Raw genomic sequence first — 55,765 nt, 5'->3', positions numbered from 1 at the left:
GGAAAGCGCGCCAAGGTGGTTAGGCCTATGTCCAATGCCAAGCAATCAATCTGGCGGCCCAGTTCATCTGTTTCGATTGCATCGATAAAGTCCTTTGCCGGAATCACCCGCCCCATCGGGTCTATCACCCGCATCAGCCCTTCATGGAAAGCGATCCTTGACGGGTCTACCCCTACGACCACCGGCTGATAGGCAAGCCGCATGCGCCTTTCTTGAATCGCTTGCCGCACCATTGCGATTGTTTCGCCGTCACGCGCTTTGATAACCGCCGACAAGGGGCTTTCATCCCCCATTTGTCGCTCAATCCGATTAAGAAATACCATATTTTGCCCCTGCGATTGATGGGGACGCCCCCTAACCGTTGCACTATCTTGCGCCAATCGACGTAAAGGACTGGTAAAGTTTCCCAGTATGTTCCAATTTTAGGCACTTTTGCGTCCATGACAGAAAGCAATTTGATGACGACCTGCACCTGGCCCGGCACCGACCCGATGTATATCGCCTACCATGACACCGAATGGGGAGTGCCCGAATGGGACAGCCGAGCGCTCTGGGAAAAGCTGATCCTGGATGGCTTTCAGGCGGGGTTATCCTGGATTACGATCCTTAAGAAACGCGAGGCGTTTCGCGAGGCGTTTGCGGGGTTTCGCCCTGAAATCATTGCTGAATGGGGCGAGGAAGACGTGCTTCGCCTGCTTGCAAACCCCGGTATCGTGCGGCATCGCGGCAAGATTGAAGGCACCATAAAATCGGCGCGAGCCTATTTGAAAATTGAAAACGATGTAGGGTTTTCGAATTGGCTTTGGGCCTATGTCGATGGTGCGCCCCTGCAAAACCAAATGCAGACTATGGCCGATGTGCCGGGCTTTACACCGCTTTCAACCCGGATTTCAAAGGATCTGAAAAAGGCCGGTTTTACGTTTTGCGGGCCCACCATCGTCTATGCCTTCATGCAGGCCACGGGAATGGTGAACGACCATATGACGGGCTGCCCGTGCCATGCAAAGGTGGCGCGAATGGCGCAACGCCCGACCGTTTAGTAACGTTGGGCTTGCTGTTGTTCATTGGCAAGTCGCTTTGGGCACTGCAGCCCAGTTTTGCCGAACGCGCACGCAAGGCCAAGGTTGCACCACACCGGCTTTGCCCAGCGCGATGCGCGATCTGGGTCATCTGCCATGGCGCATCACTTGAATGGTGCCATGAGCGCCGCAAGACGTCGCGGCGCCCATGGAATTGGCTTTGTTACTTGCCCCAAATAGCGGCGTAGGATTCACGGTAAGGCGAGTCAGGGTCGAATGCGTTGCTGTCGCCCATTTTGGCCAGACCCTCTTTGGTTACCAAAGCCGGCGCCGTGACATAGCCCGAGCAGGCAGCACCCGAGACAGCGCGGTTCAGCTCATCCACAAGCTGCCAGCCTTGTAGGTTCAAAGGCTCGGCCACCGTAATCGCCTGATATTGACCGCCGCGGATGCGCTGGAATGCGGCCTCGGAACCATCGCCTGCAGAACCTGCCAATGGCGCGCCGTCACCTGCGATACCAGCCGCAGCAAGGGCCGGGCCCATGAAGTCGAAATACAGGTCATTGATCGCCAAAGCATGGGTCCAGCTTGCGCCATACTTTTGCAACAGGTTGGTGGTCAGCGGGCCCATGCGGGTCGAGGTTTCCGCGATTGGAGTATCGACGTATTCCAGAACAGTGCCGCCCCCTGCCTCGATTGTGGCTTTGATCCGGTCAGCTTTGTCGATGGCGATCTGATAGGTCGAGTCGGTGAAAATCACGACGCCCGGCTTGCCTGCGCCGTCTTCCAGCGCCCATTTTGCAGCCACTTCCGAGACCTGCATTGCGTCAGTCGAGACGTTTGCAAAAATACCACCCGGCGCGTCACAACCGATCTTTGGCCCGGAATGCCAAGACACCATCGGAATTTTTGCTGCGGCAACGCCTTCAAGGGCGGCTTGCTGCTCGGTCGCGTCAAAGCCGTTGATGATGATACCATCGGGCTTAAGCGCCAAGGCCTGACCAATGGCTGCGGTGCGGCCCTGCACCGAACCCGCGCCATCCAGTACCCGAACCTGCCAGCCGATCTTGGCCGCGGCTTCCTCGACGCCGTTGGTCACACCAAGGATACCGCCATTTTTCAGGTCGGCGGCAAGCACCACAATGGATTTGCCCTCGGCCGCGACCGGCCCAGTGGTTGGCCCATCAAAGGCTGTCTCGGCAAATGCCGCCGTCATTCCCAGTCCGGCCAGCACTGTTGTCGCCAGCATCGTTTTGATCAGTGTACGCTTCAGCATGGTTTCCTCCCATTATGCTTTTGCTTTTGGTCTTTTCTTATCGGCACCCTTGCGCCGTTGCGCATAACCGGCGATGCCGATTGCGATCAGCAGGGTGACCCCGTTAAAGAGTGGCTCGACCCAGAAAGAGCCCCCGAATTGCTGGATGCCCGAAATCCCGACGGCCAGAATTGCCACGCCAATAATCGTGCCCCAAACGTTAACCCGCCCCGGTTTGATCGTGGTTGAGCCCAGAAACGCCCCGACAAGCGCCGGCAGCAGAAACTCCAACCCGACGCTGGCCTGACCAATCCGAAGTTTCGATGCAAGGATGACGCCGGCCAAGGCGGTCAGAAAGCCCGAAGACATAAAGGCGCCAATGACGAATTTCCGTGTCGGAATGCCGTTCAGCTGCGCCGCTTTCTGGTTCGCGCCGATGGCGTAAAGATAGCGGCCAATCGGCGTGTATTCGAGCACGACCCACATGATGACGGTAATCGCGATTAGATAGAATCCGGTAATCGGCAGGCCGAAAACAAAGGTGCCGTTGATGGCCAGAAAACCATCGGGCAACAGGCCGACCATTTGCCGCCCGCCAGTGTGCCAAAGCGCAAGCGCATAAAGCACAGTGCCGGTTCCCAGTGTCGCAATAAAGCTGTCGATCTGCGCAACTTCGACGAGCCAACCATTCAAAAGGCCGGTAAACACGCCAAGGCAAAGCACAATCACCACAGCAAGCGGCCATGGCACGCCCATCATGGTTTGCAACGAAATGGCAAGGATATGCCAAAGCACGATGCCATAGCCCACCGTCAGGTCTATCCGCCCAGCTGCCATAGGGATCATAGCCCCCAGCGACAGCAAGGCGATAATCGCCTTGTCAGACACAATGGCGCGCAGGTTCAGCATTGTCGGAAAGGTGTTGGGCAATAAAATCGAGAACAGCACGATCAACGCGCCTGTCAGGATCACCAAACCATAAACCGGCAAAAACCGTAAAAACCGAGTGAACCGATCAGCGCCTTTCAGCTCTGCCTTGGTGGGCTCCAAAGCGTTTGATTTCAATGATTGCATTGTCGTTTTCCTTTAGTGCGCTGTCGCGTTACCGGCGGAGGCCGCCTGAATAAGGTTTTCGGTGGTCAATTCGGCCCCTGACAATTGCCCCGCAATCTTGCCTTGGCTAAAAACAATGGCGCGGTGACAGACGGCGGCGACTTCTTCAAAGTCGGTCGAGACAATGATGATGCCGACGCCTTGCTCCATCGCGCGGTTCAGCAGGGCATAGATTTCGGCTTTGGCGCCAACATCGACACCGGCCGTGGGGTCTTCGCAGATCAACAGTTTGCGCTTTGTCGCAAGCCAGCGGCCGATGACCACCTTTTGCTGATTGCCGCCGGAAAGCGATTCAATGGTCATGCTCTGATCGTTCGGCGAAAGTGCCACGCCTTCACCGATCGCATGCGCCAGCTTGGTTTCCGTCTTTGGCCGCATGAAGGACAGGATTTTGCGCCCCATGGTGTTGGGATTCAGAAAGGTGTTTTCGCGAATTGTCAGGGACATTGCGACGGATTCTTCGGTGCGATCACGGGCGACAAGCCCGATGCCCGAAAGAAGCGCAGTTTGGGGGGTGCGCAGATCCGGCGCGGCATCATTTAACGTCACCTGCCCTTCGAACGCCCAATCACCAAACAGCGCGCGCGAAACTGCCTCATGCCCGGCACCGCGCAGACCTACCAGCCCCAGCATTTCATTGCGGTGCAAATCAAAGCTGACCGGCCCCGCGACATCCAGCGTCATATCCCGCACTGAAAGAACAGGCGCGCCAAGTGCCGAGGTCGTCTTGATCACCTGCCGGGTTTTGCGCCCAACAATCATATAGACCAATTCCTCGGGCGTGGTGTGGTCGATGGCGCGCAGGCCCACCAGTTCGCCATCGCGAAGCACCGCAACACGGTCTGCAATGCGAAAGATCTCATCAAGCCGGTGCGAGACATAAATCATGCCAACGCCCTGTGCCTTCAGCGGTCGCAACGCCTCGAACAACCGCTCGACCTCATCTGCGGGCAAAGAGGCTGTGGGCTCATCCAGCACCAGAAAATCGCAATCAACTGCCAGCGCCCGCGCAATTGCTACAAGTGATTTCTCGGTACGTGAAAGATCCTGCACCCGTGTCGAAGGGTCAAAATCGCAGCCAACCTTGGCCAGCGCCTTGGCGGCAAAACTTTCGACCTCGGGCCAATCGATCAGCTTGCGTTTGCGCGCAAAGCCAAGCGCGAGGGCGATATTTTCCGCGACGGTCATCCATTCGATCATGCCCAGATCCTGGTGGATAAAGGCCACGGATTGCCGCTCACCAAAGCCGCCGGGGCGGTGCTCATAGGGCGTACCATCGATCAGGACGCGGCCCTCGTCAGCCTTATGAATGCCGCCGAGGATTTTGATCAGTGTGGATTTCCCCGCACCATTCTCGCCAAGAAGCGCAACAATTTCACCCCGCTCGATGTTAAGCGAGACATCACGCAGGGCGTAGGTTCCACCAAATTGCTTTTTTATCCCGTCAAAAAACAGGTTCTTTTGGGCTGCATCAAGCACAGCGTTCTCCTCCCTCGACAGGCACTCCACGCTCCTCAACGTGACTTGAGTTACCCGTAACTTTTCACTATCATTTGTCGGAACAACGGCTAAGTCAACAAAAAAGTTACGGGTAACGTAGGTCAGTGAAAAAGCGGTTAAACCTATGAAAAACAATAAGATAAGCCTTGCCGAAGTTGCCAAGGCCGCAGGCGTTTCCAAAATGACGGCAAGCCGCGTGTTGCGTGACGAGGGCGGCTTTTCAGAGCAGACCCGTGTGAAGGTTATCGCCGAGGTTGAAAGACTTGGTTATTTGCCGAATCGGCTTGCTACGGTTTTCGCTGGCGACAAACGCTCGACCTTTGTCGGCGTCAGCATCCCCGAGCTGGGAAACGAGATTTTTGCGCAGGTTCTCGAAGGTATCGACCGTAAACTTGGCGCCTTTGGGCATCAGACAGTTCTGGGCATGACCGAACATGTGCGCGATCAAGAAGAGAAATGGATCGAGACCGTGCTGTCCTGGCAACCTGCCGGTTTAATAATCACCGGCCGCTCGCACAGCCAAAGGTCGATTCAGATGCTCAGGGGGGCTGGTATTCCGCTGGTCGAAATCTGGGATTTCAACTCTAACCCGCTGGATATGTGTGTGGGCCTTAACCACTTCGACAGCGGCTATGCGATGGGGCAGTTTCTGGCCGGTCGCGGCTATCGCAAATTTGGCTATGCCGGCACTTCGCATGATACCGCGAACGCCGCGAGCGCGCGGCTGGCAGGTTTTGCAAAGGCGATTTCCGATGCCTCCGGGCAGCTTGAAAAGCAGATTTTGCTCAGGGATGTGCCGGGGTTTTACACTGGCTATTATTGCACGGAACAGCTTTTGGCGTCGCATAGCGATGTCGAAGTGATTTTTTACCAGAACGACAACATGGCCGTTGGCGGCTATGAATATTGCGCGCGCGCCGGGCTTTCCGTGCCGGGGGATATCGGCATTGCCGGCTGGGGCGATTTGCCGATTTCATCTATTCAGCCGTACCGCCTTACCTCTGTTGCGGTGCCGCATCTGCGGATTGGCCAGCTTTCAGCGGAAATGGTGCTGGCAAGGATTCATGGCACGCGGGTGCAACCGACCCGGGACGTTGGCTTTCGCCTTATCCCCGGTACAACTGTCTGGCCGGCTACAAGCTAAACTTGCGCCCAAGGCCCATGGTTTCCCGAGGTACCGTCATCCAAACGCGCAAAACCGTGCAGGCCGAAAAAGTCACGTTGACCTTGGATCATATTTCCCGTGCCGCGCGCGGTGAGCATACCGTCGAATTAGGCCAGCGCTGCGGCATGCGCGGGAACAGGTTGACCATGCTGTGCCGCAATCGCCACCACCTGCCGCGGCGCATCGTGGCTTGCTTTGATCTTGTCGGCAAAGAAAGCGCTGCAAGTTGTTGTGCCTCGATCGCTGTCCAACGGCCCGTGCCTTTTTGGCCGGTTGCTGCGTCGGTCGTGCCTGCAACTTTCCTTGCAATCTCGATCAGGTAGGATTGCAGCGCGCCTTTGTTCCATTGCGCGAATATCTGTGAAATCGCAGGGGCAGCCAGCCCCAAACCATCGCGCAACAGCCCGTTAGATTCCGCGATGAGCTGCATATCTGCATATTCGATGCCCATTATGCACCGCTTTGACGAAATGCCCTGCCCCTTCTTCGCCCATCCAATCCGCGCAGGCCTGACCCTGAAACTTGGCGGCGATGTTGAGGGCAAGCGCCGAGCGCATGGTGCCAAGGCCGATAAGGCCGATCTAACCCTTACTCATGGCGTCTGGTTTCCCTTGCGGTTCAACGTCACGCGATAGAGGCTTGTCGTTGCTGTTATATAAAGCTCATGTTTTGCGCGGCCGCCAAAGCAGATATTTGACACCAGTTCCGGCACAAGGATCTTGCCCATAAGGTGCCCGTCAGGGGCCAGGCAATGAACACCGTCCGCCGCCGAAGACCACAGGTTGCCTTCACTATCCACCCGGATGCCATCGGCAACGCCTGGATCTATCTTGTGGAAAACCCGCCCGCCCTTTGGCCTGCCGGTAGATGCACAGTCATAAACCCGGATATGCTGCGGATCAGAGCCATGCATCCGACCGGTATCAGCGACGTAGAGCAGGCTTTCGTCAGGTGAAAACGCAAGGCCGTTGGGGCAGTTCATGTCATCGATCATTACCTCGATCGCAGCCGTTTCGGGCGTAACACGATAGACGACACAGGGGTTTTCCTGTTCGGCAGCAAAGCCTTCGTAATTCGTCATGATGCCGTAATGCGGATCGGAAAACCAGATTGTTCCATCTGATTTGACCACCACATCATTTGGCGAGTTCAATGGCTTGCCGTTAAATCGGTCAGCGATAACAGTGATGCTGCCATCGTATTCGGTTCGGGTCACCCGCCTTGTACCATGTTCGCAGGAAATCAAGCGGCCCTGGCGATCACGGGTGTGGCCATTGGCATAATTCGATGGCGCGCGGAAAACAGAGATGCCTTGCTCGGGGGACCATCGCATGATTTTGTTATTTGGGATGTCGGAAAAAAGCAGACATTGTGCATCACCAAACCAGACCGGGCCTTCGACCCAGTCGAACCCCGTTGCAAGCTTTTTGACGGGCGCGTTTCCAAGTACGAACGTCCCAAAAGCCGGGTCTATAATTTCGAAACACGACATGGTTGCTCTCCCCTCAGATATGATTGATAGTTATCGATAACATCCCCCATCGTCAAACCCTCAGGAGCCAAAATGGAATATTTTTCAAACACGACACAATTGACCCATTCCGCCGTCTTGGCAATGCTTGGCGCGGCCGTGGCAAAGGCCGAAGCCATGCAACAACCACAGTGCATCGTAATCGTTGATGCCAGCGGCCAACTGCTGGGTGAAATCCGCATGACCGGCGCAAAGTTTCTCAGCCGCAAAAGCGCTTTGGCCAAGGCTTTGACGGCTGCCTCAACCGGTAAGCCAAGTGCGTTGATCCCCGAGCACGTTCGCCTTGAAATCGGTATGGCCACGGGTGGCAATGTTACTGGCCTGAAAGGTGGCCTGCCGATACGGTTCGGCGGTCAGTTGCTTGGCGCTATTGGAGTAGGTTCTGGCACTGGCGATCAGGATGTCGAAGTCGGCCGCGCCGCACTTTCGGCCATTGGAACCGAGGAATAAAAGTCGCCTTGCTTGGCACCGGCCTTTTGGGCGCGGGCTTTGGCAGAGGTCGCAACGGTGGCAAAGACCCCTTTGGCGCCAGATAGCCGATGGATTTCGGGATTTGGTCGAGGCCCACGATGGTGCAGGCCCCGACCCTTCAGCTTAAGTCCTCTGGCTCAAGATGCGTCGGAAAAACTGATCTGCGCTTTCATCGCCCGACTGCGGTCGCCTGCTGTCTCAAAGGCCTCAACGGCCTGCGCCAATGGAAAGGTTTGGGTAATGAAGGGTTTGACATCGATTAAACCCTTTTGCATCAAGCTGACGCCGGTATTGAACTCTTCATGAAACCGGAAAGAGCCGCGCAGCGACAACTCTTTTGCGGTCATCGCCTGCACCGGCAACGTCATATCACCGCCAAGCCCAAGCTGAACAATTGTGCCACCGGGGCGCATCGCAGGAATAGCCCCCGCCAGCGCCGAGGCAGCGCCCGAGCATTCGAACAGCACATCGAACTGACCCTTGTCGACCGCATAACCCTGCATCGCCTGTGACTCTGTGGCCATGTTCACCGTGACATCGGCGCCCGCCTTGCGCGCCATGCCAAGGGTGAAATCACCAAGATCGGTTGCAACGATAAGGTCAGCCCCCGCCCGCCGCGCCGCAAGAATACACAAGATACCGATCGGGCCGCAGCCCGTTACCAGCACCGATTTGCCAAGCAAGGGCCCTGCCCTTTTGGTGGCATGCAGGCAAACCGCAAGCGGTTCGGCCATCGCCGCCTCGCCCGCAGTCAGCCCGTCAGCGGGGGCGCATTGGCTGGCATCGGCGACCAGAACCTCACGGAACGCGCCCTGAATATGCGGGAAAGGCATCGCAGAGCCGTAAAACCGCATGTTGAGGCAATGGTTAAACATTGCCTGACGACAATAGGAACAGTTGCCGCAGGGCCGCGATGGCGACACGGCGACCAACTGGCCTTTGGACAGACCGGTAACCCCTTCGCCCAATGCGGTGATATACCCCGACACCTCATGGCCCAGCACCATCGGCTCTTTCAGCCGGATCGGGCCAAAGCCGCCGTGGTTGAAATAATGCAGATCCGATCCGCAGATCCCGCCCATGGCAAGCCGGATCTGAACTTGGCCAGGGCCGGGCGCTTCGGCCGGTTTCTCTTCGATACGCAGGTCACGCGCGGCATGGATGACGATGGATTTCATGAGGCTCACAGAACTGGAGTAAGAAGATCACGGCCCGCGAAATGGGCCGTCAGATTGTCGCGCACCAAGGCACCCATAGCTTTGCGGGTTTCAAAAGTTCCCGAGGCATGATGCGGTTGCAAGAGCACATTCGGCAGATCAAGAAAGCGCGGATTGAGCGCTGGCTCGCCTTCAAAAACATCCAACGCAGCCGAACCGAGCTTGCCGGTTTCAAGCGCATCAAGCAAGACCGTCTCATCAATGTTTGACGCGCGGCTGATGTTGATGATCATGCCCTGTGGCCCCAGCGCCTCGATCACTTGGCGGTTCACGATATGGCGGGTGGCCGCAGAAGCCGCGAGGGTTACAAACAGAAAATCGGCATGGCGGGCAAGGGCTAAGGGGTCCTGAACATAGGTCCAGTTCGGCGCATAATCCTTGGGCGAGACGTCGGAATAAGCGATATCGAGGTCAAAACCGGCAAGCCGTTTTGCCACTTCAAACCCAATCCGGCCAAGCCCCAGTACGCCGACCTTTTTGCCCCAAACCCGATTGCGGAGCGGATAGAGCCCCTTTGCCGCCCACGAGCCGTCGCGCACCCAAGCCTCTGCCCCGATCATGCCGCGCGATTGCGCCAACATCATCGCAACCCCCAGATCAGCCACATCATTTGTCAGCACATCCGGTGTATTGGTCACACGGATACCCCGCGCGCGGCAGGCTGCAAGATCAACCGCGTCATAACCCACCCCGTAAACCGAGATCAGCTCTAGGTTAGGACAGGCCGCGATCATGGCCGCATTTGCCCCCAGTTCACCCCGCGTCGCAATTGCGCGCACCTTTGGACCGACCTGCGTAAGGAAAGCGGCTTTGTCGTCTGCTTCGAAATAACGATATGCGGTGAAGGCTGCATCAAGGGGGGTCTGATCCCATTCTGGATAGGGTCCGACTTGAAGAATTTCGACTTTTGACATTCTGATGGTCCTGAGTGAGATGAATCGTTGACAAGTATTGTTATCGATAACATAAACAGTGACAACATCATTTGTCGAGTCCAAAAGGAATGTCATGAGCCTGTCCCTATTTGACCTAAGCGGAAAGCGCGCCCTAATCACCGGATCGTCACAAGGCATCGGATTTGCCCTTGCCCGAGGCTTGGCCAAGGCGGGTGCGGAAGTCATTCTGAATGGCCGTGATACTGCCAAGCTTGCCGCTGCCGCCGAGGTTTTGCGCGGCGAAGGTGCTACGGTTTATCAACTTGAATTCGATGCCACCGATCACATGGTCGTTCGCGCAGCCGTCGATGGTTTCGAGGCCGAAACCGGTGCTATCGACATTTTGGTCAACAATGCCGGAATGCAGCACCGCACCCCGCTGGAAGATTTCCCTGCCGAGGCTTTCGAGCGGCTGTTGCAGACCAACATCGCCTCGGTTTTCCATGTTGGCCAGGCGGTTGCCCGGCATATGATCAAGCGTGGTGCCGGTAAGATCATCAATATCGCCTCGGTGCAAAGCGCGCTCGCCCGCCCCGGCATCGCGCCCTATACCGCGACCAAGGGCGCGGTCACCAACCTTACCAAGGGCATGGCCACCGATTGGGCCAAGCACGGGCTGCAATGTAACGCGCTTGCCCCTGGCTATTTTGACACGCCGCTGAACAAGGCGCTGGTCGATGACCCCGCCTTTAGCGAATGGCTGGCCAAGCGCACGCCTGCAGGCCGGTGGGGGAAGGTCGAGGAACTGGTCGGAACCTGTATCTTCCTGTCTTCGGCGGCCTCTTCCTTTGTGAATGGTACTACGATTTTCGTCGATGGCGGCATCACGGCATCGCTATGAGCCGCATCGTCGTGATGGGGGTTTCCGGTTGCGGCAAAAGCAGCATCGGGCAGGCCTTGGCCAAGGCGGTTGGCGCCGCGTTTCTTGACGGCGACGATTTGCATCCGGCCAGCAACATCGCGAAAATGCGTCGCGGTGAGGCCTTGAATGATGATGACAGAGCGCCTTGGCTTGCCAAAGTCGGCAAGGCGCTTGCTGCGGACAATCGGGTGATCGCCTGCTCGGCGCTTAAACGGAAATACCGCGACCAGATCCGCGAAACCGCGCAAGCCGAAGTGATTTTTTTCTATCTGCGCGGACAACGCGAAACCCTGTTGCAGCGGGTGGCAAGACGCCCCGGTCATTTCATGCCGGCATCGCTGCTCGACAGCCAATTGGCAACGTTTGAAGAGCCTCTTCCAGACGAAACACATGTGGTCGCAGATATCGAACAAGAGCCAGCGGCGATCGTCGGCTTATTTCTTTTAGGGATGAAGGAGATGACACCATGACACTGAATGTTGCGTTGATTGGTGCGGGTGCCATGGGGGGGGCCATTGGCACGCGGTTGCTGCAAACCGGACAGAACCTGACAGTCTTTGATCTGGATCCGGAAAAAGTGTCGGTACTTGTCAAGCTTGGTGCAAAGGCTGCCCCGACTGCGGCAATCGCAGCTTCGGCGTCTGACTATATTATCACCAGCCTGAATGCCCCCCATATCGTCGATATTGCGGTCTTTGGCAAAGATGGCGTTGCCGAAGGGGCGCGGCTAGGCAGTCTGTTGATCGATATGTCCTCAATCGACCCTGATGCAACCAAGTCCATGGCAGCCAAAGCCTCGGAACGTGGCCTGCGCTGGGTTGACAGCCCCCTTTCGGGGGGCGCGCCCAAGGCTCTGACTGGCGAGCTGACGCTGATGGCCGGTGGTGCCGCGCAAGACGTCGCAGATGCGCATGTCGTCCTAAAACACCTTAGCACCAACTACACCCACATGGGGCCGGTGGGTGCAGGCCAAACCACCAAGCTGATCAATCAGGTCCTATGCGGGCTGAACTTTATGGCCGTGGCCGAGGCGACGCAGCTTGCGATCAATTCCGGCGTCGACGCCGCCAAAGTGCCGATCGCATTGCGCGGAGGTCGCGCCGATAGCGCGATTTTGCAAGAATACATGCCCCGCTTTGCCAGCAAAGACTACCGGCGAACGGGGCGGATCGACAACATGGTCAAAGACCTGAACGGCGCGCAGGATCTTGCGCGACGCACCCATACCTCGATGCCGCTGACAGCACTTTGTGCCGAGATCCACCGCATGCTGACTGCGGCGGGTTTGGGAGGCGAGGATCAGGCGGCATTGATGGAATACTTTACTGGACCCAATAAGGAAATTTTCCAATGATTACACGATTTGCTTTGTTTGAAGGCAGCATAAAGCCCGGCAAAACCGAGGCTTTCCGCGCGGCTGTCAATAGCCGCCTTGTGCCCGTCTGGACCCAATTCCCCGGCAATACTGATGTGCGGGTCAGCTTTGGCGAAGAGCGTGATGAAGGCGCGCCCGAGTTCCCGCTGATGCTTGCGATAACCTATCCGGACCGTGCCGCGATGGAGGGTGCCCTGACCAGCGCGCCGCGCAGTCTGTCGCGTGAGATTACTGGCGAAATCGTGGCCGAGTTTTTCGACGGGCGTATTCACCACCATGTAACCGAAGCGTCGGAATACAAAGCCTAGCGGGATGCTTTTCGGTGGCAAAAGCTAAGCGCACGGCTTACCAATGGTCGACGCCAAGAAATGAGGGGCCATGCAACGACCATCCGTAACGATGAAAGATGTCGCAAAGGCTGCCAAGGTTTCGGTGATGACGGTAAGCCGCGCGTTCAATGCTGACAAATCCGTCAATGCAGAAAGCCGGAAAAAAATACTCGCGATTGCCGAAAGCCTTGGCTATGTCTTTGATGCGACGGCCGCCAATCTGCGCACGCAAAAATCTGGCTTTGTGGCGGTGACGATTCCTTCGATCAACAATGCCAACTTTGCGGCAACTGTCGACGCAATATCTGAACGCCTTGCCCAAGCTGGCCTGCAGGTTCTGCTGGGCTACAGCGGCTATGCCATTGATCGCGAAGAAGAGTTGATTGTGCAACTGCTGCGCCGCCGCCCCGAGGCGATTGTGCTGACGGGGGGGCACCATAGCCCGCGGGCGCGCAGGTTACTAGAAAATGCCGGGATTCCGGTGATTGAAATCTGGGAACTTCCCGCAGATCCGCTTGGCCATGTCGTGGGGTTTTCCAACGCTCAGACCATGCATGGCATGGTCGATCACCTTGTCGCCTTGGGCCACAAGAACATCTGCTTTGTCGGCGGCGAAGAGACCGGCGATCAGCGCGGTATGGACCGCCGTCGCGGCTTTATCGAGGCGATGACGGCGCATGGGCTTTCGCCAGAGCACCTGTTCGCGGCAGGCCCTGCCCCGGTTTCGATGCGCGAAGGTGCACTTGCAATGGCAAAGCTATTGGACAGTTTTCCGCAGGCTGATGCGGTGGTTTGCGTCTCTGACCTTATTGCCTTTGGCGCGCTGAGCGAATGTCAAAGGCGGGGTATCGGCGTGCCTGAGGACATAGCGATTGGCGGTTTCGGCGCCTATGAGATTGCCGCAGTGGCGCATCCGACCATCACCACGATTGACCCGCAACCGCGCGAAATCGGGTATCGGACAGCGGCATTGATCATTGATCTGCTTGATCCCGCGCGCGATGTGGCGCCGCGCCAGCGGGTTGAAATTGACTGGCGGCTTTTGGCTGCAGGCAGCACATCGCGGCGGGTGTGAAGACCTCAAATCCAAACAATCGAACAGCTTGGCAATGCCCCACCTTATTGCGCGCGCGTTGTCTGCCCGGGGCAAAGCGTACAGGGCAAATGGGTATTGCGCGGCGGTGCTATACCACTGAGGCGGGCCAGCAGATGCCGCGCACCGACAAGGCCCATCTGGCGGCGCGGGGTTGACATTGTCGTCATCGGACGGGCCAGCACATGATTGAGGTCAAGCCCGTTAAACCCGACGATGCCCAAATCGTTTGGTACGGTCAAACCCGCCCGTTCCGCCGCCATCATGCCACCAAAGGCGATGTGGTCGTTCAGAAAAAACACAACATCGGGTCTGTTGGTTTGCGGCAAGGCATCGAACCCTTGCTGCCCCATTAAAAAGGCGTTGTTCGGCTCTACCGTGATCCGCTGCAACGGATCAGAGCCAATAGAACGAAACGCCCTGATCAAGCCCGCGACCCGCTTGTCGGCACGCGGGTCATCACCTTCTGGCGGGCCAACGAATGCCGGCTTGCGATACCCTAATTGCGCGACATGCACCCCTAACTCATGCCCGGCAGCCAAGTGATCAATGCCAACGCAAATATCGATAGGGTCATCCGTGACATCCCAGATTTCGAGCGTGGGAATGTTATCGCCGCGCAGTTTGCTGCGCACGCGGGCATGGTGATCGACCCCGGTCATAATAACCGCAGCGGGCCGCCACTCAAGAAGCTGGTCAGTCCATTTTGCTTCGCGCTCGGTATCGTAGTCTGTGGTTTGGACAAGGCAGGAGTAACCCGCCTGCTCGATTGTGCGGCGCATGCCCAAAAGGGCATCTGCAAAGACATCGTTGAAAAGCGTGGGCAACGAAAGGCCAATCAGTTTGGAATTGGCCTGAACCAATGCACGTGCGTTGCCGTTTGGAACATAGTTCAGCTCTTGGACAACCTGCAGAACGCACTGCCGCGTGGTCTCGGAAACGCCGTTCAGACCGCGGACAGCGCGCGATACCGTCATCAATGACACATTGGCCTTTTCGGCCACATCTTTGATGGTTGCGCGGCAAACTGTTGAGTTTTTTGCCAAAAAATATCCTTTCCGCCCCACAAAACCGGAACGTTAACGTTAACGCTATTGCAATTATTTCCATCTTCACAACGCGCCGTCCATACCAAATGATAACGATAACATTCGGGAGGAAGAAGAGAGTGCCAAGAATCGTTCTGGAGCAAGTGCGGAAATCTTACGGGGCGGTAGAGGTTCTGCACCCGATTGACCTGAAGCTGAACGATGGTGAGTTCACCGTGCTGGTTGGGCCATCTGGCTGCGGCAAATCGACGACCTTGCGCATTCTGGCGGGGCTTGAAACCCTTTCAGGCGGCGAAATCTATTTTGATGACAAACCTATAAGCGCGCTCGACCCAAAGGAGCGTGACATCGCGATGGTGTTTCAAGATTACGCGCTTTATCCGCATATGAATATTGCCAAGAACATGTCGTTTGCTTTGCGTCTGGCCAAAGTTCCCAAAGCCGAGATCACCGAGAAAGTGCAGCGCGTTTCCAAGCTGCTGAATATCAACCACCTTTTAGATCGCAAGCCAGCAGAGCTTTCAGGTGGTCAACGTCAACGCGTTGCTATGGGCCGGGCGATGGTGCGCGATGCCAGCACTTTTCTGTTTGATGAACCTTTGTCCAACCTTGATGCCAAGCTACGCGCCAAGCTGCGCACCGAGCTTGCCGAGATGCGCGATACGATCGACAAGAACATGATCTATGTGACGCATGATCAGGTCGAGGCGATGACGTTGGGCGACCGGATTGTCGTGATGTCAGACGGTCGCATCCAGCAGCAAGGGACGCCGGAAGAGCTGTTCAAAAGCCCGATCAACCGCTTTGTTGCAGGGTTTATTGGCAGCCCGACGATGAACTTTATGGCCGGCACCCTGACCGAGGCGAACGGCCAATTGTGGGTTCAAGGCGATGGGTGTCGTTTGCCGCTTTCGGCCGAACAGGCCAGCCGGTTAAAGACATTCAAAGGCGCTGACGTGGATATCGGCCTTCGCCCGTCCTCGATCACGGATGATGTCTCTCGTGGGGCGCCGATTGAGCTGCGGGTTGTGGTGTCGGAATATTTGGGCGCGCAAACTGTTTTGGTCACGCGCTGTGGCGGTACCGAACTTCAGGTCGAAATGTCCAGCGCCGGTCGTTTTGCTGCCGGACAGACCCGCACCTTCGGCGTGGTCACAGACGAACTCATGATTTTTGATCGGGACAGCGGCCTACGTCTCTGACCCCAATACTGAAACCAAAGGGAGGAACCTAAGATGTTTCAATCAACCAAGGCCCTAGTCGGGCTTTCGGTCAGCGCGGTGCTGACATGCTCTGTTGCTTTCGCCAACCCCTATGAACCCTATGCGGGCACAACGCTGGTCGTAAACTTTCCGGCGCACCCGCATTATAACGCGGTCATGGAGATCCTTCCGCAGTTTACCGAAGAGACCGGGATCAATGTCGAAGTTGACCAGCTGGAATACCTTAAAATGCGCGAGCGCCAAACGCTTGAGCTGACCAAGGACAAGGGCGACTATGACCTTGTAGCCTATGTGGTATTCTCGAAGGCAGACTATGTCTTTGCCGACCAGCTTGAAAACCTGGCAAAATATTTCATGAACCCGCGCTTGGCTGATCCGACCTATGACGCAGGCGACCTGATTGATGGCTATGTGGCCAATATTGGCGTCGCGGGCGGTGAAAAAGGCTATCTTCCTGGCCAGACCGGTTCGCTGTTCGGCATTCCTTTTGGCGCGGAAACATCCGTTCTGGCCTATCGCAAGGACATTTTTGAAAAGCTTGGCCTGAAAGTGCCAACCACCTATGACGAGCTGCTGGATGTTGCCTGCAAAATCCCACAATTAGAGCCGGGTATGGGCGGTATGGCGACACGTGCGGCCTCGGGCCACCACGCAAGCCATGCGTTCTTGCTGCATCTGGCGCCGCTTGGCGGTCGCGTCTTTGACGCCGAATGGAACCCGATCATCAACAGCCCGGAAGGCGTTGCCGCGGCCAAGGCCCTTAAAACGCTGGTAGATTGCGGCCCGGAGGGTGGCGCAACATTCGGCCCCGCCGAAGCGGCGGCCTCTTTCCAGCAGGGCAAGTCGGCCATGTTCATGGATTCCATCGCGTTTGCGGCCGGTTTTGAAGACCCGAGCAAATCGACGGTTGTCGGCAAGGTGGGCTATGCAATGCACCCCGAGGGCGTGCGCCGCGGCAGCCAAACCGGCGGTTTTGGTATCGGCATCCCGGCCAATGCCCAACACAAGGAAGCGGCGTTCTTGCTGATGCAATGGTTGACCAATAAAAAGCAAGACTTGGCGATTGCAATGGCGGGGGGCAACCCTTCGCGCTTCTCGACCTATCAGAATGCCGAGTTGAATGCGAAATACCCCTATTCGGCCACCTTTGGCGAAGCGCTGAAATATGCCGATCCGGACTGGCGCCCGATCATCCCGACATGGGGTGCGATCAATGCCGATATTGGTACCACAATGAGCAAGGTGTTGACCGAAGGGCTTGACCCGCAAGAGGCACTTGACGGCGTGGCCGAACGTGCCCGCGCGATTATGGACGATGCAGGTTACTACACCTGGTCCAAATAGACGTTTCTTTTCCAAACGCGGGCCTGCCCAAGTGTCGGGCAGGCCACCTTCCTTTCCTTGTTTCGACGAAAGAGTCCGATGCAGATAGCGCGTATAAACCGACTGACGCCTTATTTCTTTTTGGCCCCCGCCATTATCGTCATGGCTGTCGCGCTGCTTTACCCGATCGGCTACATGGTCTGGGCCAGCTTTTTGGACTGGAACCCCAGCCAACGGATTGGCGAAGCAGATTTTGTTGGCCTGCGCAATTACGCCAAGCTTTTGAACGACGCGGCCTTTCTTGAAAGTTTCTGGGTCACGGTCAAATTTGCGGCTGTCGTTGTTGTGCTGGAAATGATTTTGGGTGTTGGGCTGGCAATGCTGCTGGACCGCCAATTGCGCGGTATGACCTTGCTGCGCACCATCTTTATCCTGCCCATGATGATTGCGCCTATCGTGGTTGGTTTGATGTGGCGCTACATGTATCATCCCAGCGTTGGGCTTTTTAATCGTACCCTGAAATCATTTGGCCTAGAGCCTGTTCCATGGCTGTCGGATGGCACTTGGGCCTTTGCCTCTATCGTGATTGCCGACATCTGGCAGTGGACGCCGTTTATTTTTATCCTCTCTTTGGCCGCCCTTCAATCCTTGCCGCGATCGGCAATGGAAGCGGCCCGGATTGACGGCGCGTCCGGTTGGCAGTTGATCTGGTTTATCAAACTGCCGCTGATGCTGCCGGTATTGATTGTTACTGCGCTGTTGCGGTTGATCGATGCCTTTAAAGTGCTGGAAGTGATCTTGGTGATGACCAACGGCGGGCCAGGCCTGTCGACGGAAATCCTTGCTTTGCGCATCTCGCGCACCGCCTCGGAATTCCGCGAGCTTGGCACAGCTGCGGCCATGTCCAACCTTTTGCTGATTTTGCTCATGGCACTGACGCTCGCAATGTTCACCTACACCAAAATTTCCGAAGCTCGTGCAGCGCGTCTGCGTGCGGCGGCGTCAAAGGATCACTGATATGGCAAGCCCTCAGTCCCGCAAAACCAACCCTGCGTTCTATGCGTTGTTGACAGCCTTGATTGTTATGTCGGCCGGGCCAATTGCTCTGATGTTGGCGACCTCGATGAAACTGAACGTCGATATCATGTCGGAAACATCCAGCCTGTTTTTCATGCCTACACTGCGCAACTACGAAGTCGCCTTATGTGACTTCCTGCCCTATGATGTAGAGGGTTTGCGCCGCTGTGATCCGACCTTTGGACGGTCGCTGGTCAACTCCTTATTCATCGCGATTACATCGACAACGCTGACACTCGTGCTGGGGTGTATGGCGGCTTATGCCTTGGTCCGGTTTCGTTTTATGGGGCGGAATGTGGTGTCTTTGGCGTCATTGGTCATGCGCATGGTGCCGCCAGCCGTTTTGTTGGTGCCGGTCTTTGGCATCTGGACTTATCAGTTCCAGATTGATGGCACCCGCGCAGGCATCATCCTTGTTTATGTCGCGATGAATCTGCCATTTGTTATCTGGATCTTGCAGTCCTTTATCGTTCAGGTCCCTATCCAGTTGGAAGAGGCCGCACGTATGGATGGCGCCGGACCGTTTCAGACCTTCTTTCTTGTCGTATTGCCATTGATCAAACCCGGCCTTGCGGCGGCTGCAATCTTTACATTCCGCGTGGCGTGGAATGAGTTCCTGTTGGGCAACGCGCTGTCCGACCGCAACAGCCGGACTGTGCCGGTAACGATTGTGAATTCGCTGACCGAGTATGATATTGACTGGGGCGTCATCATGGCCACCGGCATGCTGCTGGCGATCCCACCGATTATCTTTACCTTTATCGCATCACGCCAGATCATAACCGGCATGACCGCCGGCGCCGTGAAAGGATAGGCAATGCTGGAGTGGTTGCTCTCTCCGATCGACGCAAGTCGTGCCCATGATGTCGGCCCGCACCTGTCATGGCATGCCCGTTCGATGTTTTTGGCATGGGGTTGTTTGGTGCCTTTTGGCATCCTCTCTGCCCGCTATTTCAAGGTCTTGCCCAAGCAAGATTGGCCGATGGAACTGGACAATCAGACCTGGTGGGTTGCCCATCGCATTGCCCAGTATAGCGCGCTGGCCTTTATGATGCTGGGGCTCTACCTGATCCTGACAATACCAGCCCCGACCGCCTCTGTGACCAGCGCGATTTGGGTGCATCGTTTGCTGGGGTGGACCACTTTGAGTTTGGGCGCGCATCAGTTTTTATCCGGCTGGCTACGTGGCACCAAAGGTGGGCCAACCGATCCACGGGGGCAGATGCGCGGTGATCATTATGATATGTCCATACGGCGCGTGATCTTTGAGCGACTGCACAAAACGTCGGGCTATTTAGCCTTGGTTTGTGCCGTGCTGGCCATGCTGACCGGGCTATGGCAGGCGAATGCCCCACGCTATATGTGGATTGGCATTTTGCTGTTTTGGGGCGGCTTGGGTCTGGCTATCATGTTAATCGCACCGCGGCTGCGGCGCATCCCGACTTATGAGGCGATCTGGGGCCCGAAAAACACACGGGCACAGGATTGATTGCCTGACCATTGCCAGTTTGCGCTTGCCACAAGTGCACGTGCCTTGCGCCGCGAAACCAAGCAAGCTGGCGCCCGGCGCAGCGCGACAATCCAGCCGACAAGGGGGGCGCATTTCACAGGTTTTTTCTCGAAAAGCGATAAAATTCAGGTAGGGAAAACCTACTTTTGCGACTGCGCCAGAATTGCGGCAAACTAGGGTTGATGTACCAGAATTCACCCCATCTATTCTAGAAACCCGACTGCCCTACGCATGGGAATTTGCACCTGTTCGAGAATGTTGACCCGTCGTTCCTTGGTTGTGGCACCTTCCCGCTTGCCGTTGATCGTTGCGGCATGCCCAACCATTCGCACAAGATCTGAAAATCCAGCATCAGATTGCATAGCCTGCACCACACTGGGCTGCCCCCCATCGCCTTTGAACGGACAGAGGCTTGGGCGATCACCGAGGGGCGATGACAGGTTCACGCTTACACAGGTAAACACGTGCAATCGCACTTGACCCGCGAATTTTTCCCGCCCAATCTGCCGGAATGAAGCCAAAATTACCCCAGCACCCTGCCCCGCAAGATGCCGCCATTCGCGCCGGTATCGCACCTGTGATCTGCTATCCGGTCGAGGGCTTGCCGCGCCCCGATACGCGCGCCTATCAAGCCGCACGCGAAGGCTGGACCAAGCTTTCCGAAACTTTGATTCCACCACGCGATGCCCGCTGTTTTTCGGTTCCGCAGGGCCATTTTTTCCGCATCACCAGTATTGAGGGACCGCAGGTCGGTGATCTTAATCTATGGGCCACGGATAATCTGTCCGAGCGGTTTTATTCCGGCAAAACCCGTGCGCTTCATGGCACACATCTTTCCACTGGCGACCGGCTTTGGTCCAGTTTTCCCAGTTTGCGGCCCATGGCTTTGATTACCGATGACAGCCTCGATTGGTACGGGTTTGATGCTTTTGGCGGGGCTGTCCATGATGTGATCGGCACACGTTGCGACCCCTACACCCATGCCTTGCTGTCAAACGGCGGGCAGTATCACTATTGCTGCCATTCGAACCTGACGCGCGCCTTGGCCGATCACGCAGGCCTGACGCTGGAACAGGCGGAACAGCACGTGCATGACGTGCTAAATGTGTTCATGTGTACCGGTTTCACCCGCGATACCGGCCAGTATTTCATGAAATCCAGCCCTGTCCGCCCCGGAGATTACCTGGAATTCTTTGCCGAGATTGACCTGACTGGCGCCCTATCGGCTTGCCCCGGCGGCGATTGTTCATCCGAGCATTCCTCGGAATCCGCTGCCTGCTATCCTTTGCTGGTTGAGGTGTTCAAACCAGCCCGAACGCCAAAGGGCTGGGCGGCGCCCGCAGTCAACAGTTACAACCGCAGCCACGGGCGGTAAGATCAGGCATAGCGTTCAGGGCCTATGTTTTGCGCATCGTCGTAGCGGTCGCCATGGGCAAAACCGGGGGGCAAAATGCGGTCAATCTCGGCTCGGTCCGCCGCTGTAAGCATCAGACTGTCGGCACCGATCCAGTCTTTCAAATGCACTGCACTGCGTGTGCCGGGAATTGGGATCAGATGGTTGCCTTGGTCCAATACCCAGGCCAGGGCCAATGCCGCAGTCGTCACCCCTTTGGCGGCGGCAAAGGCCTGAAATGGCGCGATCGCGGCAAGGTTCGCGCTAAGGTTCGGCTCGATAAACCGCGGGATAGTGCGGCGAATGTCGCCTGCCCGCATTAGTGCCGGATTTGGCTGCGCATCGGTCAGCATGCCCCGCGCCACGGGTGAAAACGGCACGAACGCCACCCCCAAATCGGCGCAGGCCCGTATCACACCCAATTCCGGCAGCCGCGTCCATAATGAGTATTCATTCTGCACCGCACGCACCGGATGCACGGCATGGGCGCGGCGGATGGTATGCGGGGCAACCTCGGACAGGCCATAGCCGCCGATTTTGCCCTCATCAATCAGCCGTGCCATAAAGCCGGCGACATCTTCAACCGGCATATCGGGCTGGCGGCGATGGATGTAATAAAGCGCGACATGGTCGGTTTTCAGACGCTTCAAGGATGCCTCCAGCTCGGCCCGGATATAGCTTTCTGAATTGTTAAAGCCGCGCGGCGGGGTGGTCACAATTCCCGCTTTGGTCGCTACAACTGCATCATGCCCGCGATCAGCCAGCCAGTCGCCCAGCACGGTTTCCGAAACCCCGGCGCCATAGATATTGGCCGTGTCGTAAAAGGTAATCCCCGACTCCCACGCGGCATCAAGCGTGGCAAAGGATTCCGCCGCATTCGTCGCACCGAATATCCCGCCAAAGCTAAGGCAGCCAAGCCCGATGCTTGATACCATCGGTCCGTTTGCACCAAGTCGCCGTTGTTCCATAACCAAATCCATTGTCAAAAGGGCAGCGGAGTAAACCCGCGCGAATCGGTTCGGTCAACCCTGTGCGGTGAAAAACTGCCCCAAGGCGTTTCGCCCTAGGCAAACGCCGCCTTCAGCGCGATTTCCACCATATCACCAAAGCTGCGTTCACGCTGATCGGATGGTAGCGCCTCATGCGTCACCAGATGGTCCGAGATTGTCAGGATAGCAAGAGCACGGCGGCCATAGCGCGCAGCCAGCGTGTAAAGCTCGGCCGCTTCCATTTCCACGCAAAGCACACCGTGACGCTGCATTTGCTCGGTCAGGTCGGGGCGCTCATCATAAAACACATCCGACGAATAAATCTGCCCTGCATGGGTCGCCACATCGCGGCCCTCGGCGGCCTTCCACGCCGCTTGCAGCAGGCCAAAATCGGCAGTCGGCGCAAAGTTCAGGTCACGGAAAATCCCGCGCGAAGGCGTAGACATGGTGCAAGCCGACATCGCCAACACCAAATCCCGCACCTTTATGTTCGGCTGCATCGCCCCGGCCGAGCCGATGCGGATAAGTGTTTGCGCCCCGTAATCGCGGATCAACTCATTGGCATAAATCGACAGCGACGGCATCCCCATCCCCGAGCCCTGAATGGTCACGCGATGGCCTTGCCATGTGCCGGTATAGCCCAGCATCCCCCGCACTTCATTCACCAGCTTGGCATCGGTCAAGAACGTCTCGGCGGCCCAACGTGCGCGGTAGGGGTCGCCCGGCATCAGCACGGTTTCGGCAATCTCGCCCGGTTTGGCGCCAATATGAACAGTCATGTCAAACTTCCTTTTCAAACAAACGGGTTAGCCGGCCAAGTGGCGCAAGCCCTGTGTCACATCCGTACGAATGGCCAGCCGCAAACCCGGCTCATCCCCCGCCTTTAGCGCGGCGATGATCAGGCGGTGATAGGGTGGCGGCTCATTCCGGCGCAGGCGGCCGTACAATGCGCGCATCGTAGGGCCAAGCTGTAGCCAAACGGTTTCGGTTAGCGCCAGCATCGCAGGCGCCTGGGCGCGCAAATACAAGGTGCGGTGAAATTCCAGATTGGTGCGAATATAGGCCACGGCGTCACGCTTCATCACCGCTTCGCTATTGGCGCCATTGATCGCGGCCAACCGGTCAATAAGCGCGAAATGCGCCCGTGGCAGCGCACGCGCCGCAAGCTCTGGTTCCAGCAGCGCCCGAATAGAGGCCAACTCTTCTATTCGTTCCGGACTAAGTTCGGGCGTAGCGACCCGGCCTGACGAAGACAGCGACAGCGCCCCTTCGGCCACCAACCGCCGCACCGCCTCACGCGCGGGGGTCATCGATACGCCATAGCTTCGCGCCAATCCCCGCAGGGTAAGCGATTGTCCGGGGGGCAATTCACCGTGCATCACTTGCATACGCAGGCTGCGGTACAGGCGTTCATGCGCCGTGGCGTTCATATCTTGCGGGCGGGGAATCGATGTCGCACCAGACGTCAGCATTGGACAAGCACCTCACTCATTCTGCAAACCGATAGCTGTGCAGCGCATGACCTTGGGTTTTCAGCCAATGGCGGTGGCGTTCATAATCCGGCATCAAACCGGCAACGACGGCCCAAAACCGCGAGGAGTGGTTCATTTCTGCCAGATGCGCCACTTCGTGCGCGGCGACATAGTCCAGCACCAAAGGCGGCGCCATGATTAACCGCCATGAATACATCAAGCCGGCATCGGCGGTACAAGACCCCCAGCGCGACCGCGTGTCGCGCAAGGTGAGTGTGCGATAGCTGCGCCCGAGTTGTTGCGCATAGCGATCTGACGCCAGCGCAAGCCGGTCCCGCGCACGGTGTTTCAGATAGGCCGCCACCCGCACACCGGCCCGCGCCGCGTCACCGGGCACGTGCAACGCGCCTTCTGCAACCATCAGGCTGCGCCCTTTGCCCGGCACCAGCCGCAGCAGCTGCCCCTCAACCGGAATTTCGGCACCAATCCCGACCGCATCGCTAGGCACAACATTGACCAGCGCCTTGCGGATCCAGTCTTCCTGCGCGCGCAAAAAGGCCATTGCCTCATCTTCGCGGGCGCGTGGCGGCAAAGACAACGTGACCCGCCCATCCAACCGCGAGACACGCAGCGACATGCGCCGTGCCCGCGCTGTGCGCCGCAACGTAACCTCGACAGGCGGCGATCCGGGAAGTATCGGCATGTATCCTCTATTCTTGTTGGCGGTTAGGATGCCCGTGGCCCGCAGCTGCCGCAAGCCCATTTGCGGCCCCTTGCGCGATCATTGGGACAAACTTGCACGAACCGATAGCGCAACACCATTGGCCGCAGCGACCGATTTGACTAAAAGCCTTTGACAGCCGCGCATAGCTGTGGCAAGCGACGCTTTTGCTGGAATTGCTGGGCCCATCATGGGCACCGATCAAGCCTATAAAACAAGGGGAATATCATGCCCAAAGAAGAATGGGGCACGAAGCGCCTTTGCCCTACGACTGGCAAGCGCTTTTACGACCTGAACAAGAACCCGGTTGTCAGCCCCTACACGGGCGAAATCGTTGATATTGAAAGCGCACGTCGCAAAATCACCGCATCTTCGGCCAGCCGCGCAACAGCAGCCAAAGCCAAAGACGATGATGATGAAGTGTTGGTCGATGATCTGGATGCAGATGATGACCTGCTCTCAGTGGTCGATTCGGATGATTCGGATGATGACGACGATGATCTGCTGGAAGATGACGGCGATGACACCGTGTCGCTGGACGATCTGGCCGATGTCAGCAGCCCGGATGACGACAACTAATCCGGCCGTTCGCTGAAAGGCGGGCAGCAGGCGCAAAAAAATCGCGATGCCTTTCGTAGATTTTTCTATTGGATGATTTTTCCTCTTGCAGCGCCTGCCCTGCTCCCCTAAATAGCCCAAGCAACGCGGAAACGCGTTGCAAGAAATGGGGTCATAGCTCAGTTGGGAGAGCGCTTGGATGGCATTCAAGAGGTCCGCGGTTCGATCCCGCGTGGCTCCACCAAATCTCAAAAAGGCCGGGCTGTTCGCCCGGCCTTTTGATTTTGGGCGCTACAACACCTCTGGCCATTGTCCTTTTCCCAAGGCCGAAATCGCGGCGATAATCCGTGCAAAGCTTGCCGCAGCACGATCAACCCTATGCCGCGCGCGCAGATAGCCATGCACAAGCCCGACCTCGCGCAGATGCAATGCCCGCCCACCCGCAGCAAAGACCGCTTGGGCATATAGCGCCGCATCATCGGCCAGCGGGTCGCATTCGGCGCTGATCGCCACGGTTGGCGGCAGGCCTGCGAAATCATGCGCCCTAAGCGGTGAAAAGCGCGGGTCTGCATCCGCATTTGCACCCCCACCCGACCGGATAGTCGCATAGAACGCCACATCCGCGGCCGTCAGCATCGGCGCATGGGCATGGGCGCGCATGCTGTCTGAAGTTTTTGGCCCACCAAATCCCGGATAGATCAGCACCTGTCCTTTCGGCGCATTGCTTGCCCCCCGCATAGCCGCCGCGACCGAAGCGCATAGGTTTGCACCCGCACTATCGCCCACCAGCACCAAGGGCTTGCCAGTCTGCGCCAATGCAGCGGCCAAGGCATCATCTATATCTTGTGGGAAAGGATGCTCGGGCGACAAGCGATAGTCCACCGAAGTCACATCAAACCCCGTACCCGCACAGATCTCGGCGCAGACATCATCGTGGCTGTCCAACCCGCCAACCACGAAACCGCCGCCATGAAAATACAGCACCTGCGCCGCAGCATCGGGCGCGCAGCGATAGTGGCGCAGGGGAATGCCATGATCCACCTGTTGCAAAACGCGGTCTTGCACCACCACGCCTTGCGGCCGCCCGGCATTAAACGCGGCGCACATTTTGTTGTACACACCGCGCTGCTCGGCAATTGTCAGGCCGACCGCATCAGGCGGATACCAGCTTTCGGTTTCACGGATGAATTCCCAGGTTTGCGCATCAATCAGCAAGTCATATTTCGGGTCATAGGCGGTCATGGCATCACCTCGAATCTGTCTACATCGACCATACCATGGTCAGTGATTTTCAGATGTGGAATCACGGGCAGGCACAAAAAGGCCAGTTGCAAGAACGGCTCTTCCAGCGTTACCCCCAGCCCGAGTGCGGCCGCGCGCAAATTTTCCAGACTGCTGCGCACGGCCTCGAATGGCTGCAAGCTCATCAACCCCGCCACCGGCAGCGCCAGTTCGGCCAGCACCTGCCCACCGTCAACCACAACAAACCCGCCTTCAATCTCGCCCAAGCGTTGGACGGCCAGCGCCATGTCGGCGTAATCGGCGCCCACAACGGCGATATTGTGGTGGTCATGGCAAACGGTCGAGGCAATCGCCCCACGCTGCAAGCCAAAGCCTTTGACAAAGCCGGTCGCGCGGTTACCGTTTTTGCCGTGGCGCTCGATTACAGCGATTTTCACCAGATCGCGGGCAATATCGGGGGCTTTGTCGCCGTCTTTGGGGGCGATGTCATAGGTCAGATGCTCGGTGATGATCTTGCCCGGAATGATCCCGATCACGGGTGTTTCCACACGGTTGCCGCCCGTGCGAAAGTCGCTTGCTACAACTGGCGGGGCCTTAACAGAATTTCGCGCCACAGGCGGAATGGTTTTGCGTGCAGCAAAGGCAGCATCTGTCACTTGCACGCCGCCCGCAAACACCATCGATGCATGGCAGGATTCCAGACTGTCAATCACCGCAATATCGGCGCGTTTTCCGGGGGCGATCAGCCCGCGATCCTTTAGCCCGAACGCCTCGGCAGCCGAAAGGCTGGCAGCGCGGTACACGGCCAAAGGTTCTGCCCCCAACGCAATCGCCGTGCGGATCATATAGTCCAGATGCCCATGCTCGCCAATATCCAGCGGGTTCCGGTCATCCGTGCAAAAGGCGATATAGGGGCTGTGGCGTTCGGTAATCAGCGGGGCAAGCGCATGCAAATCCTTGGAAACCGACCCCTCGCGGATCAACAACCGCATGCCTTTGCGCAGCTTTTCCAGCCCTTCTTCGGCGGTTGTCGCCTCGTGCTCGGTCCGTATCCCCGCTGCGATATAACCGTTTAACGCATTGCCGCGCAGCAAAGGGCAATGCCCGTCGATATGTCGCCCCTTAAACCCCTCCAGTTTTGCCATCACACCCGGATCCTGCATCAACACGCCGGGAAAGTTCATAAATTCAGCCAGCCCAAGGCTGCGCGGATGGTCACGCAGCGGCAGAATATCGGCGGCCTCTAACACCGCGCCGCTGGTTTCCATATGGGTTGACGGCACACAAGATGACAGCTGCACCCGAATATCCATCAAAGTCAGCGCGGATGCCCCTAGAAAATAGTTGATCCCCGTCAAACCGCAAACATTCGCTATCTCATGCGGGTCACAAATCGCGGTGGTCACGCCAAAAGGCGCCACACAGCGGTCAAATTCGAACGGGGTGACCAAGCTGCTTTCAATGTGAAGATGCGTATCAATAAACCCGGGGACAAGGATTTTTCCGGTAACATCGACAACATGATTGGCCTCATACGTGCCGAACACGCCGACGACCGTATCGCCGCAAATTGCCACGTCAGTTTCAACCAAGTCGCCGGTGATCAGGTCAAACACCCGCCCGCCGCGCAGCACAATATCTGCCGGCGCGGCCCCTTGGCCTTGGGCAATGCGGGCGGATAGGGGGGCGTTTGTCATGGGATGCATCCTTTGCTTTGTCATAGCAAACCCGATGCAATGCGCGGCGTCCAGCCCCTGTTGTGCCATTGGCCCGCACCCCTTGCATAACCGGTAAAAGGGTGGTCCATGTTAGAAACCCAAAACCAAAGGCCAAGCCCATGCGCCCAATGCGCGGTATTTTCTATAAAATCTGCTCGGTCGTCATGTTCATCCTGATGGCGTCGCTGATCAAAGCCACCGCCGACCATGTACCGCCGGGCGAAGCCGTGTTTTTTCGCTCCTTTTTTGCAATGCCGGTGATCATTGCATGGCTGGCGATGCGAGGAGAGCTGCAAACCGGACTAAAGGCCAGCGCGCCGATGGGGCATATCTGGCGCGGCGTGGTCGGAACGATGGCGATGGGCCTTGGTTTTGCCGGCCTCGCCTATCTGCCTCTGCCCGAAGTGACGGCAATCGGCTATGCCGCGCCGTTGCTGACAGTCATATTTGCCGCGATGTTTCTGGGCGAGGATGTGCGGCTGTTTCGGATTTCGGCTGTGGTCATGGGCCTGATCGGGGTGTCGATTGTGCTTAGCCCGCGCCTGACGGTGATGCCGGGGCCAGGCAATGATGCCGCGACATTGGGCGCCTTGCTGGTGCTGGGCGGGGCTGTGTTTGCCGCCCTTGCGCAGGTGTTCGTGCGCAAACTGGTGCTAAAGGAAACCACCGCAGCGATCGTGTTCTACTTTTCGTTAACCGCGACAGTGCTATCGCTTGCCACAATCCCGTTCGGCTGGGTCATCCCTGCCCCGCGTGAGGCAGGGTTGCTGGTGCTGTGCGGGTTGCTGGGCGGCATAGGGCAGATCATGCTTACCTCTAGTTACCGAGAGGCGGATGCAAGTGTCGTTGCCCCGTTTGACTATGCCTCGATGCTGTTTGCGCTGGCGATCGGCTATTGGGTGTTTGACGAGGTGCCAACCCTGACCATGTTGATCGGGGCCACCATCGTCGTTGCGGCCGGTGTGCTGATCATCTGGCGCGAACGCAAACTGGGGCTGGAGCGCGCCAAACAACGCAAGGCAATGACACCGCAAGGTTAACCCCGAACCCAAGGATCCGCTATGCGCATTTCCGTTTTCAGTGCCAAACCTTATGACATTGCGTCTTTGGGCAAAGCCAATGATGACCGCACGGCACCACATGATCTGGTGTTTTTGGAACCGCATCTTTCGGCCCACACCGCCGTTTTGCCCAAGGGTCAGATGCCGTTTGCGCTTTTGTCAATGACACGCTTGATGCCCCCGCGCTGGCGGCACTGGCCGATCAGAATGTGCGGCTCGTCTTGATGCGTTGCGCGGGGTTTAACAATGTCGATGTTGCCGAGGCCGAACGGTTGGGCATTGCCATAGGCCGCGTGCCCGCCTACTCGCCCTATGCCGTGGCCGAACATACCATAGCTTTGATGCTTGGGCTTAACCGCCAGCTTCACCGCGCCCATAACCGCGTGCGCGAAGGGAATTTTACCCTGAACGGGCTTATGGGGTTTGATTTGCATGGCAAAACCGTAGGGGTAATCGGCACCGGCCGTATCGGCATTTGCGTCATTCGCATTTTCAAAGGGCTGGGCTGCAAGATACTGGCCTATGACCCCTATCCAAGCGACGAGGCCATTGCGGCCGGTGCGCAATATGCGCCGCTGGCCGAGGTGTTGTCGCAGTCGCGCGTGGTGTCGCTGCACTGCCCGCTGACGCCACAAAGCAAGCATATGATCGACGCCCGTGCTTTGGCCAAAATGCAGCGCGGCGCAATGTTGGTAAATACCAGCCGCGGCGCATTAATCGACACGCGGGCCGTGATTGACGCGCTGAAATCGGGTCAACTGGGCGGCCTCGCGCTGGATGTGTATGAGGAAGAGGGAGATCTGTTTTTTGAAAACCTGTCGGGACAAGTGTTGCAGGACGATGTCTTTGCCCGCTTGCTGACCTTTCCAAACGTCTTGATCACAGGCCATCAGGCCTTTTTCACCACCGAGGCGCTGGAGGCTATCGCGCAAACGACGCTCGACAATGCCGATGCTATGGCCGCCGACGGTGCGCCGCAGCACCGCGTCACTGCCGATATGGTGGCCTAACGACCTGCCAGATGCCCGCGAAACGCCGACACAACCTGTTCATAAACCGCCCGCTTGAACGGCACGATTGACGCGATCATCTCATCCGCGCCGATCCAGCGCCATTCGGAAAATTCGGGGTGATCGGTCGCGATATTCACCTGATCATCGGTGCCCAGAAAGCGGTACAGAAACCATTTTTGGCGCTGGCCTTTGTATTTGCCGCCCCAAGCCTTGCCCAGCAATTCAGGCGGCAAATCATAGGTCACCCAATCTTCGGTCTTGGCAATTTTTTCTACCAGATCCGCTGTCACGCCGGTTTCTTCCCACAGCTCGCGCAGGGCTGCCACACGGGGCTTTTCGCCGTCATCAATCCCGCCTTGGGGCATTTGCCATGCTGCGGTACCGGCAGGGGCATCCAACCTTTGGCCAGCAAAAATCCGGCCTTCGGCGTTAATCAACATCACACCCACACAGGGGCGGTAAGGTAGAACATCTGTCTTGGTCATGGCACCGGCCTTTTCATATGACAAAGGGGCGCTTGCCGCGCCCCTTTGCTTTATTTTAGTAATATCAATGCTTTACAGCAATCGCCGACAGGCCCTTCAAAATATCAATCGCATAGGCGAGCTGATAGTCATCCTCTCGCAGCTTTGCGGCTTCTTCGGCACGGGCGCGATCGTCTTCCAGCTGCTTACGCTCATCATCCGTCATCGAGTCATTGTTCAACGCGCCGCGCAAGGATGCCTCGGTGCGGGCCTGAACCGCCGAAGCTGGCTCTTGCTCTTCGGCGACGGGTTGGCGTGGCGGCTGGTTTACAATGATGTCAGGCGCTACACCCAAGGCCTGAATCGAACGGCCCGATGGCGTGTAATAGCGCGCCGTGGTCAGGCGCATCGCCCCTTCGCCCCGCAGCGGAATGATGGTTTGAACCGAGCCTTTGCCAAAGCTCTTGGTCCCCACCACAATCGCGCGACGGTGATCCTGCAACGCGCCCGAAACGATTTCCGAGGCCGAAGCAGAACCGCCGTTGATCAAAACAACCAAAGGCTTGCCACCCGTCAGATCGCCCGGCGTGGCGTTGAAACGCTCGCCATCGGTGGCGTTCCGACCACGGGTAGACACGATCTCACCCTTTTCGAGGAAGGCATCCGACACCTTGATCGCCTGTGTCAACAAACCACCGGGGTTGTTGCGCAGATCAAGTACAACGCCCGAAACCTTGTCCCAACCGCCCAGCTCTTCGGCAGATTTTTTCAAACCGTCTTCGAGGCCCGGATAGGTCTGGTCATTAAAGGTGGTCATCCGCAAGACGATTGTGCTGCCCACGGTCCGCGCGCGCACTGCTGTTACCTTGATCGTGTCGCGGATAATCGACACGTCAAACGGCTCGGGCGTGCCTTGGCGGACGACGGTAATAATGATTTCCGAGCCAACCGGCCCACGCATCAGGTCAACCGCTGCATCCAGCGTCAGGCCGGCAATAGATTCGCCGTTGACATGGGTGATGAAATCGCCGGTTTGAATGCCCGCCGCAGCCGCCGGCGTATCATCCATGGGCGAGACAACTTTGACAAAGCCGTCCTCTTGCGTGACCTCAATCCCGAGCCCGCCAAATTCACCGCGCGTTTGCACACGCATATCGTCAAAATCTTTTGGCGGCATATAGCTGGAATGCGGATCAAGCGAGGTCAACATACCGTTGATCGCCGCTTCAATCAGTTTGTTGGTGTCAACATCTTCGACATATTCACTGCGGATACGTTCGAAAATATCACCAAACAAATCAAGCTGTTCATAGACGGTCGAGGTTTTCTTGGGCTCTTGCGCCAGCAAGGGGCCGGCGATTTGCGTTGTCAGCAGAATACCAGCGACCGTGCCACCCAAAGCAGCCATAGCGAATTTCTTCATTGCCTGTCTCAATCCTTTGTTGCGGCGAACCACGGTGCCGGATCTACCGGCTCGGTGCCTTTTCTAATCTCGATATAAAGCGTTTCTGTCTCGCGAATACCAGTCACATCGTTGACACCCGCCAAAAACTCTTTGCTGTTTTCTTGGCCGCTACCGCCCATAAGTCCCAATGGAGCGCCCATCCCGACGACTTCTCCGACTTCACCATAAACGGTTTCCATCCCGGCAAAAACCATAAGATAGCCTCCGCCCGGCTCAATGATAATCACATTTCCGTAGTCAAGCAGCGGGCCGCGATAGCGGATCGTACCAGCCCAAGGCGCCGTAACCAAAGCGCGGGCACGGGTTGAAAGCGTGATCCCGGGGCGGCGGGTGCCTGTGGCATCGGCCTCATTCGCGCGCAAAAGCAAGCTGCCAAGCGTTGGCAAATTCAGTTTACCTTCGGCCGAGGCAAAACTGCGCATAGTGTCCACCCCGCCAAGGTCCAGCTCTAACCCATTGGCAAAGGCCCCCAAAGTATCGGCGCTTTCCAGCAGGCTGCGCAGGGCATCAGGGTCTTCGGTAAAGCGACGCGGCAGGGTCGTGCGGTCTGAAATTGCTTGGCTCAGGGTGGTGCGGGCGGTTTGGGCCACGGTAAGGCCGCTTTCCAAAATGCCGCCCGCCGCAACCTGCAAATTGCGCAAATCACGCAGTTCGGTCAGCTCTGCTTGCAAACGTGTCACCTCGGCTTGCAATGCGGGCGTCACCTCCGAGATAATCATCCCCGACCGCACGGTGCCAAGTGGCCCCGAGGGATGCAACAGCATCAATGGCCCCGATGTCGCCTCTAACTGGCCCAAAACCCCCAAGAGCTGGCCAACGCGGTTGCGTTCGGTATCAAACTGCAACAACAACGCGGCTTCGCGCAGCTTGGCTTGACGCAGGCTATCGCGCAGCGCGCTCAGGCCTTGCTCATAGGCCTGAATGGTCTGGGTCAGTGCCGAAACCTGATCGCGGGCACTGCTTGCCTCTTGCATGGCCGTCACCGCTGCCGCAAGCGCGGCCGAGGCCTGTGTCGCTTGTTCGGCAACGGTTTGCCCCTGTGCCACACCAGCACTCAGCGCCATCAAAAAGGCGGCAACGCGGATCATGCGATTAGGGTTTTCCCTGTCATCTCATCGGGTTGCGGCAAGCACATCAGCTGCAACACCGTGGGCGCGAGGTCGGCCAAACGCCCATCGCGCAACACGGCCCCCGCAGGCCCGCCATACAAAATTACTGGCACAAGGTTGGTCGTATGCGCCGTATGCGGGCCGCCAGTGACCGGATCAACCATGGTTTCGCAATTTCCGTGATCGGCAGTCACAATCATCGCGCCGCCCACTTTTTCCAATGCGGCAAGCGCCAACCCTAGACCGTTATCCACTGCTTCACAGGCCTTGATCGCAGCTTGCAAATCGCCGGTGTGGCCCACCATATCGGGGTTGGCAAAGTTAACGACGATCAGGTCATAACCATGCTCGATCGCGCCAACCAGCTTTTCCGCGACCTCGGGTTCCGACATTTCGGGCTGCAGATCATAGGTCGCCACTTTGGGCGATTTCGGCATGGCGCGGTCTTCACCTGGGTTCACAGCCTCGGCGCCGCCGTTCAAAAAGAACGTCACATGCGGGTATTTCTCGGTCTCGGCCAGCCGAAACTGCGTGCGCCCCTGCTTGGACACCCATTCGCCCAATGTGTTGTTTAGCACCGGCTTTGGATAGGCCGTGATCATATAGTCGTTATGCTTGGCCGAATAATCCACCATGCCCAACATCGCCTCCCATTTCGGGCGGGCGCTTGCATCAAAGCCGTCAAACGACGGATCACCCAGCGAGGCCAGAATCTCGCGCGCACGGTCGGCGCGGAAGTTAAGGCAGTAAAACCCATCGCCCGCCTTTGCACCGGCATAATCGCCAATCACCGTCGGCGCGATAAACTCGTCCGTCTCACCACGGGCATAGGCAGCGGCAATCGCGGCTTGCGCATCCGCCGCCGACTCGCCTTTGGCGGCAACCATTGCATCAAAGGCGCGGCCCACACGGTCCCAGCGATTATCACGGTCCATCGCCCAGTACCGGCCGATCACCGTGCCAACCCGCACACCCGCGTCAAGGCCCTGTAGCAACCGCGCCATGTGTTCAGGGGCCGAGCTTGGCGCCACATCACGCCCATCGGTAATCGCATGAATAACCACCGGCACACCCGCCGCCGCCACAGTATTGGCCGCCGCAATCACATGCGCCACATGACCATGCACACCACCATCGGAAATAACGCCCATCAAATGCGCAGTGCCACCGCTGGCCTTTAGCCTTGCAATAAAATCCAAAAGCTGGGGGTTCTGGCCAAAACTCCGCTCTTCGATCGCCAGATCAATCGCGCCCAAATCCATTGCCACCACACGGCCCGCGCCGATATTGGTGTGCCCCACCTCGGAATTGCCCATCTGCCCGCGCGGCAAACCGACATCGGGGCCGTGGGTAATAAGCGTGGCATGGGGGCAGCTTGCCATCAGCCGGTCAAAATTGGGGGTATTGGCCAAAACAGGCGCGTTGGCGCTGGTATCAGGGTTCAGCCCCCACCCGTCCAAAATGCACAGAATAACAGGTTTCGGAACAGCCATGGCGCGCTCTCTTTGTTGCTCTGCCAGCGTTTTACGCCCAGAGCGCCTCTAGGGCAACTGCACAGACCTTTCCCATTTCATCTTGGCAAAAATACCTGAAACATCGGCCCCGCAGCACTATTCGCGGTGATACGGGCTGCCTGCCAATATGGACGCTGCGCGGTAAAGCTGCTCGGCCAACATCACCCGCACCAGCATATGCGGCCAAACCATTGCACCAAAAGACAAGGCAAAATCAGCCGAATTGCGGAAACCTGGCGCCAAACCATCGGCCCCGCCGATGCAAAACGCCACATCCTGCCGCCCCGCATCGCGCCACTTGCCCAGCTGCTCGGCAAACTCCGGGCTGGTCATGCTGCGGCCGCGCTCGTCCATCACAACTGTCAGCGCGCCATTGGGCACCGCCCGCGACAGCAAGACCGCCTCGGCCTCCATCCCGCCACCTTTGCGGTCTTCGACCTCAGTTTCAGCAAAAGGGCCAAGCCCCAAGGCCCGGCCCGTCCGGTTGAACCGGGTTACATAATCGTCAATCAGGTCGCGCTCGGGGCCGCCACGCAGCCGCCCCACAGCGCAAAGATGCACCCGCATCAGTCTTCCTCGCGCACGCCTATGCCCATATGGCCGCCAGGCTGCCACATCTTTTCAAGGTCATAAAACTCGCGCACTTCGGGGCGGAAGACGTGGACGATAACATCGCCCGTATCAATCAGCACCCAATCGCCGGTTTCCTTGCCTTCCATTTTGCAGATAATCCCGAAATCCTGCTTCATCTTATCAGCAAGCTTTTCGGAAATAGATGCAACCTGACGCGATGAGCGGCCAGAACAAATCAGCATATAATCCGCCATATCCGAGCGGCCACGCAAATCGATTTCAACAATCTCTTCGGCTTTGTCATCTTCAAGCGATGCGATGATGCTGGCCAAAAGCACTTCCGGCGTCAGGGTATCAGCGGCGGTTTGGCCCGTCATGCGCGGAGCCCTCGGCCCGACCGGTAATCCGGTCTTTGGATCAGAATGAGACAGGACATTGTCCTCCAGAATATCACGCGCCAGCCTTACAATAGTGTCACGATGCCCCCGACGCCGGGCATGGTAGCCAAGGTATCACCTTGCGGCGCAAACCTCAATCACAGCCAGCGGCCGGGCGCAAGCCATCACCGCAGGGCAAGGCGCAGTTTCGTCCATTGCCTGACCTTTACAGCGACAAAACACCTAACTGGCCGCCCAAAACAGGCGGCAACGCACAACCGATTCGCCGCATCCCATGCGCCGGACGCAAAGCGGCTTGCCGGTTTTTGGCACTACCGCGCTACGCTGCAACGCGGCATATGCAGGACAAGGGAGGAGAGAACCGGAGCAGACCATGACATTTCTAAAACGCCTATTCCCCCGCCGGCCAAACCGCCAAGATCTAGAGCGCGCTTATCTGAACCAAGCTGTCAGCCTCTATGACCTAGAGTGCCGCGAGCGCGAAATTGACCAAGGTAAATTCGCAGGCTTCTAGGTTCCTAATCCTGTGCGGCCAAAATTGCCGCTTGTTTGGCATTTTCACCGGCATTCAATAGCTTCACCTCGCGCTGCGGGAAGGGGATGGACACACCGTTCTCTTTGAAAATATCCCAAAGCGCCAGATAGACGTTTCCGCGAATATTGGTCAGGCCTTCGGTCGGGTCCTGAATCCAGAAACGCAGGATATAATCGACCGAGCTGTCACCAAAACCAACGATATGGCACACTGAGGGGCGGTCTTTCAAAACGCGGTTCACGCGGCCCGCGGCCTCAATCGCCAGCTTGCGCACCAGATGCGGGTCATCGCCGTAAGAGGTACCAAAGAACAGGTCCAGCCGAACAAATTGATCCGAATGCGACCAGTTCACCACTTGGCCGGTGATCAGGTCTTCGTTCGGAATCAAGTACTCCTTGCCGTCTCGCGTTACGACCGAGACATAGCGGGCGCCCAAAGATTCAATCCAGCCAAAGGTCTCACCCAGTGAAATTACATCCCCCGGCTTGATCGATTTATCCAGCAGAATGATGATGCCCGATACAAGGTTCGACACAACCTTTTGCAAGCCAAAGCCAAGGCCCACACCGATAGCACCTGACAGCACGGCAAGACCCGTCAGATCAAACCCTACTGCCTTTAGCCCGATAAATATTGCCCCCCCAAACAGGAAAAGCTGCAAGCCCTTGATTGCCAGAACCTGCATAGACGGGCTGATATCGGGGTTCTGACGAATGCGGTTACTGGCCCCGCGCGTGACCAGCCGCGCGCCACCAACCAACCCGCCAGTGACAACAAGCGCCTTGATAACCGTCAGCGCCGACAGCCGGAAATCGCCAAAGGTAACGGCCAAGCTGTCCAGAAATGACAAAACGCCCGTATCAAACCCAAGAATAACAGCAACGACCCAAAATCCGGCAGCCCAAGCCACCACCCGTGACAAAAAGCGGTTCCCGATCAGTTTGGACGCAAAGCTGACAAACAATAGCAGCAACCCGATCGTGCCCGACACCTCGAACAATTGGCTGCGTGACGGCCAGGTTACTTGCCGCAACAACCAAAAGGTTGCCCAGTTCATGATTGTAAAAAGCATCATCGTCAGGTTGCGATCAATCGTCACCATCCAACGCAATTGCCATTTTGACATGCCTTCTTGCGCGCGCACCCAACCCATAAACCGCTTTGACACAAAGCCGCGCATCAGCCATGCAAGCACCAATAGCGCCAGTATCCCCGCAACCTGATACAGGCGCCAGGGCACCAGCAACGACAGCACAAAGGTTTCAGCCTGCGCAAACAACCCCTGCGTTGCGTTGATGATTTCGGGATTGATCGGGCTAAGTGGGTCCATAGGTCTGGCGTGTCCCTTTTGGAAATGCGCGTTTCAGGCCAGCTTATCTATCTACGGGGCAGATGCCAATCTTATTGCCCACGCGCGCGGAAAGGCGTAGAACGCCACCCATGATCCGATTTTTTGACATTGATGAACGCGCGCGCTTGCCTTGGCGGTTTTACGGCCAATGCCGTTCTGTGCTTGCCCGGCTTTGACTGCGGCCTGATGTCTACCCGCCGGGCGTGGCCCGCGCGGACCCAACGTATTTTTCCTTAGCTAGATGAGAGATTGAGCCATGACCGCTCGTACCCTTTACGATAAAATCTGGGACGACCATGTCGTCGACCAAGCCGAAGACGGCACCTGCCTGCTGTATATCGACCGCCATTTGGTGCATGAAGTCACCAGCCCGCAGGCGTTTGAAGGTTTGCGCATGACCGGCCGCAAAGTGCGCGCACCGGAAAAAACCATCGCCGTGCCAGATCACAACGTCCCCACCACGCTGGACCGCGCAAACGCAAAAACCATGACCGAAGACAGCCGCATTCAGGTTGAAGCTTTGGATAAAAACGCGACCGAATTCGGCCTGCACTACTATCCTGTGTCTGACGTGCGACAAGGCATCGTGCATATCGTCGGCCCAGAACAAGGCTGGACCTTGCCCGGCATGACAGTTGTCTGCGGCGACAGCCACACCGCCACCCATGGCGCGTTCGGCTCATTGGCCCACGGCATCGGCACATCCGAGGTTGAACATGTTTTGGCCACCCAGACGCTGATCCAGCGCAAGGCCAAGAACTTCAAGGTCGAAATCACTGGCAGCTTGCGCCCCGGCGTCACCGCCAAAGACATCACCTTGTCGGTGATTGGTGAAACCGGCACCGCTGGCGGCACCGGTTATGTGATTGAATATTGTGGCCAAGCCATTCGTGAGCTTTCGATGGAAGGCCGCATGACCGTCTGCAACATGGCGATTGAGGGCGGCGCGCGCGCAGGCCTGATCGCACCGGATGAGAAAACCTTTGCCTATTGCATGGGCCGCCCGCACGCACCGAAAGGTGCAGCATGGGAGGCAGCGCTGGCCTATTGGAAAACGCTGTTCACCGATGAAGGCGCGCATTTCGACAAGGTTATCACGATCAAAGGCGAAGATATTGCCCCCGTCGTGACATGGGGCACCAGCCCCGAAGACGTGTTGCCGATCACGGCAACCGTGCCTGCTGCCTCAGATTTCAAAGGCGGCAAAGTCGAGGCTGCACAGCGTTCGCTGGATTACATGGGCCTGACACCGGGGATGAAACTGACCGACATCAAGATCGACACTGTGTTCATCGGCTCTTGCACCAATGGCCGGATCGAAGACTTGCGCGCTGCCGCCGCCGTGCTGAAAGGCAAAAAGATCAAGGACGGGATGCGGGCGATGGTTGTTCCCGGCTCGGGTCTTGTGCGCGCACAGGCCGAGGAAGAAGGTCTGGCACAGATCTTTATGGACGCCGGTTTTGAATGGCGTCTGGCGGGCTGCTCGATGTGCTTGGCGATGAACCCCGACCAATTGGCACCGGGCGAGCGTTGCGCCGCAACATCGAACCGCAACTTTGAAGGCCGCCAAGGCCGTGGTGGCCGCACACACCTGCTGTCGCCGGCAATGGCCGCTGCCGCCGCTATCACCGGTCACCTGACCGACATCCGCGATTTCGCGATTGAGCACGCATAAGGACTGGGCATATGGATAAGTTCACCAAAATCACCGGGGTTGCGGCCCCTATGCCACTGGTCAATATCGACACCGATATGATCATTCCAAAGCAGTTCCTGAAAACCATCAAACGGTCGGGCCTTGGCGCGAACCTGTTTGATGAAATGCGGTTCAACCAAGATGGGACCGAGATTGAAAGCTTTGTGCTGAACCAGCCAGCCTATCGCAAAGCTGAAATTATCGTCGCAGGCGATAACTTTGGCTGCGGTTCGTCGCGCGAGCACGCACCTTGGGCTTTGCTGGATTTCGGCATCCGCTCGGTCATCGCGACCAGCTTTGCCGACATCTTTTATAACAACTGCTTCAAGAACGGCATCTTGCCAATCGTGATGCCGCAAGAGGTTGTCGATACTTTGATGGACGATGCACGGCGCGGCGAAAATGCCCGTATGACCGTTGACCTCGAAAACCAGACGGTCACCACCTCTGATGGCCAAAGCTTTGCCTTCGAAGTGGACGCCTTTAAAAAGCATTGTTTGATGAATGGCTTGGACGATATCGGCCTGACAATGGAAAAAGCCGCAAATATTGACAGCTATGAATCCAAGGCCGCAGCACTGCGCCCTTGGGTCTAACACCCCCACTACACACAACATATAGGGCCGCCCCACCGGCGGCCCTTATTTTAACCACAATTTGATGCAATCTAGCGACACATTTTCCCCTAATATGCCACAAATCTTTGGTTTGCTCTAAGCAATGGTTGCTAGGGAATCCGAAAGAAGGCACAATTTGGGCAAGATTAAGGCAATCCGCCACAAGATTAAGGCAGCCCGCCACAAAGTGCGGAAAATGACAGGGATAAAGGGGCGGCTTCGTATCGCTCCTACCCTAAATGAGGGTAGAGCAGCAGTGCTTTCAAGATTCACAGGTGCGCTCGTGCGTGCCTTTATGATTATGGTACTGATCACAACGCCGTCGGTATTGTTGCCGGGCGTTACCGCCGACGGTAAACAGATGGTCGCCCTTGTCGCATTGTTTGCAGGCATTCTTACCTTTGTCGAATACAACGCAGCCTACCCCGGCCTGATAGAGTTTCGCGATGCGCCGCCCTATAACCGCACGCGCTTTTTGATGCTGCTTGTCATCGTATTTTTCCTGTCAATCATGTCACGCAGCCAGATAGCGCCCTCAACCCTTGCCCGGTTGTTTGAGGCTGTTGGCCTATTGGTCGGCCAAGCGCTTGATTTTCCGTATTCTCCTGTACGCCTGATCACGTTGACTCTGGCTGATGACAGCACGCGCAACCACATGCTGATGGTGCGCTCGGCAGCCGGTGTGGCCTATCTTTCTTCGATCATCGCTCTGGCTATCTTTTCGCTGCTGCTACGGATTTATGATTGGCCGACGCAAAACGGTGCTTTCAATGTGTGGACCAATCTGCCGATGTTTGACCCCACAGCCGGTGGCGACGTGGTGGTGCGTCTGGAACGCGATGCCCGTTTCAACCTTGCGCTGGGTTTCTTGCTCCCGTTCCTTATTCCGGCAGTGGTCAAGTTTGGCGGCATGGGTTTAGGCGCCATTGATCTGCATTACGCGCCAACTTTGGTATGGTTAATCGCGATATGGGCCTTCCTTCCGGCATCTTTGTTCATGCGCGGCATTGCCATGACCCGTATCGCCGGCATGATCCGCAGCAAGCGTGACCGCAATGCCGAACAAGCCGTGCCGGGGTATTTCCCAGCGTGATTGCCCGCTTGGCGCTTGCTTGCTTTCTTGTTCTGGCTTTGCCCTGCTTTGCCCAACAGCCTGATACCATTCGGATCGCCACCTTCAATCCAGACCTCAGCCGCAAAGGGCCGGGGATTTTGCTGCACGATATACTATCGGGCAACGACAAACAGATTGCTGCCGTCGTCACCACATTGGCCGACCTGAATGCCGATGTGCTGGTGCTGACCGCCTTTGACTATGACTATGATCTGGTCGCGCTGACCGCACTGGCCGATGCCTTGGCCAAAGCAGGTGCGCCTTACCCCTTCCGTTTCGCGTCGCTGCCCAATACCGGCATGCCCTCCGGACTTGATCTCGATGGCGATGGCCGACTGGGTGGCCCCGCCGATGCCCAAGGCTTTGGCATGTTTTCTGGCCAGGGCGGGCTGGCCGTCCTGTCTCGATTGCCGATTGATACAACCGGCTTTCGCGATTTTAGCGACTTTCTGTGGCAAGATTTACCGGGAAACCTGATCGCCGACAGCCTGCCCGCGGCTGTCAAGCCTGTTCTACGCCTGTCCAGCAATGCCCACTGATCTGCCCGTCACCCTGCCCGACGGCACAGCGCTGCACCTGCTGATCTGGCACGCCACGCCGCCCGTGTTCGATGGCCCCACAGATCGCAACGGCCGCCGCAACCATGATGAGGCGGCGTTTTGGGTGGCGCTGCTAAATGGCACCCTGCCGATGCCTGCCCCCAGCAACCCCTTCATCCTGTTGGGCGAATCCAAGCTTGACCCGATTGACGGCGATGGCCGCACAGGGGCAATGCAGGCCTTGCTTGCCGATCCGCGCCTGCAAGACCCCACCCCCAAAGGCACCCACAACCGCGCAGAGCCTAACCATAGGGGCAACCCCACGCTTGATACCGTGCTTTATGATTTCGGCGGCTTGCGGGTAGACTTCGTCTTGCCGTCTTCGGACTTGCGCGTGTTGGATGCGGGCGTGGTCTGGCCCGCCCCTTCGGCGGCAAACGCCGAAACCGTAGCCCTTGCCTCGCACCACCGGCCTGTCTGGGTTGATATTGCTTTGCCCTAAGCCGCTGCCTTGACCATCACGGCCCAAAACGCTACGCAAACCCCAATCATTTTCCTTAAAATGCAGGAGCGTTCCTTGGCCAACCCTTCCCTTCTTATCCTCGCCGGTGACGGCATCGGCCCCGAAGTCATGACCGAGGTCAAAAAGATCATCGCGTGGTTTGGTGACAAACGCGGCGTGCATTTCGATGTGTCCGAAGATCTGGTCGGCGGTTGCGCCTATGATCAGCACGGCACCCCGCTGCATGACAAAACAATGGCCCGCGCTATGGAGGTTGACGCTGTTCTGCTGGGCGCCGTCGGTGGCCCGAAATATGACAACCTTGATTTCAGCGTAAAGCCCGAGCGCGGCTTGCTGCGCCTGCGCAAGGAAATGGACCTGTTTTCCAACCTGCGCCCTGCCCAATGCTTTGATGCTTTGGCCGATTTTTCCAGTTTGAAAAAAGACATCATCGCCGGTCTGGACATCATGATCGTGCGCGAACTGACGAGCGGCGTGTATTTCGGCGAACCACGCGGGATTTTCCCTGATAACGAAGGCGGCCGCGTGGGCATCAACACCCAGCGCTACACCACCAATGAAATCCGCCGTGTTGCGCGTTCCGCGTTTGAATTGGCCAAGCGCCGGAACAACAAGGTCCACTCGATGGAAAAGGCCAACGTCATGGAATCCGGTATTCTGTGGCGCGAAGAAGTGCAGTGGGTGCATGACAATGAATACCCCGAGGTCGAGCTGCACCACATGTATGCCGATAACGGCGCGATGCAGCTGGTCCGCTGGCCCAAGCAGTTTGACGTTATCGTCACCGACAACCTGTTCGGCGATGTGCTGTCCGATACAGCGGCGATGTTGACAGGCAGCCTTGGCATGTTGCCATCGGCCAGCCTTGGTGCACCGCAGGCCAATGGCCGCCCCAAGGCGCTGTACGAGCCGGTGCACGGCTCGGCCCCCGATATTGCCGGCCAAGGCAAGGCAAACCCGATTGCCTGTATCCTTAGCTTTGCGATGGCGCTGCGCTATTCGTTCGATATGGGCGATGAGGCGACGCGCGTTGAAAAGGCGATTGAAAAAGTGCTGGCCGATGGCGCCCGTACAGCCGATTTGATGGACAAAGAAGGCGGCACCCCGATCAGCACCACGCAAATGGGTGATGTGATCATCGCGGCGCTGGATGCCTCGCTCTAAGGCCCGCGCTTGGGATAAAACGTGAAAAGGGGTGCGCAAGCGCCCCTTTTTTCATTGCTGTCCACATCTTCCACCACAAGCGAGACATCGCCAACGCTTTCAGGAATGAAGCGAAAATCTGGAAAAGACTAAGGTAATTGCCTTGTCGCACTTGCGCATTAGCGCTAACAGGCGCACTACTTTTGCAATCCAGAATGAACCGAGATCAAAGATGCCGATTGTGAAATCCAACCTGCGCGGCGCACTCATGGCGCTGATCGCGTTCGCTATTTATTCCACCCATGACGTCTTTGTAAAATTTCTGGGCGGGCATTATTCGGCATTTCAGATCATCTTTTTCTCGGGCTTGCTCAGTTTTCCGCTGGTCGCGATGATGCTAATTAGCGACCGCAGTGATGGCAATTTACGCCCGCGCCACCCGTGGTGGACACTGGTTCGCACTGTGTCAACTTTGATCACCGGCGCTTCGGCTTTCTACGCGTTTTCGGTGCTGCCGATGGCGCAAACCTACGCAATTCTCTTTGCGACTCCGCTGCTTATCACGCTACTCGCGATTCCCATTTTGGGCGAAAAGGTGGGCATTCGTCGCGGCTTGGCAATCTGCGTCGGCCTTGCCGGTGTGCTGATCGTTCTACGCCCCTCCGGCGCCGAGCTTGGCCTAGGCCATGCTGCAGCACTGGCCGCAGCGGTGTTCTCGTCGCTCGCATCGGTTATCGTGCGCAAGATCGGTCAGGAAGAACGGTCGGTTGTATTGCTGTTGTTTCCGATGCTCGCAAACTTTGTCGTCATGGGGGCTATTTTGCCCTTTGTTTACAAGCCCATGCCGATCGAGCATTTGGGCATGGTCGGCATTATTGCCGCCTTTGGTATTGTCGCCAGCCTGTTTGTCATCAGCGCCTACAGATCAGCCGAGGCGGTGATCGTGGCACCGATGCAATACAGCCAGATGATCTGGGCCACGATCTTTGGTTTCCTGATTTTCAAGGAAATGCCAGATCAGCTGACCCTGATAGGCGCGGCGGTTATCATGTGCAGCGGGCTTTATATCGTGCTGCGTGAAAGCCGCGGAAAGGTGTCGAAGAACAACCCGGTTCTGCAATCACGCACCCGCCATGAAACCGGCATCCTGCCGCGCATCAGCCTGTTGTTGCGGCGCTGAAAACGGCAAAATAGGCAATTTTTTTGCCCAGTATCGGCGGCATAACCACTTGCAAATTCAGCACGTTGGGCCTATGTCTCGGCCATCGGTCGGAGCGTAGCGCAGCCTGGTAGCGCACCTGCTTCGGGAGCAGGGGGTCGGAGGTTCGAATCCTCTCGCTCCGACCAAATAAAACAATGAACTATGACGCATCAGGCCCAGCGCGACAGCCGAAAATTTACTCAGGGTAACAATTAGGGTAACAGATGTCTCTGCAAGGCGGAGGGTCGGTATAAGATATGACTGTTAATCAATTGGTCGTAGGTTCGATCCCTACCGCCGGAGCCAAAAATCACCAAGTAAGCAATAACTTAGCTTCACCCACTCTAAGCGGGCTTGGTTATTTTTGGCCAAGGGTAACGTTTGGGGTAACGGATTGCGCCGAAACAGGCCGCAAGGGAATCGCATTTCACCGGCTCTAATCAACAAAGTCGCCCAGCGCGAAACTGCCTCACGCCAGAACTCAAATATCCACGTTCTGCAAGGCTCACTCCAGCCTACCTTCCTAATGGCCAATGTCGAAGTTATCGCAACCTACGAGCTCTACAACATCAACCGCACAAAATTAGAAAACCTGATTCACCGCATCTTAGAGCCTGCATACCCCCGCGGCTTCCTCCTTCCGAGGTTTGTCAACGTGGGCCGCCATCTAATGGTCGCCAACGTCGTGCCGCGGCTCACATCGAAAAACTTTCAGGAGAGCGGTCATTCTCCGCAAGTGCAAAACCTCAAGGCGCGATCACGTAAAGGTGACGTTGAGGCTACGGTCACAGCGCGCTTTATTTCTGCCCTGTCGTAAGGCAGATACGAGCCTGTTCTGAAAAACTCAGCCACGCAAAAAGTGCCTCGAAAACATGGAGCGTCGTTTTCATTAAAGGCCAATTGGCAAACGTTGTTAACAAAATTCAGTCTTTGAAGGAAGATATTCTACTGATCTGGCCCGTTCGGACGAATATGTGAGTTTTTCAACAGAATAAGCCCAAAACGGGCCCTCGATTAAGGCTTTGGTTCTGCAGTCGCCGCTTCGGATTGCCGCCTCATATTTATCAATCAGCTTGCGTTGGGAGGAAGCGATATCGTGTGGTTGCCGCTGCCCCGAAGCACCGTGATATTAGCATTGTTATCAATGCGAATTACCAAAAAATTGCCACGCTGCCAGAACCCTTTACAGTGATCAACGATTGTAGAGACCTTCTTGTAGGTCAAATTATTAAGATGTTGCGTTGCATTCGCGAAACTGTGTGGAACTATCTCCCATCGTGTGTCGGATACTTGTTTCCACCCTTCGATATCTACTGCTGCTCTCGTAATGCCATTGATGCAACCGATGGCTATTGCCCCCTCTAGAGACCGGTATTTGGCCGACACGTTCCAAAATTGGCAGGTAGCTTCTTTATAGAGATCTGAGCCGTCATCAGGATAATTTTTCCGACGATCAGCCACACCTCTATCGATATTGAAAATGAAAATCGGTCGCTTCATCAAAGACGGCGGCAAACTTGAGAGATCAAGCTTCGGAGCACACCAAGCACGCAATTCTGTGCGAGATTTCATCCCACTCTCGACTGAACCATGCCCGGATTGCTTATTCGTCAACGGGATCTTCATTTCGCGCAGCATGTCGATCAATGCACTTTCAATCAAAAGCGCCTCGTCATCATTTCTCAGTCCCGATCGAACTATCTTCCATTGAACATCGCCAGTAGTTTTCCATATTTCTCGGATCTTCGCTATTTTATCTCGCTCTTTGCCGCCGTTGCCACGAGCTTCATCGAAATGGTCAAAAATTCGGCGGTTTCCTAGCCCTGCGCGACCGCCACCTTTGCCGACGTAGAATGGTTGACCCGTTGCTGGATCAAATAGCGCGTATACATAGTGGCCAAGCCTCTTAGCTACTAGATCGTCGAACAACTCTGCATCGATTTCATTTTCCATATAATCGGTCCCATAGTAGGCTGTGGAGTGCACCCATCGGATGGTCCAGTTTGATTGTTATTGCATGGTCGGCCTCTGGTCTATTGGCATCATGCTTTCTGGCGCGGTGGGCGGTAGCGCACGGCGCTATGCGGCCTAACTGTATTGTGGTGATGCCGACAGCGTTCGATCAGTATCTGCGCTTCGCGCAAGGTGTAGAAGACCTCTCCAGTAAGCATCTCATCCCGGAAACGGGCGTTGAAGCTTTCACAATAGCCGTTCTCCCATGATGATCCTGGTGTAATGAAAGTTGTTTTAGCGCCGACAGCCCGGCTCCAAGCACGCACTTTATTGGCAATGAACTCTGCCCCATTATCGGACCTTATGAACTCAGGCGGGCCGCGCAGGATAAATGACTTTCGGCCCAGAGCATGCGCAACTGGGCCGTCTCTGTTCTGGGGTCGAGCTCCCGATAAGTTCACAGGATAGCTGTGAACAAGGGCGACTTGCAAAAGATTATAATTAACCAATCCAAAGTATTGTGATGCGCTGAGGTGCATCTCTGCGCAAAGTCTGAACTCTCCTCCCTTCGATCGCTTCTTAATGTCTGGATTTAAACCTCTGGCTGAAATACGGTCCTGAAAAGACGTTGCAAGGGACAGATTATTCAATGGCATCAATAGAAAACGGTTCAGATCTCGGCATTGAAGCCAGCCTGTTCAAAACCGCCGACAAACTGCGCGGCAATATGGAACCGTCAGATTATAAGCACGTCGCCCTTGGCCTGATCTTTCTCAAGCACATTTCGGACAGTTTCGAGTTAAAACGTCAGCAGTTGCTGGCTGAATACCCCGACGATGCAGAAGACCCAGATGCATACCTTGCCGAAAACGTCTTTTGGGTTCCTGCGGATGCGCGCTGGTCGCATCTGCAGGCCAACGCCAAACAGACCACCATCGGCAAGCTGATCGACGAGGCGATGATCGCTATCGAAAAGGTGAACCCGACGCTCAAGGGTGTTCTGCCCAAGGACTACGGCCGCCCAGCGCTGAACGCTGTCATGCTGGGCGAGTTGATCGACCTGATCTCTGGCATCGCCTTGGGCGAAGGCAAGGACAAGGCCCGCGACCTGCTGGGGCGCGTCTATGAATACTTCCTCGGCCAGTTCGCTGGGTCCGAGGGAAAGCGCGGCGGCGAATTCTACACCCCCCGCTCGGTCGTTCGCACCATGGTTGAAATGCTGGAACCTTACAAAGGCCGCGTCTATGATCCCTGCTGCGGATCGGGCGGCATGTTCGTGCAGTCGGAGAAGTTCGTCGAGGCGCATGGCGGCCGTCTAGGCGACATCGCCATCTACGGGCAGGAAAGCAACTACACCACTTGGCGTCTGTGCAAGATGAACCTTGCCGTGCGCGGTATCGACGCTGACATTAAGTGGAACTCGGAAGGCACTTTCCACAAGAATGAACTGCCCGACCTGCGCGCCGATGTGATCCTGGCCAACCCACCGTTCAACATCTCGGACTGGGGCGGTGAGAGGCTGCGTGAGGATGGGCGCTGGAAATATGGCATCCCCCCCGCAGGCAATGCTAACTACGCCTGGCTGCAACACATCCTGCACCATCTGGCGCCGTCGGGCACGGCGGGGGTGGTGCTGGCCAATGGCTCTATGTCATCCACCCAGTCGGGCGAGGGCGAGATGCGCAAGGCTATGATCGAGGGCGAGGTGATCGACTGCATGATCGCCCTGCCCGGCCAGTTGTTCTATTCCACCCAGATCCCGGCCTGCCTGTGGTTTCTGGCCAAGGACAAGTCGAACGGCATCGCCCGCGACCGTAAACTGCGCGACCGGCGGGGTGAGGTGCTGTTTATCGACGCCCGCAAGCTGGGGTTTATGGTGGACCGCACCCGGAAAGAGTTTTCCGACGCCGATATGGCGCAGATCAGCGATACCTACCACGCTTGGCGACTGGGTGAGGGTTACGCCGATGTGCCGGGATTTTGCAAATCCGCGAGTTTGGAGGAAATCCGTTCCCACGGCCATGTGTTGACCCCGGGGCGTTATGTGGGGGCAGAGGCGGCAGAGGAAGACGATGTGCCCTTTGCCGAGCGGTTCGCAGGGTTGCAGGAGGTGCTGGAAGGGCAGTTTCGCGAAGCCGAGGTTTTGGCGGCTACCATTCGAGCGCGGTTGGCGGGGGTTGGGGTGTGAGGGACACCAAAGAGAGTCGAACGATCAGGCTAGGTGATCATTGCCTAAAGATCGGCAGCGGTGCAACGCCACGCGGCGGCAAAGAAGCCTACCTTTCCGAAGGGCCGTTTTCGTTGATCCGCAGCCAGAACATTCTCAACGAACGCTTTTCATTTGGCGGCCTAGCTTTCATTTCGCAGACGCAAGCTGACCAACTGTCCAATGTAGAAGTGTTGGCAGATGATGTGTTGCTGAACATCACGGGAGATAGCGTTGCGCGAGTCTGCCAAGTTGACCCAGCGGTGCTTCCTGCCCGCGTCAATCAGCATGTCGCGATCATTCGACCAGACAAGGAAATCATAGACCCGCGTTTTTTGCGCTATCTTTTGGTATCGCCGGAAATGCAGTCGCACATGCTCGGGCTTTCTGCATCGGGCGCAACTCGAAACGCGTTGACTAAAGGGATGATCGAGAAGTTCGAGATACCCTTGATCCCCCTCCCCGAACAACGCGCCATTGCGGCGACACTCGGGGCGCTGGATGACAAGATCGAGTTGAACCGGAGGATGAACGCCACGCTGGAGGCCATGGCGCGGGCGCTGTTCCGCGACTGGTTCGTCGATTTCGGCCCCACCCGCACCAAGATGGCAGGCGAAGCCCCCGACCTCTCGCCCGACCTCTTGTCCCTATTCCCCGACCGTCTGGACGACGCGGGCAAGCCTGTGGGGTGGGATAATGTGCCAATGGATGCGCTGGCCGAAGTGACCATGGGCATATCTCCCGAGGGCTCAACATATAATGATACGGGTGTCGGCACTCCACTTTGCAATGGCCCGGTTGAATATGGTGATTTTTTTCTACGACAGATCAAATGGACAACAGCGCCAAGCAAGCTTGCGCGGCGTGGCGATTTGATTATTTGCGTGCGCGGTTCGACCACTGGTCGACACGCCTTCGCTGATGCAGAGTATTGCCTCGGACGGGGCGTCGCGTCCATTCGAGGGCGCGAAAGCAATCAAGAGTTCGTCGAAACCGCCCTAATGTTGCAAATGGACCGGCTTCTGCAAAAGACGACTGGCTCGGTTTTCCCAAGTTTGGCCACGCAAGACATCAAGAAATTCGCGCTGGTTGACCCCGGCCAAGCCCTGCGTATGGCGTTTGCAACGATAGTCCGCCCCATGCGCGACAGAATCTGGTCCAATGCTGAAGAATCCCAAACTCTCGCCCAAACCCGCGACCTCCTGCTGCCACGCCTGATGTCGGGGGAGCTGCGGGTGGCTGATCTTGACCAAGCCGAAAAGGAAACCGCCGCATGAACCTGCCGGTACCCACCAAGAACGCCATGCTGCTTGGAAACGGGCTAATCACCCATATCCGCACAGTGCAGGAGTATCTGAAAAAGCATGGCAAGCTGCCCCAACGACCCTACCTGACTTACACCCAACTGGTCGAGCAGACTGGCGCGAAGCTCGCCATGGTTGGCATCGGCAATTTCCTCGATGAGGTGATGACCGCCATCCACGCGCCGGATACCCCGGAAGCGCTGCGGGGCCTGACCCTGTTCATTACCGACAAGACCGGCTTCATCGCCTATGGAACCGGCAAACACGACTGGCACGGCATCGATGCCAAAAACGCCCCACAGTATCGCAAGGCCGTGCTGGGTACTGATTGGTCCGATATCGCCTTCGTTTGCGGAGACCCTTTATGATGACTTGCTTGCCGGGCTATGAATGTTTGGTGGCACACTTCACATCGGAAGAATTCCGGGTGGCCAATGCGGTGCAGATAGCTGAGGCTCTTGTATGATCGACGATGATGCCTCCAAATCCTATGCAGCGAGAGAACGACAAGACGCATCAGCGCAGTTTCAGGCGATGGCTATCCAAATGGATACGTATGAGGACCTGATCATCGCTCAGGCAAAGCGCGGCATTGAAACGCTGATCGGGGCTGTTGTGTCACGTCTTGCGAGCCGGGGCGGGGTTTTGGATGACTTTGCCGATAACGGGAATTGGCCCTATTCGTCGCCGTTGGCCAAAGCAGACTTCCTTGAACAGCTGTTCTGGGCAAAGCACGAGTTCGAATTTGTCCAATGGGACGACAGTTTCAAAAATACGGTCGCTAAAGAGTGCAATGAGGTTATTTGGGAAGGCAGTTGGCGGCAGACTCTGACGTTTGACTTCGTCTCGACGGCATGCGGCATCGAAAGTGGCCCATCTTCGTTGCACGAGATCGACGTCTGGGCTGCCTGTCACCTATCTCAGCTGGTTTGGACGACACTGATCGAATCAGATATGAGCTTACTAGATGACTTAGGCATTATCAGACACACTAAAAACAACGCTGAACATTATGATGAGCAAGGAACAATCGTCGGCCAAGATGGAGCGTTTCATGACACGGCGAATGCCAGTGCGCATCCCCTCCGCGCTGCAGTGCTTGATGTGGGAGGAATTACGGTTGTCGGTAACGATTTTCAAGAATTTGTTGTACCTACCGATATAAGATATGACAAACAAATGAAATATTGGGAAGAATGTCACTCTGCCATCATTGCTTGGGCAAAGCCGCAGTTCGATATTGTCGCGAAGCAAACTATCGAAACACTAAAGAAACAGCCCGCTCTTGGGATGTTTGAAGCCGATTACAAATTTCGAAATTATTGGGACGAGTATAGCCATGAGGTTCAGAATGGCCCGTTTATGGAAGAATGGTATGAGACAGTGGAAGCATTTTGCCATGGTGTGGTTGACGCCGTTGACCAACCAACTCTGACACTCCTGACCATCGCTGCGATTGAAGATCAAGCTGAAGACGAGGGCCCACTCAATGCGGGAGCCGTTTGGCCCGAACTGGTCGTCCGGGTGGTCCTGCAGATTGTAAATCAGGCAGCAGGCGAACGGGATCTGGAGAGTTTCAATCGGGAGTTCGAGGAATATCTCGAAGAGGACGAAGAGGACGAAGAGGACGAAGAGGACGAAGAACAGTAATGCCCACCCTGACCGAAGCGGAAGTTGAAATCGTCCTACTCGATCACCTCGGGGAGCTGGGCTACATCTGTATCAATGACGCGATCTCGGGCCCCGATGGTCGAGCGCCAGAACGCGAGGCCTATTCGGACACATTCCTGCTCAGTCGCCTGCGCGATGCAATTGCCCGCTTAAACCCACAGATCCCTGAGGATGCCCGCGAGGATGCACTGCGCAAGTTGCTGGCGGTTGAGCGCCCCTCGCTGATCGAAGAAAACCGCCGACTGCACCGTGCCATGGTAGAGGGTGTGCCGGTTGAGTACCGCGCCGAGGATGGCACGATCCGCGGTGACGCCGTGCGCCTGATCGACCCTGAGGACCAGCAGAACGACTGGCTGGCCATTGCCCAATTCACAGTTATTGAGAACGGCAGCAACCGCCGCCCGGATGTGGTGGTGTTTCTGAACGGCCTGCCGGTCGGCGTAATCGAGGTGAAGAAGCCCGGAGCGGAAACCGCAACCCTGGGCGCGGCCTTCAATCAGTTGCAGACCTACAAGGCACAGATCGGATCACTCTTCCGCGCCAATGCTGTGCTGGTTACGACCGACGGTATTCAGGCCCGCATCGGGTCGCTGACCGCTGATCTGGAACGCTTCATGCCTTGGCGCACGACCGATGGCGTTGATGTGGCCCCGAAGGGCGCGCCGGAAATGTCGGTGCTGATTGAAGGGGTCTTTGCCCGACCACGGTTGTTATCGCTGCTGCGAGATTTCACTGTCTTTGGCGACACCTCCGGCGGCATCGCCAAAATCATCGCGGGTTATCACCAGTTCCACGCCGTCAAACGTGCGGTTATCAGCACGGTTGAAGCCAGCCGATCGCAGGGTGATCGCAAAGCCGGGGTGATCTGGCACACGCAAGGATCGGGCAAGAGCCTGCTTATGGCGTTCTACGCCGGGCAATTGGTGCGCGAACCTGCGATGGAAAACCCAACCATCGTCGTCATCACGGATCGCAACGATCTGGACGACCAGTTGTTCGGCACGTTTTCCATGTGCCGCGACTTGATCCGCCAGACCCCGGTGCAAGCCGATAGCCGCGAGGATTTGCAAAAGGCACTCTCGCGCGCCTCGGGCGGGGTCATCTTCACCACCATTCAGAAGTTTGCCCCCGAGAAGGGCGAGGCATACCCAATGCTGACCGACCGTCGCAATGTGGTCGTCATCGCCGACGAGGCCCACCGCAGCCAGTATGGGTTCAAAGCCCGCATCGAAAAAACCGGCGCCATCGCCTATGGCTTTGCCAAGCACCTGCGCGATGCGCTGCCCAACGCGTCTTTCATCGGTTTCACCGGAACCCCTATCGAACAGGACGATGTGAACACGCCTGCGGTGTTCGGGCATTACATCGACGTTTATGATATCAGCCGTGCCGTCGAAGATGGGGCGACGGTCCCGATCTATTACGAAAGCCGCCTCGCACGGATCGAGCTTCCAGACGCGGAAAAGCCCAAGGTTGATGCAGAAATTGAAGAGCTGACCGAGGATGAAGCTGTCAGCGAGCAAGAACGGCTGAAGCGCAAATGGTCCACAGTCGAGGCGCTTGTAGGATCTGAGAAGCGACTACGCATGGTTGCCGAAGATCTGATAGCGCATTTCGAGGCCCGGGTTCAGGCGATGGATGGCAAGGCCATGGTCGTCTGCATGAGCAGGCGCATCTGCGTGGACCTCTATAGCCAGATTGTGGCCCTTCGCCCCGACTGGCATTCCGATGATGATGCGGGCGGCACGATCAAAATTGTTATGACAGGCTCTGCGTCAGATCCTGAAAGCTGGCAGCCCCATATAGGCGGCAAGGCACGGCGCGACCTTCTGGCGAAGCGCGCAAAGGATCCGAAAGACCCGCTTAAACTGGTGATCGTCCGTGACATGTGGCTGACCGGATTTGACGCGCCGTCGATGCACACGATGTACATCGACAAGCCTATGCGCGGGCACGGCCTCATGCAGGCCATTGCGCGGGTGAACCGGGTCTTCAGCGACAAGCCCGCAGGCTTGATCGTCGATTACATTGGCATCGCCCAGAACCTTAAATCCGCGCTAGGCCAGTATTCCCAATCAGACCAGGAACAAGCAGGTATTGACGAGGCGGAGGCTGTAGCAGCCCTTCTGGAACGATTGGATGTGGTGCGCGCCATGTTCCACGGCTTTGACTATTCAACCGGGCTGACAGGCACGCCACATCAGCGCCTGGTCGCTTTAGCCGGAGCACTCGACTGGATCCTTGCAAAGCAAGACGAAGCCGCCCAGCGCGAAACAGACAAGGAAGCCAAGAAAGCCGCCCATCGTCGATATCAGGATGCGGTTTTGGCGCTATCCAAGGCCTTTGCCCTCTGTTCGGCCAGCGATACCTCCCGCGACGTTCGCGACGAGGTCGGCTTCTTCCAGACCGTACGAGCGGCGATGGTCAAGGCTGCTGATACCTCCGGCCGCTCTGCCGCCGACCGCGATCTGGCCATTCGCCAAATCGTAAATGGCGCGGTCGCCTCTACCGAGATCGTCGACATCCTTTCGGCCGCTGGGCTTTCATCGCCAGATATTTCGATCTTGTCGGATGAGTTCCTGGCCGAAATCGGACAGATGGAGAAGAAAAACCTCGCGCTAGAAGCCCTACAAAAGCTTCTGAATGATGAGATCAGATCACGTAGCCGGTCGAACGTGATTGAAACACGGAAGTTTTCCGAACGGCTGGAAGAAGCGATCTCCCGTTATCACACCAATGCCATCAGCACCGTAGAGGTGCTGCAAGAGCTGATTGCGCTGGCGAAGGAAGTGCGTGAGGCCAGAAGCAGGGGTGAAGAAACTGGCCTCACTCCAGAGGAAATCGCTTTCTATGATGCGCTGGCCGACAATCAGAGTGCTGTCGATGTCCTTGGCAATGACCAGTTGAAGATCATCGCGCATGAACTTCTGAAGGGCCTGAAAGCCAATGTCAGTATCGACTGGGCACACCGCGACAGTGCCCGGGCGCGACTGCGGGTCCTCGTGAAGCGCATCCTACGGAAATACGGCTACCCGCCTGATCTGGAGGACGCCGCAGTTCGGGGCGTTCTGGCGCAGGCGGAGGCATTGCTCTCAGAAATTTCCATGGAATAGAATGCTTTTATTGCGGATGGTGTGGGTGGCACATTTCACCCAAAGCTCTACTACTACCGATTGAGAGTCCCACATCTTAGCACGCTGTCAAAATTTTCCGAATCATTTCACCCTTCGCTTTAATCGAGCTCACTGCGTTCCAAAAGGTAATCATACGCTCGGTCGATGACTAACGGGTCGTAAGCGTTCTCGGGCCCCCACCTTCTGCATGATCGATTAACCTGCGACTCCGCACCTGTTGGACATGGGGCGGGAGTTTCGCGATGGCGACTACGGTGGAGTTTCTCAGGGACTATGGGGTGGATTTACGGGGCAATGGCCAGAAGCGCTGGCCTGACGAGGTCAAGGCGCAGATCGTTGCAGAAAGCCTGAAGCCTGGCGTAACGGTGAACGCGGTTGCGGCACGTTATGGGCTGCGGGCGAACCATTTGTCGGAATGGCGTGGTCGGGCTCGGGACGGCACGTTGGTTTTGCCGGCGATGGAGGACGACGGCTTCTGCTTTGCGTCTCTCGTGCTGTCGGAGGGAAATACGCCTTCTTTGCCGGTGCGTTCGGGTCAACCAGGCAAGCCAGAAGCGCAGCCTTTGGGATCAATCGAAATCGCTCTGGGCCAAGTGACAATCCGGCTGGACGGTGCCGCGACAGCTACCAGAATTGCCGAGATTGTGCGCGCGCTCGGGCCTTCGCCATGATGTTCCCCTCCAACCGGGTGCGGGTTCTGGTCTCGACACAGCCGATCGACTTCAGGAAGGGTCATGATGGGTTGGCGGCGTTGGTGTCTTCGGTTCTGCGCAAGGATCCGTTCACTGGGACGGTGTTTGTCTTCCGGGCGCGCCGGGCGGACAGGCTGAAGCTTTTGTATTGGGATGGCACGGGTCTGGTGATGGCCTACAAACGGCTGGAGGATATGACCTTCATCTGGCCCGCGATCAAAGACGGGATAATGGCACTGAACCATGCCCAGTTCGAGGCACTGTTTGCCGGTCTCGACTGGCGTAAAGTCAGGGCTCTGGAGACGCGCCCACCGGCTGCGGCAGAGTGACTCAACCGCTTGGTGTGGCG

The 55,765-nt window shown here is 57.0% G+C and carries 55 protein-coding genes, 2 tRNA genes and 3 pseudogenes (1 of these 60 cut by a window edge); 36 read left to right on the top strand and 24 right to left on the bottom strand.

All coding sequences use genetic code 11. The features are described from left to right. Window positions 1-323, bottom strand: the start of a protein-coding gene (locus tag AKU79_RS12700) for an EAL domain-containing protein (protein WP_050523964.1). The gene continues 508 nt to the left of window position 1, outside the view; 323 of the gene's 831 nt are visible here — the first part of the coding sequence; its start codon is at window positions 321-323; the stop codon falls past the left edge of the window. 135 nt (window positions 324-458) lie between these two features. On the opposite strand from AKU79_RS12700, the gene AKU79_RS12695 reads away from it, so the two are divergent. Beyond that, window positions 459-1,040, top strand: coding sequence for a DNA-3-methyladenine glycosylase I (locus tag AKU79_RS12695; protein ID WP_050523997.1), 582 nt, complete (start codon window positions 459-461; stop codon window positions 1,038-1,040). A gap of 202 nt (window positions 1,041-1,242) precedes the next feature. Here the strand turns inward: AKU79_RS12695 and AKU79_RS12690 are convergent, their stop codons facing one another. Genes AKU79_RS12690 through AKU79_RS12680 form a run of 3 tightly spaced genes read right to left on the bottom strand, consistent with a single transcriptional unit; the run spans window position 1,243 to window position 4,866 of the window. Then, window positions 1,243-2,295: a substrate-binding domain-containing protein gene (locus AKU79_RS12690; protein ID WP_050523963.1), complete on the bottom strand. Its 1,053-nt coding sequence runs from the start codon at window positions 2,293-2,295 to the stop codon at window positions 1,243-1,245. 12 nt (window positions 2,296-2,307) lie between these two features. After that, complete coding sequence (locus AKU79_RS12685; protein WP_050523962.1) at window positions 2,308-3,348, bottom strand: ABC transporter permease; 1,041 nt, start codon at window positions 3,346-3,348, stop codon at window positions 2,308-2,310. Window positions 3,349-3,360: 12 nt separating this feature from the next. Further along, window positions 3,361-4,866 (bottom strand): sugar ABC transporter ATP-binding protein, encoded by a 1,506-nt coding sequence (locus AKU79_RS12680; protein WP_050523961.1) that lies wholly within the window; start codon window positions 4,864-4,866, stop codon window positions 3,361-3,363. Between the two features lie 145 nt (window positions 4,867-5,011). Between AKU79_RS12680 and AKU79_RS12675 the strand changes: the two genes are divergently transcribed. After that, on the top strand, window positions 5,012-6,031 hold the full coding sequence (locus AKU79_RS12675; protein ID WP_050523960.1) for a LacI family DNA-binding transcriptional regulator: 1,020 nt from the start codon (window positions 5,012-5,014) through the stop codon (window positions 6,029-6,031). Here the strand turns inward: AKU79_RS12675 and AKU79_RS12670 are convergent. Beyond that, window positions 6,028-6,585, bottom strand: a pseudogene (locus AKU79_RS12670) (hypothetical protein); the annotation flags it as partial. The gene AKU79_RS12675 and the pseudogene AKU79_RS12670 sit on opposite strands and share 4 nt — an antisense overlap. Between AKU79_RS12670 and AKU79_RS19755 the strand changes: the two are divergent. Continuing rightward, the gene (locus AKU79_RS19755) at window positions 6,505-6,687 is read left to right on the top strand and encodes a hypothetical protein (RefSeq protein ID WP_050523958.1); all 183 of its coding nucleotides are present in this window, start codon (window positions 6,505-6,507) and stop codon (window positions 6,685-6,687) included. The pseudogene AKU79_RS12670 and the gene AKU79_RS19755 sit on opposite strands and share 81 nt — an antisense overlap. Here the strand turns inward: AKU79_RS19755 and AKU79_RS12660 are convergent. Then, entirely contained in the window at window positions 6,645-7,544 is a 900-nt protein-coding gene (locus tag AKU79_RS12660) for an SMP-30/gluconolactonase/LRE family protein (RefSeq protein ID WP_050523957.1), read from the bottom strand. The two genes, AKU79_RS19755 and AKU79_RS12660, sit on opposite strands and share 43 nt — an antisense overlap. Window positions 7,545-7,616: 72 nt before the next feature. Between AKU79_RS12660 and AKU79_RS12655 the strand changes: the two genes are divergently transcribed. Next, complete coding sequence (locus AKU79_RS12655; RefSeq protein ID WP_050523956.1) at window positions 7,617-8,033, top strand: GlcG/HbpS family heme-binding protein; 417 nt, start codon at window positions 7,617-7,619, stop codon at window positions 8,031-8,033. 158 nt (window positions 8,034-8,191) lie between these two features. Here the strand turns inward: AKU79_RS12655 and AKU79_RS12650 are convergent, their stop codons facing one another. Beyond that, window positions 8,192-9,232 (bottom strand): L-idonate 5-dehydrogenase, encoded by a 1,041-nt coding sequence (locus AKU79_RS12650; RefSeq protein WP_050523996.1) that lies wholly within the window; start codon window positions 9,230-9,232, stop codon window positions 8,192-8,194. A 5-nt stretch (window positions 9,233-9,237) separates the two neighbouring features. Continuing rightward, window positions 9,238-10,185: a 2-hydroxyacid dehydrogenase gene (locus tag AKU79_RS12645; protein ID WP_050523995.1), complete on the bottom strand. Its 948-nt coding sequence runs from the start codon at window positions 10,183-10,185 to the stop codon at window positions 9,238-9,240. A gap of 94 nt (window positions 10,186-10,279) precedes the next feature. On the opposite strand from AKU79_RS12645, the gene AKU79_RS12640 reads away from it, so the two are divergent. From AKU79_RS12640 to AKU79_RS12620, 5 genes are all read left to right on the top strand, one after another. After that, on the top strand, window positions 10,280-11,047 hold the full coding sequence (locus AKU79_RS12640; protein ID WP_050523955.1) for an SDR family oxidoreductase: 768 nt from the start codon (window positions 10,280-10,282) through the stop codon (window positions 11,045-11,047). Further along, entirely contained in the window at window positions 11,044-11,538 is a 495-nt protein-coding gene (locus AKU79_RS12635; RefSeq protein ID WP_050523954.1) for a gluconokinase, read from the top strand. The genes AKU79_RS12640 and AKU79_RS12635 overlap by 4 nt, the downstream gene beginning before the upstream one ends. After that, window positions 11,535-12,422, top strand: coding sequence for an NAD(P)-dependent oxidoreductase (locus AKU79_RS12630; RefSeq protein ID WP_050523953.1), 888 nt, complete (start codon window positions 11,535-11,537; stop codon window positions 12,420-12,422). The genes AKU79_RS12635 and AKU79_RS12630 overlap by 4 nt, the downstream gene beginning before the upstream one ends. Further along, entirely contained in the window at window positions 12,419-12,751 is a 333-nt protein-coding gene (locus AKU79_RS12625) for a hypothetical protein (protein WP_050523952.1), read from the top strand. The genes AKU79_RS12630 and AKU79_RS12625 overlap by 4 nt, the downstream gene beginning before the upstream one ends. A 70-nt stretch (window positions 12,752-12,821) precedes the next feature. Beyond that, window positions 12,822-13,847 carry a LacI family DNA-binding transcriptional regulator gene (locus AKU79_RS12620; protein ID WP_231580169.1) on the top strand — a complete coding sequence of 342 codons (1,026 nt, stop codon included), beginning with the start codon at window positions 12,822-12,824 and terminating at the stop codon, window positions 13,845-13,847. Between the two features lie 44 nt (window positions 13,848-13,891). Here the strand turns inward: AKU79_RS12620 and AKU79_RS12615 are convergent, their stop codons facing one another. Next, window positions 13,892-14,911, bottom strand: a complete 1,020-nt coding sequence (locus AKU79_RS12615) for a LacI family DNA-binding transcriptional regulator (protein ID WP_156209723.1) — start codon at window positions 14,909-14,911, stop codon at window positions 13,892-13,894. A gap of 122 nt (window positions 14,912-15,033) precedes the next feature. Here AKU79_RS12615 and AKU79_RS12610 point away from each other — a divergent pair, with 122 nt between their 5' ends. The 6 genes from AKU79_RS12610 (at window position 15,034) to AKU79_RS12580 (ending at window position 21,422) form a co-directional block, all read left to right on the top strand. Beyond that, window positions 15,034-16,116, top strand: a complete 1,083-nt coding sequence (locus tag AKU79_RS12610) for an ABC transporter ATP-binding protein (protein ID WP_050523949.1) — start codon at window positions 15,034-15,036, stop codon at window positions 16,114-16,116. Between the two features lie 33 nt (window positions 16,117-16,149). Beyond that, the gene (locus AKU79_RS12605; protein ID WP_050523948.1) at window positions 16,150-17,481 is read left to right on the top strand and encodes an extracellular solute-binding protein; all 1,332 of its coding nucleotides are present in this window, start codon (window positions 16,150-16,152) and stop codon (window positions 17,479-17,481) included. A 78-nt stretch (window positions 17,482-17,559) separates the two neighbouring features. Next, window positions 17,560-18,477: a carbohydrate ABC transporter permease gene (locus AKU79_RS12600; protein WP_050523947.1), complete on the top strand. Its 918-nt coding sequence runs from the start codon at window positions 17,560-17,562 to the stop codon at window positions 18,475-18,477. A 1-nt stretch (window position 18,478) separates the two neighbouring features. Then, window positions 18,479-19,351, top strand: a complete 873-nt coding sequence (locus AKU79_RS12595; RefSeq protein WP_050523946.1) for a carbohydrate ABC transporter permease — start codon at window positions 18,479-18,481, stop codon at window positions 19,349-19,351. A gap of 3 nt (window positions 19,352-19,354) precedes the next feature. Next, entirely contained in the window at window positions 19,355-20,026 is a 672-nt protein-coding gene (locus AKU79_RS12590; RefSeq protein ID WP_050523945.1) for a cytochrome b561 domain-containing protein, read from the top strand. A gap of 532 nt (window positions 20,027-20,558) precedes the next feature. Then, window positions 20,559-21,422, top strand: a complete 864-nt coding sequence (locus AKU79_RS12580; protein ID WP_050523943.1) for an urea carboxylase-associated family protein — start codon at window positions 20,559-20,561, stop codon at window positions 21,420-21,422. 2 nt (window positions 21,423-21,424) lie between these two features. Here the strand turns inward: AKU79_RS12580 and AKU79_RS12575 are convergent, their stop codons facing one another. From AKU79_RS12575 to AKU79_RS12560, 4 genes are all read right to left on the bottom strand, one after another. Further along, window positions 21,425-22,408, bottom strand: coding sequence for an aldo/keto reductase (locus tag AKU79_RS12575; RefSeq protein WP_050523942.1), 984 nt, complete (start codon window positions 22,406-22,408; stop codon window positions 21,425-21,427). Window positions 22,409-22,503: 95 nt separating this feature from the next. Further along, a complete protein-coding gene (gene deoD / locus AKU79_RS12570) occupies window positions 22,504-23,208 on the bottom strand; it encodes a purine-nucleoside phosphorylase (RefSeq protein WP_050523941.1) in 705 nt (234 codons plus the stop codon). 27 nt (window positions 23,209-23,235) lie between these two features. Further along, window positions 23,236-23,901: a GntR family transcriptional regulator gene (locus AKU79_RS12565; RefSeq protein ID WP_050523940.1), complete on the bottom strand. Its 666-nt coding sequence runs from the start codon at window positions 23,899-23,901 to the stop codon at window positions 23,236-23,238. A gap of 16 nt (window positions 23,902-23,917) precedes the next feature. Continuing rightward, complete coding sequence (locus AKU79_RS12560) at window positions 23,918-24,604, bottom strand: M48 family metallopeptidase (RefSeq protein WP_050523994.1); 687 nt, start codon at window positions 24,602-24,604, stop codon at window positions 23,918-23,920. 246 nt (window positions 24,605-24,850) lie between these two features. On the opposite strand from AKU79_RS12560, the gene AKU79_RS12555 reads away from it, so the two are divergent. Together AKU79_RS12555 and AKU79_RS12550 are read left to right on the top strand one after the other, a co-directional pair. Beyond that, window positions 24,851-25,201 carry a TIGR02300 family protein gene (locus tag AKU79_RS12555; protein WP_050523939.1) on the top strand — a complete coding sequence of 117 codons (351 nt, stop codon included), beginning with the start codon at window positions 24,851-24,853 and terminating at the stop codon, window positions 25,199-25,201. 147 nt (window positions 25,202-25,348) lie between these two features. Further along, window positions 25,349-25,424 (top strand) — tRNA-Ala (locus AKU79_RS12550). 47 nt (window positions 25,425-25,471) lie between these two features. Here AKU79_RS12550 and AKU79_RS12545 read toward each other — a convergent pair. Both AKU79_RS12545 and ade read right to left on the bottom strand, forming a co-directional pair. After that, window positions 25,472-26,422: an alpha/beta hydrolase fold domain-containing protein gene (locus AKU79_RS12545; RefSeq protein ID WP_050523938.1), complete on the bottom strand. Its 951-nt coding sequence runs from the start codon at window positions 26,420-26,422 to the stop codon at window positions 25,472-25,474. Next, window positions 26,419-28,119 carry an adenine deaminase gene (ade, locus tag AKU79_RS12540; protein WP_050523993.1) on the bottom strand — a complete coding sequence of 567 codons (1,701 nt, stop codon included), beginning with the start codon at window positions 28,117-28,119 and terminating at the stop codon, window positions 26,419-26,421. The genes AKU79_RS12545 and ade overlap by 4 nt, the downstream gene beginning before the upstream one ends. A gap of 140 nt (window positions 28,120-28,259) precedes the next feature. Here ade and AKU79_RS12535 point away from each other — a divergent pair, with 140 nt between their 5' ends. The 3 genes from AKU79_RS12535 to AKU79_RS12530 are packed head-to-tail and all read left to right on the top strand — an operon-like array spanning window position 28,260 to window position 30,211. Then, window positions 28,260-29,180, top strand: a complete 921-nt coding sequence (locus AKU79_RS12535; protein ID WP_050523937.1) for a DMT family transporter — start codon at window positions 28,260-28,262, stop codon at window positions 29,178-29,180. 21 nt (window positions 29,181-29,201) lie between these two features. Further along, window positions 29,202-29,426, top strand: a complete 225-nt coding sequence (locus AKU79_RS19750) for a hypothetical protein (RefSeq protein ID WP_231580168.1) — start codon at window positions 29,202-29,204, stop codon at window positions 29,424-29,426. After that, complete coding sequence (locus tag AKU79_RS12530; RefSeq protein WP_231580173.1) at window positions 29,387-30,211, top strand: 2-hydroxyacid dehydrogenase; 825 nt, start codon at window positions 29,387-29,389, stop codon at window positions 30,209-30,211. Before AKU79_RS19750 ends, AKU79_RS12530 begins: the two co-directional genes overlap by 40 nt. Here the strand turns inward: AKU79_RS12530 and AKU79_RS12525 are convergent. From AKU79_RS12525 to rsfS, 6 genes are all read right to left on the bottom strand, one after another. After that, complete coding sequence (locus tag AKU79_RS12525) at window positions 30,208-30,699, bottom strand: RNA pyrophosphohydrolase (RefSeq protein ID WP_050523936.1); 492 nt, start codon at window positions 30,697-30,699, stop codon at window positions 30,208-30,210. The two genes, AKU79_RS12530 and AKU79_RS12525, sit on opposite strands and share 4 nt — an antisense overlap. 64 nt (window positions 30,700-30,763) lie before the next feature. Beyond that, entirely contained in the window at window positions 30,764-32,101 is a 1,338-nt protein-coding gene (locus AKU79_RS12520; RefSeq protein WP_050523935.1) for a S41 family peptidase, read from the bottom strand. Window positions 32,102-32,109: 8 nt separating this feature from the next. Next, window positions 32,110-33,231, bottom strand: a complete 1,122-nt coding sequence (locus AKU79_RS12515; RefSeq protein WP_050523934.1) for a murein hydrolase activator EnvC family protein — start codon at window positions 33,229-33,231, stop codon at window positions 32,110-32,112. After that, complete coding sequence (gene gpmI, locus AKU79_RS12510; RefSeq protein WP_050523933.1) at window positions 33,228-34,745, bottom strand: 2,3-bisphosphoglycerate-independent phosphoglycerate mutase; 1,518 nt, start codon at window positions 34,743-34,745, stop codon at window positions 33,228-33,230. The genes AKU79_RS12515 and gpmI overlap by 4 nt, the downstream gene beginning before the upstream one ends. 117 nt (window positions 34,746-34,862) lie before the next feature. Further along, window positions 34,863-35,333: a 23S rRNA (pseudouridine(1915)-N(3))-methyltransferase RlmH gene (gene rlmH, locus AKU79_RS12505; protein WP_050523932.1), complete on the bottom strand. Its 471-nt coding sequence runs from the start codon at window positions 35,331-35,333 to the stop codon at window positions 34,863-34,865. Then, on the bottom strand, window positions 35,333-35,716 hold the full coding sequence (gene rsfS / locus AKU79_RS12500) for a ribosome silencing factor (RefSeq protein WP_082224035.1): 384 nt from the start codon (window positions 35,714-35,716) through the stop codon (window positions 35,333-35,335). The genes rlmH and rsfS overlap by 1 nt, the downstream gene beginning before the upstream one ends. A gap of 394 nt (window positions 35,717-36,110) precedes the next feature. Here rsfS and AKU79_RS19320 point away from each other — a divergent pair, with 394 nt between their 5' ends. Next, entirely contained in the window at window positions 36,111-36,251 is a 141-nt protein-coding gene (locus AKU79_RS19320) for a DUF3563 family protein (protein ID WP_156209720.1), read from the top strand. Between the two features lie 4 nt (window positions 36,252-36,255). On the opposite strand, the gene AKU79_RS12490 is transcribed toward AKU79_RS19320, so the two are convergent. Beyond that, window positions 36,256-37,602, bottom strand: a complete 1,347-nt coding sequence (locus AKU79_RS12490; RefSeq protein WP_050523930.1) for a mechanosensitive ion channel family protein — start codon at window positions 37,600-37,602, stop codon at window positions 36,256-36,258. 277 nt (window positions 37,603-37,879) lie between these two features. Here AKU79_RS12490 and leuC point away from each other — a divergent pair, with 277 nt between their 5' ends. From leuC to AKU79_RS19535, 8 genes and pseudogenes are all read left to right on the top strand, one after another. Continuing rightward, complete coding sequence (gene leuC / locus AKU79_RS12485) at window positions 37,880-39,298, top strand: 3-isopropylmalate dehydratase large subunit (protein WP_050523929.1); 1,419 nt, start codon at window positions 37,880-37,882, stop codon at window positions 39,296-39,298. 11 nt (window positions 39,299-39,309) lie between these two features. Beyond that, window positions 39,310-39,915: a 3-isopropylmalate dehydratase small subunit gene (gene leuD, locus AKU79_RS12480; protein ID WP_050523928.1), complete on the top strand. Its 606-nt coding sequence runs from the start codon at window positions 39,310-39,312 to the stop codon at window positions 39,913-39,915. Window positions 39,916-40,231: 316 nt separating this feature from the next. Continuing rightward, window positions 40,232-41,029: a hypothetical protein gene (locus tag AKU79_RS12475; protein WP_231580167.1), complete on the top strand. Its 798-nt coding sequence runs from the start codon at window positions 40,232-40,234 to the stop codon at window positions 41,027-41,029. A gap of 74 nt (window positions 41,030-41,103) precedes the next feature. Beyond that, window positions 41,104-42,091 (top strand): annotated as a pseudogene (locus AKU79_RS20020) (endonuclease/exonuclease/phosphatase family protein). A 75-nt stretch (window positions 42,092-42,166) separates the two neighbouring features. Then, the gene (gene leuB / locus AKU79_RS12465; protein WP_050523990.1) at window positions 42,167-43,276 is read left to right on the top strand and encodes a 3-isopropylmalate dehydrogenase; all 1,110 of its coding nucleotides are present in this window, start codon (window positions 42,167-42,169) and stop codon (window positions 43,274-43,276) included. 217 nt (window positions 43,277-43,493) lie between these two features. Then, complete coding sequence (locus AKU79_RS12460) at window positions 43,494-44,435, top strand: DMT family transporter (RefSeq protein WP_050523989.1); 942 nt, start codon at window positions 43,494-43,496, stop codon at window positions 44,433-44,435. Between the two features lie 90 nt (window positions 44,436-44,525). Beyond that, window positions 44,526-44,602, top strand: a tRNA-Pro gene (locus tag AKU79_RS12455). Window positions 44,603-44,982: 380 nt separating this feature from the next. After that, window positions 44,983-45,273: a hypothetical protein gene (locus tag AKU79_RS19535; protein ID WP_050523927.1), complete on the top strand. Its 291-nt coding sequence runs from the start codon at window positions 44,983-44,985 to the stop codon at window positions 45,271-45,273. A gap of 251 nt (window positions 45,274-45,524) precedes the next feature. On the opposite strand, the gene AKU79_RS12445 is transcribed toward AKU79_RS19535, so the two are convergent. Together AKU79_RS12445 and AKU79_RS18990 are read right to left on the bottom strand one after the other, a co-directional pair. After that, window positions 45,525-46,409, bottom strand: a complete 885-nt coding sequence (locus AKU79_RS12445) for a GIY-YIG nuclease family protein (RefSeq protein ID WP_156209715.1) — start codon at window positions 46,407-46,409, stop codon at window positions 45,525-45,527. 89 nt (window positions 46,410-46,498) lie between these two features. Continuing rightward, window positions 46,499-46,801 (bottom strand): annotated as a pseudogene (locus AKU79_RS18990) (integrase core domain-containing protein); the annotation flags it as partial. 257 nt (window positions 46,802-47,058) lie between these two features. On the opposite strand from AKU79_RS18990, the gene AKU79_RS12440 reads away from it, so the two are divergent. The 7 genes from AKU79_RS12440 to tnpB all read left to right on the top strand — a co-directional run bounded on the left by AKU79_RS12440 (window position 47,059) and on the right by tnpB (window position 55,745). Then, complete coding sequence (locus AKU79_RS12440) at window positions 47,059-48,597, top strand: class I SAM-dependent DNA methyltransferase (RefSeq protein ID WP_050523925.1); 1,539 nt, start codon at window positions 47,059-47,061, stop codon at window positions 48,595-48,597. Next, window positions 48,594-49,892 (top strand): restriction endonuclease subunit S, encoded by a 1,299-nt coding sequence (locus AKU79_RS12435; RefSeq protein ID WP_082224033.1) that lies wholly within the window; start codon window positions 48,594-48,596, stop codon window positions 49,890-49,892. The genes AKU79_RS12440 and AKU79_RS12435 overlap by 4 nt, the downstream gene beginning before the upstream one ends. Beyond that, on the top strand, window positions 49,889-50,287 hold the full coding sequence (locus AKU79_RS12430) for a hypothetical protein (protein ID WP_050523923.1): 399 nt from the start codon (window positions 49,889-49,891) through the stop codon (window positions 50,285-50,287). Before AKU79_RS12435 ends, AKU79_RS12430 begins: the two co-directional genes overlap by 4 nt. A gap of 94 nt (window positions 50,288-50,381) precedes the next feature. Continuing rightward, entirely contained in the window at window positions 50,382-51,569 is a 1,188-nt protein-coding gene (locus tag AKU79_RS12425) for a hypothetical protein (protein WP_050523922.1), read from the top strand. Then, complete coding sequence (locus AKU79_RS12420) at window positions 51,569-54,703, top strand: type I restriction endonuclease subunit R (RefSeq protein ID WP_050523921.1); 3,135 nt, start codon at window positions 51,569-51,571, stop codon at window positions 54,701-54,703. Before AKU79_RS12425 ends, AKU79_RS12420 begins: the two co-directional genes overlap by 1 nt. A gap of 263 nt (window positions 54,704-54,966) precedes the next feature. Then, window positions 54,967-55,395 carry an IS66-like element accessory protein TnpA gene (gene tnpA / locus AKU79_RS12415; protein WP_050523920.1) on the top strand — a complete coding sequence of 143 codons (429 nt, stop codon included), beginning with the start codon at window positions 54,967-54,969 and terminating at the stop codon, window positions 55,393-55,395. After that, window positions 55,392-55,745 carry an IS66 family insertion sequence element accessory protein TnpB gene (gene tnpB, locus AKU79_RS12410; RefSeq protein WP_050523626.1) on the top strand — a complete coding sequence of 118 codons (354 nt, stop codon included), beginning with the start codon at window positions 55,392-55,394 and terminating at the stop codon, window positions 55,743-55,745. The genes tnpA and tnpB overlap by 4 nt, the downstream gene beginning before the upstream one ends. Window positions 55,746-55,765: the final 20 nt, after the last annotated feature.

This window comes from Pseudorhodobacter wandonensis (assembly GCF_001202035.1).
Taxonomy (GTDB): domain Bacteria; phylum Pseudomonadota; class Alphaproteobacteria; order Rhodobacterales; family Rhodobacteraceae; genus Pseudorhodobacter; species Pseudorhodobacter wandonensis.
The sequence above is the reverse complement of the archived record's forward strand: the minus strand, read 5'-3'. Positions and strand labels throughout refer to the sequence as shown.

What these genes read in the sequence shown, in the direction of transcription:
- AKU79_RS12695 (WP_050523997.1), top strand. Translation starts at nt 459, where the DNA reads ATGACGACCTGCACCTGGCCCGGCACCGACCCGATGTATATCGCCTAC.
- AKU79_RS12690 (WP_050523963.1), bottom strand. Translation starts at nt 2,295, where the DNA reads ATGCTGAAGCGTACACTGATCAAAACGATGCTGGCGACAACAGTGCTG.
- AKU79_RS12685 (WP_050523962.1), bottom strand. Translation starts at nt 3,348, where the DNA reads ATGCAATCATTGAAATCAAACGCTTTGGAGCCCACCAAGGCAGAGCTG.
- AKU79_RS12675 (WP_050523960.1), top strand. Translation starts at nt 5,012, where the DNA reads ATGAAAAACAATAAGATAAGCCTTGCCGAAGTTGCCAAGGCCGCAGGC.
- AKU79_RS19755 (WP_050523958.1), top strand. Translation starts at nt 6,505, where the DNA reads ATGCACCGCTTTGACGAAATGCCCTGCCCCTTCTTCGCCCATCCAATC.
- AKU79_RS12660 (WP_050523957.1), bottom strand. Translation starts at nt 7,544, where the DNA reads ATGTCGTGTTTCGAAATTATAGACCCGGCTTTTGGGACGTTCGTACTT.
- AKU79_RS12655 (WP_050523956.1), top strand. Translation starts at nt 7,617, where the DNA reads ATGGAATATTTTTCAAACACGACACAATTGACCCATTCCGCCGTCTTG.
- AKU79_RS12650 (WP_050523996.1), bottom strand. Translation starts at nt 9,232, where the DNA reads ATGAAATCCATCGTCATCCATGCCGCGCGTGACCTGCGTATCGAAGAG.
- AKU79_RS12645 (WP_050523995.1), bottom strand. Translation starts at nt 10,185, where the DNA reads ATGTCAAAAGTCGAAATTCTTCAAGTCGGACCCTATCCAGAATGGGAT.
- AKU79_RS12640 (WP_050523955.1), top strand. Translation starts at nt 10,280, where the DNA reads ATGAGCCTGTCCCTATTTGACCTAAGCGGAAAGCGCGCCCTAATCACC.
- AKU79_RS12635 (WP_050523954.1), top strand. Translation starts at nt 11,044, where the DNA reads ATGAGCCGCATCGTCGTGATGGGGGTTTCCGGTTGCGGCAAAAGCAGC.
- AKU79_RS12630 (WP_050523953.1), top strand. Translation starts at nt 11,535, where the DNA reads ATGACACTGAATGTTGCGTTGATTGGTGCGGGTGCCATGGGGGGGGCC.
- AKU79_RS12625 (WP_050523952.1), top strand. Translation starts at nt 12,419, where the DNA reads ATGATTACACGATTTGCTTTGTTTGAAGGCAGCATAAAGCCCGGCAAA.
- AKU79_RS12620 (WP_231580169.1), top strand. Translation starts at nt 12,822, where the DNA reads ATGCAACGACCATCCGTAACGATGAAAGATGTCGCAAAGGCTGCCAAG.
- AKU79_RS12605 (WP_050523948.1), top strand. Translation starts at nt 16,150, where the DNA reads ATGTTTCAATCAACCAAGGCCCTAGTCGGGCTTTCGGTCAGCGCGGTG.
- AKU79_RS12600 (WP_050523947.1), top strand. Translation starts at nt 17,560, where the DNA reads ATGCAGATAGCGCGTATAAACCGACTGACGCCTTATTTCTTTTTGGCC.
- AKU79_RS12595 (WP_050523946.1), top strand. Translation starts at nt 18,479, where the DNA reads ATGGCAAGCCCTCAGTCCCGCAAAACCAACCCTGCGTTCTATGCGTTG.
- AKU79_RS12590 (WP_050523945.1), top strand. Translation starts at nt 19,355, where the DNA reads ATGCTGGAGTGGTTGCTCTCTCCGATCGACGCAAGTCGTGCCCATGAT.
- AKU79_RS12580 (WP_050523943.1), top strand. Translation starts at nt 20,559, where the DNA reads ATGAAGCCAAAATTACCCCAGCACCCTGCCCCGCAAGATGCCGCCATT.
- AKU79_RS12575 (WP_050523942.1), bottom strand. Translation starts at nt 22,408, where the DNA reads ATGGAACAACGGCGACTTGGTGCAAACGGACCGATGGTATCAAGCATC.
- deoD (WP_050523941.1), bottom strand. Translation starts at nt 23,208, where the DNA reads ATGACTGTTCATATTGGCGCCAAACCGGGCGAGATTGCCGAAACCGTG.
- AKU79_RS12565 (WP_050523940.1), bottom strand. Translation starts at nt 23,901, where the DNA reads ATGCTGACGTCTGGTGCGACATCGATTCCCCGCCCGCAAGATATGAAC.
- AKU79_RS12560 (WP_050523994.1), bottom strand. Translation starts at nt 24,604, where the DNA reads ATGCCGATACTTCCCGGATCGCCGCCTGTCGAGGTTACGTTGCGGCGC.
- AKU79_RS12555 (WP_050523939.1), top strand. Translation starts at nt 24,851, where the DNA reads ATGCCCAAAGAAGAATGGGGCACGAAGCGCCTTTGCCCTACGACTGGC.
- AKU79_RS12545 (WP_050523938.1), bottom strand. Translation starts at nt 26,422, where the DNA reads ATGACCGCCTATGACCCGAAATATGACTTGCTGATTGATGCGCAAACC.
- ade (WP_050523993.1), bottom strand. Translation starts at nt 28,119, where the DNA reads ATGACAAACGCCCCCCTATCCGCCCGCATTGCCCAAGGCCAAGGGGCC.
- AKU79_RS12535 (WP_050523937.1), top strand. Translation starts at nt 28,260, where the DNA reads ATGCGCCCAATGCGCGGTATTTTCTATAAAATCTGCTCGGTCGTCATG.
- AKU79_RS19750 (WP_231580168.1), top strand. Translation starts at nt 29,202, where the DNA reads ATGCGCATTTCCGTTTTCAGTGCCAAACCTTATGACATTGCGTCTTTG.
- AKU79_RS12525 (WP_050523936.1), bottom strand. Translation starts at nt 30,699, where the DNA reads ATGACCAAGACAGATGTTCTACCTTACCGCCCCTGTGTGGGTGTGATG.
- AKU79_RS12520 (WP_050523935.1), bottom strand. Translation starts at nt 32,101, where the DNA reads ATGAAGAAATTCGCTATGGCTGCTTTGGGTGGCACGGTCGCTGGTATT.
- AKU79_RS12515 (WP_050523934.1), bottom strand. Translation starts at nt 33,231, where the DNA reads ATGATCCGCGTTGCCGCCTTTTTGATGGCGCTGAGTGCTGGTGTGGCA.
- gpmI (WP_050523933.1), bottom strand. Translation starts at nt 34,745, where the DNA reads ATGGCTGTTCCGAAACCTGTTATTCTGTGCATTTTGGACGGGTGGGGG.
- rlmH (WP_050523932.1), bottom strand. Translation starts at nt 35,333, where the DNA reads ATGCGGGTGCATCTTTGCGCTGTGGGGCGGCTGCGTGGCGGCCCCGAG.
- rsfS (WP_082224035.1), bottom strand. Translation starts at nt 35,716, where the DNA reads ATGACGGGCCAAACCGCCGCTGATACCCTGACGCCGGAAGTGCTTTTG.
- AKU79_RS19320 (WP_156209720.1), top strand. Translation starts at nt 36,111, where the DNA reads ATGACATTTCTAAAACGCCTATTCCCCCGCCGGCCAAACCGCCAAGAT.
- AKU79_RS12490 (WP_050523930.1), bottom strand. Translation starts at nt 37,602, where the DNA reads ATGGACCCACTTAGCCCGATCAATCCCGAAATCATCAACGCAACGCAG.
- leuC (WP_050523929.1), top strand. Translation starts at nt 37,880, where the DNA reads ATGACCGCTCGTACCCTTTACGATAAAATCTGGGACGACCATGTCGTC.
- leuD (WP_050523928.1), top strand. Translation starts at nt 39,310, where the DNA reads ATGGATAAGTTCACCAAAATCACCGGGGTTGCGGCCCCTATGCCACTG.
- AKU79_RS12475 (WP_231580167.1), top strand. Translation starts at nt 40,232, where the DNA reads ATGATTATGGTACTGATCACAACGCCGTCGGTATTGTTGCCGGGCGTT.
- AKU79_RS19535 (WP_050523927.1), top strand. Translation starts at nt 44,983, where the DNA reads ATGGCCAATGTCGAAGTTATCGCAACCTACGAGCTCTACAACATCAAC.
- AKU79_RS12445 (WP_156209715.1), bottom strand. Translation starts at nt 46,409, where the DNA reads ATGGAAAATGAAATCGATGCAGAGTTGTTCGACGATCTAGTAGCTAAG.
- AKU79_RS12440 (WP_050523925.1), top strand. Translation starts at nt 47,059, where the DNA reads ATGGCATCAATAGAAAACGGTTCAGATCTCGGCATTGAAGCCAGCCTG.
- AKU79_RS12430 (WP_050523923.1), top strand. Translation starts at nt 49,889, where the DNA reads ATGAACCTGCCGGTACCCACCAAGAACGCCATGCTGCTTGGAAACGGG.
- AKU79_RS12425 (WP_050523922.1), top strand. Translation starts at nt 50,382, where the DNA reads ATGATCGACGATGATGCCTCCAAATCCTATGCAGCGAGAGAACGACAA.
- AKU79_RS12420 (WP_050523921.1), top strand. Translation starts at nt 51,569, where the DNA reads ATGCCCACCCTGACCGAAGCGGAAGTTGAAATCGTCCTACTCGATCAC.
- tnpA (WP_050523920.1), top strand. Translation starts at nt 54,967, where the DNA reads ATGGCGACTACGGTGGAGTTTCTCAGGGACTATGGGGTGGATTTACGG.
- tnpB (WP_050523626.1), top strand. Translation starts at nt 55,392, where the DNA reads ATGATGTTCCCCTCCAACCGGGTGCGGGTTCTGGTCTCGACACAGCCG.